This window comes from Bacteroides timonensis, from assembly GCF_000513195.1.
Lineage (GTDB): Bacteria > Bacteroidota > Bacteroidia > Bacteroidales > Bacteroidaceae > Bacteroides > Bacteroides timonensis.
The window spans coordinates 1-43341 of sequence record NZ_CBVI010000009.1 but is presented as its reverse complement, the minus strand read 5'-3'; the positions used below and the strand labels follow the sequence as shown (position 1 = coordinate 43341).

22 protein-coding genes are annotated in these 43341 nt (G+C 44.8%); 8 read left to right on the top strand and 14 right to left on the bottom strand.

The genetic code is table 11. The features are described from left to right. Positions 1-147: 147 nt before the first annotated feature. From BN161_RS03275 to BN161_RS03230, 10 genes are all read right to left on the bottom strand, one after another. Complete coding sequence (locus BN161_RS03275) at positions 148-1491, bottom strand: BT_3987 domain-containing protein (protein ID WP_044263072.1); 1344 nt, start codon at positions 1489-1491, stop codon at positions 148-150. 23 nt (positions 1492-1514) lie between these two features. After that, on the bottom strand, positions 1515-3530 hold the full coding sequence (locus tag BN161_RS03270) for a RagB/SusD family nutrient uptake outer membrane protein (protein ID WP_044263070.1): 2016 nt from the start codon (positions 3528-3530) through the stop codon (positions 1515-1517). Positions 3531-3556: 26 nt separating this feature from the next. Next, on the bottom strand, positions 3557-6724 hold the full coding sequence (locus BN161_RS03265; RefSeq protein ID WP_044263079.1) for a SusC/RagA family TonB-linked outer membrane protein: 3168 nt from the start codon (positions 6722-6724) through the stop codon (positions 3557-3559). A gap of 211 nt (positions 6725-6935) precedes the next feature. Continuing rightward, entirely contained in the window at positions 6936-9368 is a 2433-nt protein-coding gene (locus BN161_RS03260) for a glycoside hydrolase family 2 TIM barrel-domain containing protein (protein WP_044263068.1), read from the bottom strand. Between the two features lie 148 nt (positions 9369-9516). After that, the gene (locus tag BN161_RS03255) at positions 9517-12339 is read right to left on the bottom strand and encodes a LamG-like jellyroll fold domain-containing protein (RefSeq protein ID WP_044263065.1); all 2823 of its coding nucleotides are present in this window, start codon (positions 12337-12339) and stop codon (positions 9517-9519) included. Between the two features lie 166 nt (positions 12340-12505). Further along, positions 12506-16447: a hybrid sensor histidine kinase/response regulator transcription factor gene (locus BN161_RS03250; protein ID WP_044263063.1), complete on the bottom strand. Its 3942-nt coding sequence runs from the start codon at positions 16445-16447 to the stop codon at positions 12506-12508. 58 nt (positions 16448-16505) lie between these two features. Then, the gene (dprA, locus tag BN161_RS03245; protein WP_044263061.1) at positions 16506-17624 is read right to left on the bottom strand and encodes a DNA-processing protein DprA; all 1119 of its coding nucleotides are present in this window, start codon (positions 17622-17624) and stop codon (positions 16506-16508) included. 1 nt (position 17625) lies between these two features. Further along, positions 17626-18027, bottom strand: a complete 402-nt coding sequence (locus BN161_RS03240) for an acyl-CoA thioesterase (protein WP_007211574.1) — start codon at positions 18025-18027, stop codon at positions 17626-17628. Positions 18028-18054: 27 nt separating this feature from the next. Next, positions 18055-19338, bottom strand: coding sequence for a peptidase U32 family protein (locus tag BN161_RS03235; protein ID WP_044263059.1), 1284 nt, complete (start codon positions 19336-19338; stop codon positions 18055-18057). 101 nt (positions 19339-19439) lie between these two features. Beyond that, on the bottom strand, positions 19440-19898 hold the full coding sequence (locus BN161_RS03230; protein ID WP_044263058.1) for a DUF2059 domain-containing protein: 459 nt from the start codon (positions 19896-19898) through the stop codon (positions 19440-19442). 90 nt (positions 19899-19988) lie between these two features. Between BN161_RS03230 and dusB the strand changes: the two genes are divergently transcribed. Continuing rightward, positions 19989-20975 carry a tRNA dihydrouridine synthase DusB gene (gene dusB, locus BN161_RS03225; protein WP_044263057.1) on the top strand — a complete coding sequence of 329 codons (987 nt, stop codon included), beginning with the start codon at positions 19989-19991 and terminating at the stop codon, positions 20973-20975. A gap of 126 nt (positions 20976-21101) precedes the next feature. On the opposite strand, the gene BN161_RS03220 is transcribed toward dusB, so the two are convergent. Continuing rightward, positions 21102-21584 carry an HU family DNA-binding protein gene (locus tag BN161_RS03220; RefSeq protein WP_044263056.1) on the bottom strand — a complete coding sequence of 161 codons (483 nt, stop codon included), beginning with the start codon at positions 21582-21584 and terminating at the stop codon, positions 21102-21104. Between the two features lie 988 nt (positions 21585-22572). On the opposite strand from BN161_RS03220, the gene BN161_RS03205 reads away from it, so the two are divergent. The 5 genes from BN161_RS03205 to BN161_RS03185 all read left to right on the top strand — a co-directional run bounded on the left by BN161_RS03205 (position 22573) and on the right by BN161_RS03185 (position 37144). Then, positions 22573-24405, top strand: coding sequence for an LPP20 family lipoprotein (locus tag BN161_RS03205; protein ID WP_244436402.1), 1833 nt, complete (start codon positions 22573-22575; stop codon positions 24403-24405). Between the two features lie 467 nt (positions 24406-24872). Continuing rightward, positions 24873-26225, top strand: a complete 1353-nt coding sequence (locus tag BN161_RS03200) for a PEGA domain-containing protein (RefSeq protein WP_044263052.1) — start codon at positions 24873-24875, stop codon at positions 26223-26225. A 21-nt stretch (positions 26226-26246) separates the two neighbouring features. Further along, positions 26247-29147, top strand: coding sequence for a fibronectin type III domain-containing protein (locus BN161_RS03195; protein ID WP_052356161.1), 2901 nt, complete (start codon positions 26247-26249; stop codon positions 29145-29147). A gap of 18 nt (positions 29148-29165) precedes the next feature. After that, the gene (locus BN161_RS03190; protein WP_081743621.1) at positions 29166-35612 is read left to right on the top strand and encodes a leucine-rich repeat protein; all 6447 of its coding nucleotides are present in this window, start codon (positions 29166-29168) and stop codon (positions 35610-35612) included. 266 nt (positions 35613-35878) lie between these two features. Continuing rightward, positions 35879-37144 (top strand): ATP-binding protein, encoded by a 1266-nt coding sequence (locus BN161_RS03185; protein WP_044263047.1) that lies wholly within the window; start codon positions 35879-35881, stop codon positions 37142-37144. Here BN161_RS03185 and BN161_RS03180 read toward each other — a convergent pair. Genes BN161_RS03180 through BN161_RS03170 form a run of 3 tightly spaced genes read right to left on the bottom strand, consistent with a single transcriptional unit; the run spans position 37137 to position 40005 of the window. Continuing rightward, on the bottom strand, positions 37137-38102 hold the full coding sequence (locus tag BN161_RS03180; RefSeq protein WP_044263045.1) for a phosphatase PAP2 family protein: 966 nt from the start codon (positions 38100-38102) through the stop codon (positions 37137-37139). The genes BN161_RS03185 and BN161_RS03180 overlap by 8 nt on opposite strands. Further along, positions 38093-39100, bottom strand: a complete 1008-nt coding sequence (locus BN161_RS03175) for an NAD-dependent epimerase/dehydratase family protein (RefSeq protein WP_044263043.1) — start codon at positions 39098-39100, stop codon at positions 38093-38095. The genes BN161_RS03180 and BN161_RS03175 overlap by 10 nt, the downstream gene beginning before the upstream one ends. Continuing rightward, positions 39100-40005 (bottom strand): cation diffusion facilitator family transporter, encoded by a 906-nt coding sequence (locus BN161_RS03170; RefSeq protein ID WP_044263041.1) that lies wholly within the window; start codon positions 40003-40005, stop codon positions 39100-39102. The genes BN161_RS03175 and BN161_RS03170 overlap by 1 nt, the downstream gene beginning before the upstream one ends. Before the next feature lie 293 nt (positions 40006-40298). On the opposite strand from BN161_RS03170, the gene rnr reads away from it, so the two are divergent. Together rnr and BN161_RS03160 are read left to right on the top strand one after the other, a co-directional pair. Continuing rightward, positions 40299-42443: a ribonuclease R gene (gene rnr / locus BN161_RS03165; protein WP_044263039.1), complete on the top strand. Its 2145-nt coding sequence runs from the start codon at positions 40299-40301 to the stop codon at positions 42441-42443. A gap of 18 nt (positions 42444-42461) precedes the next feature. Further along, positions 42462-42947, top strand: coding sequence for a pyridoxamine 5'-phosphate oxidase family protein (locus tag BN161_RS03160; RefSeq protein WP_044263036.1), 486 nt, complete (start codon positions 42462-42464; stop codon positions 42945-42947). Positions 42948-43341 lie beyond the last annotated feature (394 nt).

Below are 43341 nucleotides of genomic sequence, written 5' to 3'. Positions count from 1 at the left end.
ATTTAATTCATTTCTTTCCGGTTATGAATATAATTCAACTCCTGATTCGCATGAATAAAAAAGAGATAGTTCGTCTCTCTCCCTTTCGAGAGAAAAGAGTCCCTATCTCTCTTTCACTATTGTTATAAATCAGTTATTGCAATCTGATTATTCCAAGCCATAGGCATAGACTTCTGACAAAGAAGCATTGGTACCTCTATAACTCTCTTCGATAGATATCTTAAAGTAACGTCCCTTCGTCAGAGTAACGCCGAATACCTGCTTATCAATTATTTTCTCCATGGCGAATCGTCCTACTTCCGTCCAATTCTCCTTGTCAGAGCTTACATAGAACTTACCAGACTTGGTATCCGTATAGCTTTCATTCTGCCTTTGCATCAAAGCAAACTGGGTGAAAGTATGTTCTGTTTTTGTATCTACGATTATTTCAAACGGGAAGCTAACCCAATTTCCTGTCTGCCATGTTGAGTGCCAGTAAGTCGCAAGATTATCATCCAATGCACATCCGGCTTTGCCGCTTGCACCTTCACCCGTCAGTTCTTCGGTATTGGCTTCTGCCGTCCAGCCCGTGCGTTCCAGTTTATGTCCCATCACACGGAAAGCCAGCGGAGATATCACCTTCGCCTCAGAAATCTCAAATTGAGAAACTTCCGCAATCTTAACGGGCAGCATATAATCACCCGGCGTCAATTGGTCACCATTTATCGTGACTTCCAGTTCCATATTCGTAGTGCCATTGGGAAGGGTTGCCATCTCCGGAACAGTATAAGTTCCTTCAGGCAGAACCTTGAAGTTAGTTCCATTATCTGCATTGTACTCTGCAATATATTCCTTATCAACTACAAATTTACATTCCAAATCCCACTTATTATCTGTATCAAGACCGAATTTTACTTTCTCCGTAAATGTAGAGACAGAACCATAATCCAACAGTTTCACTTCTACATCCGAATTGGCAAAGCCAATGGCAGGCGTAATCACTCCTGTCAGTTTCAGGAACAATTCATTCTTCTCGGCATTGATAGAGTCAGTTTCACTGGTAACCTGTAAAGGTAATACCCATACGGCTTCCGGATCAGTTTCCATGAATGCTTTAACACTCTGAGGTTTCAGGAAGATATTTACCAGCTTATACCGGTCGGCAGACGAAAAGTCCAACGTGGTTGCATCCAGTGAATAACAGTTCTCACCTATCAGCTTATAGTTCGTTCCTTCCGGTTCGCTATATTCCTTGTCAAGTTCCGCTTGCGTCAGCACACCCACTTTGACACTGGCAGTCAGACTGGGATCACTTCCGGACTTAACTACGGAAAGAGTATACTTATTATCTTCATCCGTATCATACAACGTAAGATCCTGCTTACCGCTATTATTCACATACAGTATTTTATGGTACTCTTCCGGTACCAGTTGATCCAAATCATATTTTGATTCGCTGCAGGCACCCAGTAGCACCAGGCCGCCCATCAACAATATTGTTCTTACTTTCATAAAGCTTTGTTATTAGAGATTGATTAATATCCGGGTGCCTGTACTAACTGAGGGTTACTGTAAAGCTCATCCATGTCACTTCTTGACCAAACGGGCATCAAATACAGTTTGTCATCCCACTTGAACGGTTGGTTAACCAGGGTCGGTTTGTTGAAGTCCTCAAAACTCGGATTCACACGAAGACCATCCAGACCGTAACGCATACCGGCTTTCAACATCTGAGGAGCAATTGCCCAACGACGCAGGTCATAGTAGCGGTGTCCCTCTTCGAAGAGTTCAACGAACCGTTCATTGCGCACCCAGTCAGTCAGAGTCATGCTGCCTGTTACATCACTTCCGGTCAGTTCGGAAATACCGGCACGGCGACGAATCTCATTCAGATTAGCAAGGGCTTCACCTTCATTATCCAACGCTGCATAGCATTCTGCCAGATTCAGGTAAAGCTCGGCCATACGAATCAACGGGCGACGAGGAGCTGTGTGCTGACGGGTACCATCAGCCCCAAAGTAGATATTGGGATCAATGAACTTCTTCGACAGATAACCGCTTCCAGCACAGTTACGGGTATTACTTGTGTTATATCCGTTTGTATTGGTATTCTTCAGGTTAATCCACAACGGATTGCCATTATTAATCTTCGAGCTATATTGAGTGCCGTCAAATACGATCCACGCATAGAAACGGGCTTCGCGCTTAGCGTGCATCTTGATAATGTCATTCTTCACATCTTCACCGTCCAGATTATTGGTTGCCAGAGCAGGGCTTTGAGCGCCTTCATAGAAACGGGTATACCATTCTTCTTCAGGATAGAAATTGGGGTCCTGTGCCGGCAACTTACCGTTCTCGGTATAGAAGTGCTGCGCAGAATATAATGTGGGTGCCATAGCTGCCCAACCTCCTACATAAACGCCGTTACTTCTCTTCACCACTTTGTTCGGCAAACGACAGTCCGTACCTTCACCACCATTCTGAGCGTCCAGTTCAATACGTTGTGCCCAAATAAGTTCCTTGTTATTATCGCCTTCGTTGGCAGTAACCATATATTGGAACATGCGTACACGTTCTTTGAACTCACGGTTTTCCTCAGTGTCTTCTTCACGTCCCGGGATGAAAGGAAGAGCTATTCCATCACGGTCAGCTTTCTTGTTTGCCGTTTCAATGTCAAAGAGTTGATAACCGGCTTCCTTAGCAGCAGTCAAGGCTTCCTGACAAGCAGTAAGGGCACGTGTCCATTTCTCGCGGTCGTAACTGGAACTTACCAGTTCGTTACCATAACCGTCTGTCTCATAATTCTTATTCTTCCATTCCGGATTGGGGAACGAACCGTTCCACAACGGAGAAGCAGCATACAATAATATACGGGCTTTCAAAGCCTTAGCCATAGTAGAAGTGGCACGGCCCAATTCGTTGTTAGGACGTGTTGCAGGAAGTGCACGGGCTGCATCATCCAGTTTACCCACGATAAAATTCACACAGTAATCGAAGTGTGAACGTCCGGGAAGGTCTGAACTGGTAACATTCGGGTCTACTTTCTCAGGAATAATAGGACAGGGACCGAAAGCTTGAAGCACACGGAAATGATAATAAGCCTCCAGGAAATAACATTCACCTTTGTACTCTTCTTTATCTTCTGCCGTAACTCCCACCGGTTGCAAGTCATCAATCAAGCTCAGGAAATGGTGTACATACCCCAACCAGTTATAACTGGGAATCCAAATATTCATATCATCACCTCCCCAACTATTGGAATATGCCGGAGAAATAGTTCCCCACGCCACTTGTTGCTGCCAGTTGGAGTAAGCATAAGGCTGAATAATCTCATCAGCAGACTGCTCAAAAGCATGATAATGATAAGGAGTAGAACGCGGAGTACCGCCATAGCAAGTATACAAGAAAGACAATGTAGCTTCTTCATCTTTCATGGTGTCTTTAAAATCAGCCTGTGCAGGCGGAATGACATCCAGATAATTGCATGATACCAGGCAGCAGGAAGCTATCAATACCTGCGCCATTCGGGATATTTTATATGTTAGTTTCATACTTCAATAATGTATTAGATTGTTTCTTAGAATGTAAATTGAACGCCCAGATTGAACGTGCGTGACAACGGATAAGCATTCCATGCCAATTCAGGATCCCATAATTTGAATGGGCTGAATACCGCCAGGTTATCGCCACTGAGATAGATACGGCAATAAGGCAGTCGATAACCGATCTCCAGTGTCTTGAAGCGGAGGAAGTTTCCATTGCGCAACCAGAATGTACTGGACTGAATGTTATTGGTTACATCAGCTTTGGTCAAGCCCAAACGGGGATATGCCGCATTCGGATTCGGATTGTCTACTGACCAATGGTCATCTGCAATCCACTGCATCAGATTTCGGGCCAGTGTTTCACCTTCTTCACCATCTCCACCGCCAGAAAGGAAGGGAGCGATTCCACTGTTGATCATTATCTTACGTTTAGCCGAACCATTGAAGAACACACCTAAGTCAAAGTTCTTGTAGACAATATTCAAACCGAAACCATACTGGATACGGGGATGCCAGTCATAAGATGAAATCATCACCTGGTCTTCAGTAGTAATTTGTCCGTCACCGTTTATATCACGGTATTTGATATCACCCGGCATGATGTTGGCACCCAGTTGTGATTGGTCCGGTGAGTTGGCAATTTCTTCTTCTCTTGTGAACAATCCCTCGGCAATATAACCTTTAACAGTGTTCAACGGTTTGCCGGTATTGGTTTGCCAAACATACGGATAACTGGGTTCATCCACATATTTATATTCATTCTGATTGTAGGTAAAGTTACCGCGAAGATCTAACGTCAGGTCTTTTCCAAACTGTTTCGTCCAGTTCAGGCTTAACTCGAAACCTTGGTTTTCTACTTCACCAATATTACTCCAGGGTTTTGATCCCCAATATCCCAACATAGAAGGCCAGGAAGCACGTGACATCAGGATGCGTTCACGTTTGTCATGGAAATAGTCGAATGTAATGTTCAGCTGGTTAAACAACATCATGTCGAAACCGATATCGAACTTCTTCACATGTTCCCAACCTGCGTCCTGCACCGCTAATACATAGAATCCGGGACCTTTCTTGCTGATTTCACTCGTAGGAAGTCCGGTCCAGAAGTTGTGTGCTGAGCCAATACCAATATTATTCTGATAGAGGAAGTGTGGAGCTCCACTGGCAAAGGCATCACTACCTACCAAACCGTAAGAACCTCTGATCTTGAAGTGATTGATATACTTGCTTATCGGCTCCCAGAACTTTTCAGAACTTGCTACCCAACCTGCTGACACAGCCGGGAAGAACTCAAAACGATGACCGGCAGCCAAGCGTTCGGAACCATTATAGCCAAAGTTGAACTCAACCAGATATTTACTGGCATAATCGTAAGTCACACGACCGGAATAACCTTGATTACGGTTCGGCAATACATTGTTACGGTATTCACGCATCATGTACATAGCCATTGCTGTCAGATTGTGGTCACCGAAACTACGCTTCCAGTCCAGACGGGCATCGAAGTAGAAAGTCTGGTCTGAATTACGGCCGATATCAGATTGGCTCAGGAACTGGTCACCGGTCTGCAACAGGTGATAATCAAATTCGCCGGTTTCAGGATTATAGGAACCATCTTTCACCTTATATATATTAGACTTGATACTACGATTATACGAAGTTTCCGACCAGTTCTTAAAGTTCACCAATGCTTTCAGGCTCAATCCTTTGGTAATAACACTCAAATCCTGATTCAAAGCCAATGAAGTATTCAAAGTATTGAAGTTGACTTCCTTGAAAGAACTCATCATATATTCATACGGATTGGTTCCCAAAACGCCAGGCTTAATCTCTCCACCGCCAAAACGGATGAAACCGTCATCACCCTCCTGCTGTGGGAAGTAAGCGGGAAATTCCACCGGATTTGCGCGCATGACCCTCTTGTACAAGTCATTGCCTATATTATAGTTAGGACCTTGCAGATTACCGATCTGTGCCATCATGCGCAAATCAATGGTAGTGGTATTGGTCAGTTTATAGGAGATGTTGTTCTGAAAATTATATTGCCACTGGTTGATATTGGGATTATAGAAGTAATCCGGTGCATCGAGGAGACCTGTATCATGGTTAGCCTGGAGGCTCATATAGTAAGTTACACGCGAACCACCACCCGATACATTCACATTGGCACGTTGGTTATAATTACCCGAACGAAATATCTGGTCAAACCAGTCCACATCAGGATATACATAAGGATTAGTACCCAATTCCGTATTCAAGATCTGGTCTTCACTATACTTGGGAGAAGTGATCGGAGTCAAACTTCTGGCCTGTTCCGCTTCATTGTAAGCCCGCATATAGGTAGCGCCATCAGCAAATTTCGGCACATTTGTCGGACGGAAGTATGAAGCTTCCAATGAAACATTGATAGTAGCTTTCGTATTCTCCTGCCCCTTCTTGGTAGTTACCAGCATTACACCGTTTGCACCGCGGTTACCGTAGATAGCAGTTGCCGAAGCATCTTTCAATAAAGAAAAGCTTTCGATGGATTCTGCCGGGATACGGTTCAGGTCGGCAGAGGAAATTTCAATGCCATCCAGCAGAATCAACGGAGTAGCCACGCCACCGAATGTATTGATACCACGGATATAAAATTCCGAAGTAGAACCCGGCTCACCACTGTTCACCATGGATACTACACCGGCAAGTTTACCGGCAAGTGAACTGGTCAATGAAGAAGAAGGTGCTTTTAATGTAGCTCCCTTCACTGTAGCAATGGCACCTGTCACAGATACTTTCTTCTGTGTACCCTGACCTACAATCACGACCTCATCCAACATTTCATTATCCGACGCAAGCTTCACGGTCATCACACCCAGGTCACCTACCATCAGTGTCTGTGTTTTGTAGCCGATATAAGAGAATATCAGCTCTGTTTTGCTGGTCACAGAAATCTGGAACTTACCATCAATGTCGGTAATGGTACCTCCATCTTCACCTTGCACTTTCACATTTACACCAATCAAAGTCTCTCCGGTAGAGGAGTCAACTACAGTTCCTACCAAAGTACGTTTCTGCGGTGTTGTACTTTGAGTCGTTATTTGCACTGAAGAATTATCCGATTCCGCAAAGGCAGAAGAGGGATAATTGCAAATAAAACCAGTGCAAACGAGCAGGCCGGCAAGGACTCTCCGATTGTTTCTTACTAATACTGATTTCATCATCTTACTAGATTAAAGTTAAAAAATTAAGTTAGCTTCTTTTATTATCTTTTTCGATATTTATCTTGTTTTATAGCGCATGTATATGATAATATCTGCGGCAGAAAAAATCGCATAAACCCTGCAAAGATAACATACAAGAAAATGTATACCTAAGTACTTATGCAGGTTTATGCCAGTTTCTTCGCAAAACTTATCTTACTATCGCTTTTTAGTAGGTTGTTATTACTATGGAAGCATCTTCCAACCCTTTTGCAGAGACTTTCACCTGTATGTCGCCTTTTTCTCCATCAGGCTGAACGATGGCAATGGCCTTTCCCCGGAATGTATTGGGAGTAAGTGAACGGAAACTTTCCATATCGGCATAGGCTGCATTTCCACCTGCTATGACAGTTCCTTTGCCCGTACATTCGATTTTGACAGGCAGAGAAGTTTCGGGAACTACGTTTCCATTCTTGTCCACCAGCTCAATCTTGACGTAGGAAAGATCATTCTTGCAAGCCTTTATTTTACTACGGTCGGCAATCAAACGGATAGCCGCAGGTTCTCCGGCAGTCTTTAATACGAATTCCTCCTTACCTTTTGAATTCACTGCTTTCAAAGTTCCCGGTTCATAGGGCACATCGAAGGTAGCTGTGTAGTTCTCTTTACCCGTTTCTTTTTCTCCGATAAGCTTGTCGTTCAGATAGAGTTTCACTTTCGGAGAACGGCTGTATACGTTTACTTTCATCACTTTTCCTTCGCAACCCGTCCAATTCCAACTCACCAACTCATTGGGCCAGCCCCAACCGTTCACCACCTCTTTCTTGCCTTCGGGAACAGGGGCATGGACTGCCATAGTAATGGGACGCTCGCGCCACAATACATCACGATAGTAAGATTGAGGTTTCTTGTCGCCGCAAAGGTCAATATCACCGCACCAACCATTATACCAAGGCCAACCCATAAACTGCGTATCATGCTCGCCCTCGTTCAGATACAAGGCATGAGCTAATCCGGCTTCACCCAGATAGTCAATAGCTGTCCACACAAAATCACCTATTACATAAGAATGCTTTTCTACTAAGTTCCAGTTTTGAGCAGCTTCTTTCGGATAAGACTCACTACCATAGATTACACGATCGGGATAGGCAGCATGATCGCTCTCATATTTCCACCAGATATAATTGTAGCCTGCCACATCCAGATTCTTGAAGATCCGGTAGGAATCTTTGTCCCAACTAAACTGGCGTCTGTCCCAGAAGTCATTGGAACCGATGGTTGTGAAACGGGATGTATCGTACTTGCGGACGGTATTCACCAGTCTTTTGGAAATCAAGTCTCCCTCAGGTTCATCAGCACGTTGCTCCACCTCGTTACCGATACTCCACATAATGATAGAGGGATGATTCCGGTCACGACGAACAGATGCAGCCAAATCCCAGTCGCTCCACTCATCAAAGAACTGATGATAGTCCTGCTCGCGTTTAGCTTTCTGCCATTGGTCGAAGGTTTCATGAATCACCAGCATGCCCAATCTGTCGCAAGCGTCAAGGAAATACTCGGACACTTGGTTGTGGGCACATCTGACGGCATTGTAGCCGTTAGCCTTCATCAGTTCCACTTTCCGTTCTTCGGCACGGTCGATGGCAGCGGCTCCCAAAAGTCCGTTATCGTGATGTACGCAACCACCTTTCAGCTTCATCGACTTACCATTCAGCAGAAAGCCTTTCTCAGCAGAAAAAGAAAGGGTGCGGATACCAAAAGGAACAGATATCTTATCATACTCCTTTCCGTCTGAGGAAAGGGATACTTCCGCTGTATAAAGTACAGGGGTATCTATTGACCATAACTCAGGCTTTTTAAGAGAAAAAGACGTTGCCACCGGGGTTCCTTCAGAGAGCATCACGACCTGTGAAGTAGAAAACACTTCGTTTCCGGCAGGCGAATATATTTTAATACCTATTTTGCCTGATTGATTTTGCAAGCCCTCGTTATGTACAATAGTAGAGAACTGAATCACAGCTTCCTTCTTCTGAAGTTCGGAAGCGTTGACGAAAGTATCCCATTTATCCAGATAGAGTTTATTTGTCTTGATCAGCCATACATGGCGAAAGATACCCGAACCGGCATACCAGCGACTGTTACGTCCGGCGTTCACCACTTTCATGGCAATCACGTTCGGAGTACCGGGAGCATTCAGATAAGGAGTGATGTCTACACGATAAGAGGTATATCCATAAACATTATAATTAGCTTTCTTACCATTGATCCATAGCTCGGACTGATTGTATACTCCTTCAAAATAGAGAACAATACGTTTATCGGCATCGCTTCCTGCAAGAGTGAGTTCTTTTCTGTACCAACCTTCACCACCAACGGTCTGTCCCGTATCGATGTCACCTTCGCTCATGCGAGAGAAAGGACCGGTAGTAATGCCTTGTTTTTGAAAAGACAATGGTTCAACGCTCCAGTCATGGGGAAGATCAAGAACTCTCCAATGACTATCATTATATTCCGGTTGTTCGGCATTGGCTACGATGCCTAAATGAAATTTCCAGTTACTGTCAAAAAGAGTCTTCCGGTCAGATGCATGAAGCGCAGCGTCCGGCAATAATGTGAATAACATCACACAAGAAAGAAGTAATTTGCTTACTGTTCTCATAATATTAATATGATCTAAGTTTAATTATCCAAGGGCAAAGCAAGTGATATTTAATTAGAAGATAGGCACAAAAACAGGTTATCGAAGGGGCAAAATCCTTTCATGAAACGTTTTTATACCCTGATGAAAGGATTTTATACCCCACTTATTAATGCCTCACTGCAAACTTACGTGTAACTGACCGGTTGTTATCAACAAGCCTCAACAGATATAGACCGGTAGGGAGTCCGGATACATCCAGCATAGTAACACCGGAACCAGCCGCCTCATGAGAAAGTACCGGAACTCCCTGCATATTATAAATACTGAGAGATACTCTACCCGATGGCTGGGCAGGTGTATAAGTAACCTGTAGTTTCTGATCGGCAGGCAAAGGGCCGATAAACAATTCATCATCGGAAATCTGCAGAGTAATGATACCTACCGATTCCCCCTGGGCTACTTTCTTTATATCCTCTGCTGATAACTCATAATTATAAACTCTGAAATCATCGATACTTCCTTTAAACATCGGATCGGATACAAACTGACTACGACCGATATAGTTCAGACAGGGACGGATATCCATCGGACGGATAGTAATATCCCCGGATGAAACAGCCAGTTCTCCATTCACATAAATCCGTACCTCCGCTTCTCCGATAGTTAATGCCAAATGTACCCAATTGTCAATGCGTATGGGGGAAGGCAAGACGGTTTCCAGAGCCTGTTCTTCCGCACCGTTTTTCATTGCAAAACGAAGAGACTGTATATTGGAACTATAAGTAAGGAACATATATTGATCTTCACCACTACCAAAGTCGAAGACACGTTGCCAGTCTGCACCACCATCCCACTTCACCCAAGTAGAAACTGTCAGATTCTGATGATTGGCAATATCCGTGGGTAATTGCAGAAATTCCGTTGAGCCGTTAAGTTGTACAGCTTTGTTTATTTTTCCATCAGTAAACGTTGCTTTTTTCAGGGATGCACCATGATTCAAATTTTCCGTCTCGTCCAGTAAATCTCCATCAAAAGCATAATGTGCTACTAAGGCATGCACATCAGTAATAGTGACAGTTACTTCCTGTGACTTCGGCGAACTGTTCAGACAATTATCATTGGCTTTCACCGTGTAATAATAGTTCTTCCCCGCTAAGGCCTTATGATCTACAAAACTGGTTTCTTTTACATTACGCGCAATGATCTCGTAAGCTCCACCGGATGTTTCGGAACGTAGCACAGTGTATTCTGTAGCATCGGATTGTTTGTTCCACTTCAACAAAACAGATGCAGATTGCCCTTCCGTCGTCAGTCCGGTTGGAGTAGCTAAAGATTTGATTTCAATTTTAGAAGCCGGGGCAGGTACCAGACGCCATTGCAGCCGTTCATCATTACTTCCTTTTTTCGTACCTTGCTGCACATTGAAAGCGTCCTCTCCTTCTTCCAAATACAAAGCACTGTGGCGACTACGGATATAAAACCATCCATCTCCGGCATACTCCAATGCCCACTGCTGATTGCTGCCATTACTGGCACCATAGATGGCGATATTCCCACCGTCCTCCAACGACCAATTCCAGATGTCGAATGACATCCCATTTATGGGAGACGTAATACAGAAATAGCTGAAATCTCCACCGATACGGCTGGAAACCGGACGGACATACCAACGCTGATAAGCCTTGGAAGCGTCAAACTTTCCGGTCTTCACGTTGGTGCCCTCCGCCGTGTTGCCCTGGGTTATTTCAACTGCCCGCTGAGTACTCCGGTTTATCAGTACATACTGTCCGTCTATCACCGGCTGAATATCTTCTCCCCAAGTAATATTGACCACCCGTTCGGCATTCTGCTGTTCTTTGTCCTGATAAGAAATTCCTCCGGGCATTTCCAAATAGAACTCACGCTGCGGACCATATCCGTCATAGAATACATCCTTCTCTTTGGATACAAAACGATAGGTTGTCGTTTTAGCCTGACGTTCCGAAACGCCTCCAAAAGCCTGAACCTTACTGCCATCTTTAGACCGATAGACAGAAGCTGCCGTCCAATTAGGACGATGTTCAGCATATGCCAGCCGTTCTCCACCCCGGCTAATCTTGCAGAATTCACCACGGGCATACTCCGCACTTCCCCACCAGATACCGGTCTGCAACCCATATTCCAGACCCACCATCGCCTCCATCACGTTGTGCATCTCATCATTCATCGCCATTTTTCCATCCTTGCGAACCGTCTCGTAGAAATCAGCGTAACCATTGAATTCACCGGCAAGCTGATGGGTATTTCCCTCATCAAGTTGCTCTTTGAGGTAGTTATACCACGGCAGTGCTTCATCACAATTCAGAGTATTTCCCCCACAAATCCGAATATTCTCGAAACGGGGATTCGCTCTCAACTCCACAGCAATCTTATAGAAATCCGCTTTAGTGCCTTGTCCTGTATAGGTATAATCCGGTTCATTGAATGGAGCCACTGAAATCACCTCGTATCCTGCATCCTGAAAATAACGAGTATGCAAATCCATCATCTGAGCCCAAGCCTGGGCGTTACCTTTATAAGAATCGTCAATCTTAGGGTGATCGCTATTTATAGCTAACTTGGGTTTAGGAGAGACAAAGTCCAGTAAACCAAGTCGTGTTTGTATATGTTCTTTCTGATCAGCTCCCAAATCTCCATCCACAATGGGATCAGTGGGGCGAAAAGAAACGCGCACTATATCTACTGTTTCCATAAATCCCTGGCCACGGCGGATATTTCCCTCATCTTCCCAAGCCGTATCCAATCCCCATTCCACAGGGCGGACTACTCCTTGTTCACTGAGGCGGAAAGGTACAATGCGGTCAGCAGCAGGTTGTGCCGTTATCTGGTCACTTGCGGCATTTGTCTGGGCAGACAAAGAAGAGAATCCGGCGCCTAATGCTAATACAGTAAGTAATAGTACTGATTTGTTTCCGGATGATTTTCCATGACGGATACTGAGGTTCTTCATAACTATGTTTGATTTAAGTTTGGGTATCTGACAACAAATCAACTCATATCTTATGAAAAAGAAGGTACAGAAATCATTTATAGAAGGGGAGAGATTCTGTCATGACCCGAATTTACCCCTTGATAACAGGATTTTACCCCTGTATGTAGCATCTATATACTAAAAATTAAGGGGTGTTTTTCTGAAGATATTCACTCGGCGTCACACCGAATTCATCCTTGAAGCACCGGGTGAAGTATTTGGGGCTGTTGAATCCTACAGCATACGCCACCTCGGATATAGTATGCGAGCGGCTGAACAACATCATGCAGGCACGCTTCATCTTAATATTCCGTATAAAGTCCAAAGGAGTCATTCCCGTCATCGATTTTATCTTACGGTAAAGGGTAGACTTAGACATATTCTTCTCCGCAGCCAACTGTTCCAGATCGAATTCAGACTCTTCCAGGTGTTGTTCGATGCTACTGATGATGGATTGCAGGAACTGCTTATCCGCCGAGGGATAGGCCAGACTTTCCAGATTCAGGTTCTCTTCTTTGCGGAAGGCCGCCTGACGCATCTTCGAAGATCGGATAAGGTTATCCACCCGGGCAAAAAGTATCTTCAACTCAAAAGGCTTGGCTATATATCCGTCGGCGCCCGCTTCATAGCTGGCAACACGGTCCTCAATACCATTCTTAGCCGTAAGTATGATGACAGGTATATGATTGAAACGCAAATCACCCTTCATACGCGCACAAAGTTCCCAACCATTGGCATCGGGCAACATGACATCACAAATGACGACATCCACCTCATTATCCTTCAACTTATCCCAGGCTTGTTGCCCGTCTGCGGCTGTCAGTACAGTATATCGTTCCCTGAACATCTCTTTCATAACGAACAGCAATTCCGTATTGTCGTCAATCAACAAGATAGCCGGTTTATCCACCTCATCAGACGAAGCATAATCTTCCATGGGCACATCATCCGTACCGGTCTGCAACACCATCGTCTCGTCAAGCAATTCATCCGGAGAGTAGCTTTCTTTGTCAACAGGCAGCTTTACAGTGAAGCAGGAACCTTGTCCTAAAACGCTTTCCACGGTGATAAGGCCATGATGCAAGGTTATCAGATCTTTCGTTAGCGAGAGGCCGATTCCGTTCGACTCGATTCCCCGGTTCTTCTTACTGTTATAGAAACGGATGAATATCTGTTCCAGTTCTTTCTCAGAAATACCAATGCCCTCATCCTCCACTTTCAACACCAATATCCGATGTTCCGCTTCATTCACTACCCGTACATCAACAGTAATACGCCTGTTCTCAGGAGTATACTTCATGGCATTGGACAGCAAATTATGCAATATCTTATCCAGCTTATCAAAATCCACATAGCCATGTGCTTCCTCCGCTTCAAAACGAGTATCCAGCGTGATATTCTTCTTCAATGCGAGCGGTTGGAAGTTTACCTGGCAGATGTTCAGGACAAACTCACGGATATCTCCTTCCGAAACGTTCAGTTTCAGTTTCCCCACATCCATCTTGCGGAAATCAAGCACTTGCTGTATCAGTCGCTTCAACTTCTCCGCGTTAGCCTTGAGCATAACGGACTGTTGTCGCACGGCAGGAACCTTCTGATCCAGATAATCCGATATACAGGATATGACGGTAAGCGGTGTCAGCAACTCATGGGAAACATTGGTGAAGTAAGTCAACTTGGTGCGCGTCAGTTCTTCCTGCAATCTCACTTCACTCTTCAGTTTAATGCGACGCATATAAAGCCGGATTACCACATAGAAACACAATCCGATGAGAATGACATAAACAAGATATGCAAACCAGGTTTCATAGAATGCCGGCTCTTTCACAATGGTCAGCAACACTTCGCCTTCAGTCCACTTACCCCGCTCATATTCCAACTTCAAACGGAGTTTATACGTTCCCTTCGGCAGGTGGTTATAGAAGACGGAATTTCTGTTGTTATCCGAATAGATCCAATAATGATCCACCCCCTCCAACTGATACGCTATGCGACATCCCGCATTCAGCGAATACAAAAGCGAAGAAAAGAAAATCTCGATATTCCGGTCATCCGGACCAAGGAAAATCTTATGTATCGTATTCTCTCCCGAGGCTTCCGCATTACCGAAGAAGATACTTTTGTCTTCAACTTTGACATCTGTGATATGCAAGCTCGCAGGAGCCCTGTTCACCGCCGATGCATTACCGGGACGAATATGTATGAATCCGCGATGTCCGCCTACATAGAGTCCGCCCCAACCGTCCAGACTGATAGCCTTATACCTGAAAACATCTACCATAATGTTATCATCAACAGTAGAATAGTGCAGAAAAGTCTGCGAATCAATATTATATTGAAGTACTTTCTTATTGGTGATAATCCACACACTGTTCTTATCGGAAAGTAATCCTAATACAGTACAGTCATCTATCTCATTATCGAGCGATACATTTTCAAACTTATGCATCGTTTCGTCAGACCGCAGTATTCTTCCCAAAGTAGTGTTCAGCCACAGCCGTCCTTTCCGGTCAATGCAGACACTGTTCACTTCTTCCTTTTCCAGAAGAGAAGAAACACTGCCTTTCAGTTCACAGGTAATCCGCCCGTCGGCACAACTCAGCCGATAGATTTTGCTCTCGTGAGACAACCCTAAAACTTCTCCCTTTACATCATTGAACAGGGAAGTCATTACCGGAACGTCACTACCCGAAGCTACCAAGTCATCTTTATCAGGACGTTTCACGTTTATATCCGTCCACCGGGATATCCACAGATTGCCGACCTTATCCTCAAGTAGCCCTGTAACTCCGCCTATATTGATGTCTTCTTCTATCTGCACCTTCATGTTCCGTTGCGTCAGTCTCATCACATGGGGAGTCCGGCTTGAATTAACCCAGACACCGGGTTTATGAAGAGATCTGATAATGGCATTAATCTCACCCACACCTGTACCGACAAACGCATCCCGTGAGAAATCGTACATGCACAATTCGTACCTGTCCTGCCTGAACCACATGATACTGTCACTTCCCTGACAGAGATTCATGACATTAGCATCCCATCCCATCTCTTCCTTCAATTGAGGAAGAAGGTAATTGTCTATGTTCGAATTATCAAAAAAGATGGTATACGCCATATCATACGAAGGTAGCCACAGATTACCCTCCCTGTCTTTGCATATCCGGGTGTACATCATGTGTGTATCAACCAGATGGTCTATATCCACCTTTTCCAGTGTCCCTGCATCCGTGTATTTAAACGCATGGAGCCCGGCATACGAAAGCATCCAAAGATAACCAAACGTATCATCCTGTTCTATACTGAAAAGAATGGATTCAACGTCGGTTTCTTTATTGTTTGAAGCAGCTATATTATGTTTCTTATAGTGTCCTCCTTTCTGTGCAGAGGGAAAGAATTGCCACAAACCTTCCCCCCACGTACCGATCCAGTAATTACCGGAATTATCCTGATGCATAATATATGCGGTATGTCCGTTACCCAATGGCGGATAACGGAAAAAAGAATCGGCTTCGGGCTCATATCTGAATATACCCCTTGATCCCACTGCCCAAAGTTGCTTTTGCTGGTCTGCGTAGATATTACTGATGGCATATCCCTCCTGAAGACCTCCAACCTCATACTCCTTTATAATATGCGCGGTAGAATCGCACCGGTATATCATTCCACCGGCACTGATCCAGACATACCCTTCTTTATCGACTGTTATGGCATCCACCACCTTGTTCAGAAGCCGTGCATCTGAGAAAGGAGTAATCCGACAGGTCTGCTTATTATACAGGTTCAGCCCTTTCCATGTACCGATCCATACATACAGATCATTATCATTGATAGCAGTAATTCCATTGTCAGTCAGCAGATTCTGATTTTTATAGTCTGTACGGAATGTATTTAACTGATAGCCGTCATAGCGTGCCAGACCATTCGTGGTACCTATCCAGAAGTACCCTTCCCTATCCTGATGAATACTGAAAATCTCATTGGAAGAGAGTTGGTTGAAGAATGGAAATTGTCTGGAGAACATGTGCTGTGCGCTTACGGACAGTTCTCCAATAAATAAAAGTATATAAAAGAACAGGTACCTCATAGCATTATGACTGGTTGTGAGAGCAAAGATATGAAAAAATATTATTCCAAGGGGTGGTTTACGTTAATAAATGATATACTCCACCCACCAATGCACGCACCACTCCCTTCATTTCCAGTTCAAAAAGCAGAGCTGTCATACGGTTCACCGGAATATTGGATTCCACTACCAATACGTTGATATGCAGGTCGCCCAAGCGTGTAAGGATGCCGACCACAAGTTCTTCTTCCTCCGTCAATTCAAGAAAGAGACTACGCTGAATGCCTTCATGTTTGGCAGGTTCCTCTTCTGTAGTCCAACCCATCGCCAGCATAAAGTCATCGGCAGACTGGATGAGAACGGCTTTATTATCACGTATCAGTTGGTTACAGCCCATAGACAAGGGATCGGTGGTACGACCGGGAACAGCGAAACAATCACGATGATAGTCTACAGCAAGGTCTGCCGTAATCAGCGAACCACCTTTGGAGGCGGATTCCACAACGATGGTTGCATCAGTCATACCAGCCACAATGCGGTTGCGACTGACAAAGTTATGCCGGTCGGGATTGGTTTCGGTGAGGAATTCGGTAAGGAGTCCACCGTTCGCCAACATATCAATGGCAGTTTTACGATGAACATAAGGATAGATACGGTCCAGTCCGTGAGCAAGGACAGCCACGGTGGAAAGGTTGTTGGCCAGGGCAGCGCGATGGGCATGGATATCGATGCCATAAGCCAGACCGCTGACTACCAGCACATCAGGATAATGAGAAGAAAGATCACGCAGGAAATCTACACAGAATTGCTTGCCATACTCTGTGGCATTACGAGTACCGACCATATTGATGACGCGAAGACGATTGAAATCGGTATGTCCTTTGAAGAAGAGGACGACCGGAGCGTCTTCACACTCGCGCAAACGGGACGGATAAGCTTCATCTTTGAGAGTCAGACAAGTGAGGCGATTCTTCTCCACGAACTCCATTTCATGTTCGGCACGCAGGAAAGCGGCAGGATTATCAAGGGCAGTGACTATAGTAGGGCTCACACCAGGTAGCAATTCAGGTAGTTCTTTACGTTGAGAAAAGACTCCGGCGGCACTTCCAATACCGTCTATTAAACGCCTTGCCCCGATATGTCCTATACCGGGGCAAAGCGTGAGGGCTATACTGCAAATTCGTTCGTCGTTGTTCATGCTAGAGGTATGCCTCAAATATCTCATCAAAAAGCTTACTGTCACTCAGTCGTCCATTCACCAGACACACCGTTTCGACTGTTGCTTTTATGACTACTTTATCATCACTCTTCCGAAAAATATCCTGATAGAAAACATACTTGATGCCTTCTTTTTTCATGTAGAGCTTGGAAATAAACTCATCACCGCTCTTCAGAGGAGTTTTAAACGCCATGTTGATACGGGCCACTACGGGGTCGACTCCCTGTTCGTGCAATCCCGCAAAACTGACACCGGTAGATAGCAGAAACTCATGACGGGTATGCTCCAGATAGTGCTGGTAATTTGCATTATTCACAATGCCTTGCAGATCACACTCGTAATCGCGCACCTTCATCTCTAACTCATAGATATACTTTTCCATATTCAATATAACTGTATCAAAAGTGTATCATCCACGTGTTTTCTCAATATCCAGTCCCTTGAACTTCTTCAGTTCTTCTGTAGAAACCAGCTTATAGAGTTTGTCACTAGGACGTATTTTATCCGCTTTCATCGAGAAGTGCTGTCCTTTCTTCACGGTTTGCACCGGTTTCAGGTCTACACGGGCTTCATCGAGCGTAGTGAATACTGCTCCTGTAGTGGGACCTGTAATCAGCAACTTGTCTCCCACATTCAGTTCGGCAGCTTCTACCAGGAACTCGGCAACACCAATATTAGAGAAGTATCTGATGCCCTTACCTACATATATCTTCCGTTCCGTAGCGGCCGATCCGTAGTTCTTCGTCCATTCTCCGAGACGTTGTCCAAGGTAATACCCATCCCAGAAACCACGATTGAATACAGTCTTCAGACGTTCATCCCATGCAGCTATCTTTTCATCTGTAAATGTGTCGTCCAGGTAAGAACGAATGGCTTCTTTGTAACATTCCACTACCGTTCGGACATACTCCGGACCACGGGCACGTCCTTCTATCTTGAACACGCGCACGCCTGCATCCAGCATCTTATTCATAAAGTGGATGGTCTTCAGGTCTTTGGGAGACATGATATATTGGTTGTCCACATCCAGTTCCACATCCGTCTCCTTATCACGCACCGTGTAAGAGCGACGGCACACCTGCATGCAGGCACCCCGGTTGGCAGAGTGGTTCATCTCGTGCAAAGAAAGATAGCATTTTCCCGACACTGCCATGCAGAGAGCACCGTGACAGAACATTTCGATGCGGATAGGCTTTCCGCCGGGACCACAGATATTCTCCTCACAGATATGACGATAAATCTCCGCTACCTGTTCCAGATTCAATTCGCGTGCCAGCACCACAACATCGGCAAATTGCGCGTAGAAGCGCAGGGCCTCCACATTCGAGATATTCAGTTGTGTACTGAGGTGTACCTCCTGACCGATCTGCCGCGCATAGCTCATCACAGCTACGTCCGCCGCAATCACCGCAGAGATACCCGCCGACTTGGCTGCATCTACGATAGTGCGCATCAATGCCAAGTCCTGATCGTAAATAATAGTGTTAACGGTAAGATAACTCTTCATGCCGTGCTCATCGCACGTCTGCGCTATTTCCCGAAGGTCTTCAATAGTGAAGGTATTAGCCGAACGGGCCCGCATATTCAGGTTTTCAATACCGAAATAGATGGAATCGGCACCTGCCTGGATGGCTGCCGCAAGTGATTCGCGCGAGCCGACAGGGGCCATGATTTCAAAGTCCTTTAAATCCATAAAATCATATATTTATGAGCTACGAGTTACAAGCCACGAGTGCCTTTCGGAACATAGCGCAGCCACTTGTAGCCTGTAACTCGTAGCTCGTAGCTTTTAACTTACTTTCCCTGTGCCTGCAATTCCTGTTGAAGTTCGGTGGCAATCTCCATTCCCAGCTTTTGTCCTATTTGCATGCCCTCAGCCATCATGGCAGGAGTAGAAGCACCCAGTTTCTTTCCGACAGGCGATTCATAGAAAGCAACAATTTTCTTCAAATCATCCAGAGTCAGATATTTCTGATAAACGGGAGCGTAAAGTTCTGCCAGCTTACTGCCAAACTTTCCTTCCCATTTCTTCTGAAAACCGTCCCAGAAAGAAGCCGATGCCGATGACTGTTGTTTCAACATAGAAATCATCTGTGGCACCATAGCCTTTGCCGATGCCATAGAACCGGATAGTTCCAGCATTTTTTCCAATGTAGCCTTGTACTCATCACTCGGTGCTTGTGCCGAAGCCGAAGGTGCAGCAACAAACAACATTGCTACACACATCACAACTAAAACCAAACCTTTTTTCATAATTCCATATTAGTTAAATAAATGAATGATACAAAGGTAGGCTTTTTTCCGTATTTTTGCAGCGAAATAATCATTTAGTTCAATCGATTCATGAAGATAGGCCACATAGACCTGGGCGAACGCCCCATATTTTTAGCTCCGATGGAGGATGTCACCGACCCTGCATTCCGGTTGATGTGCAAGAAGTTCGGTGCCGACATGGTGTACACGGAATTCGTATCTGCCGATGCCCTGATACGCTCCGTCAGCAAGACCGAACAGAAGCTGAACATCAGTGATGAGGAACGACCGGTAGCCATACAGATATACGGCAAAGATACCGAAACAATGGTGGAAGCCGCCCGCATCGTAGAAGAGGCGCGTCCGGATATTCTCGATATTAACTTCGGCTGCCCCGTGAAGCGTGTAGCGGGAAAGGGAGCCGGTGCAGGTATGTTGCAGAATATTCCCAAGATGCTGGAAATTACCCGTGCCGTGGTAGATGCCGTAAAGATACCGGTTACCGTAAAAACCCGCCTGGGCTGGGATGCGAACAACAAGATTATCGTGGAACTGGCAGAGCAATTACAGGATTGCGGCATTGCCGCACTCACCATACATGGTCGTACCCGTGCACAAATGTACACCGGTGAGGCTGACTGGACACTTATCGGTGAAGTAAAGAAAAATCCGCATATGCATATCCCCATCATTGGCAACGGCGACGTCACCACTCCCCAAAGGGCAAAGGAGTGTTTCGATCTTTATGGAGTGGATGCCATCATGATAGGCCGTGCCAGCTTTGGCCGCCCGTGGATATTCAAGGAGGTGAGGCATTATCTGGAAACGGGTGAGGAGTTGCCACCACTAAGTGCCGGGTGGAAACTGGGTGTGCTGCGCCAGGAAGTGGAAGACAGCGTCAATCTGCTGGATGAAAGAAGAGGAATCCTGCATGTACGTCGCCATTTGGCAGCAAGCCCGCTATTTAAAGGAATACCTAACTTCCGGGAAACGCGTATTGCTATGCTGCGGGCGGAGACGAAAGAGGAATTGTTCCGCATATTCGATAGTATAGAGGGGACTCTATTCCCTGTGTAATGATACATTTCAGGCACGGACTGTATGGATAAATACACTGACTTCTTTTTATTGTCAGCGAAGCCCCATGTTGTCCATGCCTGAAAGAAAAATAATAAAGGCTTCAAATGCAAGCCTCAGAAACGCTTAGCCCAGCGGATTCTCATCTAGATTGCCACCACCGGAACCGCCTTGATTTCCCGAACCGTCGGCTGAGCCGTTAGTAGAGTTGCCACCCCACTCTTCCCAAAAGATATTGGTATCTACCATGGAACGGGTAGTCACCTTCTTGCTGCTATTGCGGCGTACTTCAGGAATAAAACGAACACGAACACCGGTAATCTGAGAGGCGCTCACCTTGTCGGCCGACTCAACCCCATTTTTATTAGTAGCAGCCGTATAATAGAATGTACCTACGCCATCTATTTTTACGGTACGTCCTTGAGCCATATAGTCGCCCAATACACCTCCCAGATTTTTCATCACTGCATAGGAATCACCCGGAGTTACAGTGGAAAGTTGTGATAAACGAGCAGCAACCTGATCGGTATCAACCGGTTTACCTACGGTAATAGCATGTGGATACCATAAATTGTTGATTTTCTGTTGATTCTTCTTAAAAAATGCCATAATAATAATAATTTTAAATTGTAAATTGTAAATAGATTCATGTTATTTCATCTCAGTCAGAAAAACTAAAGGTTATTACTGTGAGGCCTCAACAGTTATGCCTTTTGTTTGTCTTAAATTCGATGTTGCAAAGTTAGGGTGGAAAAGCAATGAATACAAGAAAAGGCCCTCTACCGCGTATTTACCTAATCAACTAGAAAACAATATATTACAAAAACGCTTTCTCTACAAAGAACAGAAAAGGAAATTTCAACAAGATTATAGCAAGTGGCTCCATCTCTACAATAGAAAAAGGTAAATCACTAGAAACAAGGATATTAGTTTTTCAAGGTCTCTACAATGGCGGAGAAATATCATTTCAGCGCTATCCAACTATCAAATATAAAATATAAAAACATCCAACATTCACCCACAGCGTTCAAATATAACTTTTTTTTACGCAAAATCTTTTCTCCGGGAAATGAATCAAAGGACAAGAAAAACGGCCTCATAACATCTTCTGAGAGGGGGTATAAAAAGGTAACGACTGAATAGGGATGAAGTAACGACTGAATGGCAATGAGGTAACGACCGAACCATAATGAAGTAACGACTGAATCAGACTCACTCTACAAGACTATTTGCAGAATCCTGAGCGCCTTCACTTTTGTCTTCATTTTTTAAAACTTTCAGATAAGCACACCCATCACACCGGCGACATGGGCACTATACACCGCACCGGCATATACCAATGAACCGGCATGGCAAAGAGATTGTTCATAATTCAGCAACATCTTATCGGCGGGGCTTGAGCAAGCTGTCAGACACAGAAGCAGGGTTAGGATAAAGAAAACGTAAAATTGTCATCATCATTCAATGTTTGTTTGTCATGGAGTGCAAAGATAATACTTTCTACGGAAGAAATATCCCGCAATCAATACAAAAAATAACTGACTAACTGAGTTATATTATAGAAAAAGTTTCTACTTTTGCAAAGAATTGAAACAACATGAAAAGCAACAACATGAAAAGGAGCGCATTTATCATCGTTACATTCTTATTTATTGCCCTTGCCGCTAAAGGACAATCAATTGAAGAAATACAAACCAGCAAAGACTACATCTGGGGTACGGGAAACGCCGCTAGCCTGAAGAAAGCCGATAATGAAGCACTTGCAGCACTCATCAGCCAGATCTCCACCAACGTATCTTCCAAGTTCGAGCAACTGACCGAAGGCGGAACGGATGGTGACAAGGCAACTGTGGACGAAACGTTCAAATCTGTCATCAACACCTACTCGCGTGCCACACTGAACAATACCCGCCGCATCGTGATACAAAACGAACCGGAAGCCGTCGTCATGCGCTATATCAAAGTAGCCGAAATACAACGTATCTTCGACGGACGGAAGACAAAGATACTCGATTTTGCCCAGGAAGCCGTCCGCGCCGAGAAGAAAGCCCAGGTGGCCGACGCCCTGCGCTACTATTATTGGGCACTCGTCCTGCTGCAGAGCTATCCCGACGGCAATTTCCTCACCATGAAGGATGAGGAAGGCAAAGACCTCTTACTCACCACCTGGATTCCCAAACAGATGAACGACATCTTCTCCAATCTGAAAGTAAGCATGGAAAGCACCCATCTGGACGGTGATCTGAAAACCATCAATCTCAAAGTGCTCTACAAAGGACAGCCCGCCCGCAACTACGATTACACTTATTTCGACGGTCGCGACTGGTCCAATATCTTCTCAGCCAAAGACGGCACAGGCATCGTGGAACTTCCCGTACTTGCCAACGCCCGCAATCTGCAACTGCGCACCGAGTATATGTTTGAAGGTGAAGCCAATATCGACAACGAACTGTCAGAAGTGATGGGAACCGTCAACCCCATAGCCATGCGCAACTGCGCCTTGAAACTGGAAGGGGAAGAGCCGAAACCCGGCGAAGAGAAGACCGAGGAAGCCTTAATGGCAGAGTCAGACAGTGCCACCACCACAAACAGCGGTATGTATTATCTGTCCACCATGGAATCCGCAGCCTACGACGACACCATGAAGAAAGTGGAAAAAGCTATTCGCACACGAAATTTCACCGATATGCAATCCTTATGTACCGAAAGCGGATACGATATGTTCAACCGTCTCATCAAATACGGACAAGGCAAAATCATCAACGAACCGGAATTCAGATTCTTAGAGTGCAATGGGGAAGTAACTTGCCGCAGTCTGCCCATGAGTTTCAAGTTCAGCAACCAACGTACATTTGTAGAAGATGTAGTGTTCACTCTGAACAAGGAAGGCAAGATAGACTGCCTATCCTTTGGCCTCAACAAACCTGCCGTAGATGATATCATGAACCAGACATCTTGGAACGATACCGTGCGCAACGTACTTATCAACTTCCTCGAAAGTTATAAGACGGCTTATGCCTTGAAGCGCTACGATTATATCAACAGCATATTCTCTGATGACGCCTTGATTATCACCGGTTCAGTACTGAAGCATACCGTCGCCAACGAGGGACAGCCCATAAGTAAGCAAGCCGTAAAGTATACCCGCCAGACAAAATCAGAATACATGAAGAAATTACAGCATATCTTCCGTAGTTCGGAATTCATCAACCTCCGCTTTGCCGACAACCAAGTTCGTAAGTCAGGCGTAGGAGGTGAAATCTACGGCATTCAGATCAAGCAGGATTACTTCTCGTCCAGCTACGGAGATACGGGCTATCTGTTCCTGATGGTAGATTTGAATAACCCCAAAGAACCTGTAATTCACGTCCGCACGTGGCAACCGGAAAAAGACCCGAACTTCGGGCTGATAGATTTGAGCCACTTCTAACCATAATACCCTTTAGACGGAGACGTAGCATCTATATATCCAACGTTAAAGATATATAGATGCTGCACGTCCGATATATATATCCGGCATGTCCAATCTATATATCCGGCAGAATATACAGGCACATGATCAACTTATTAAACCACTAATTTCCTCTCCAGTTTTTTATCTCACAACAAGGAAACAGTAAAATAGTAGGATAAGACAGTGTTGTCACGGAAAACCGTTACAAATAAAACATTTTACTAACATCTTTTAATTATTTGGATGAAAAAAAGAATAACCGGACAAAATTATATATATATTTGTGTCGAAGAATATTAAACAACATTTTACACACTTAATTTATGGGTCAACATTACACATTATGTATGTACACATGCACTGTCATGAGTATATGTTGTTAGTACTATCTATTATTTACTTCTTAGCGAAACAACAAATAACTCATAATAATATTCACAGTCATGGTACACAAACAATTCAAGTATCTAATGCTGCTGCTACTCATTCTGCCCAATATCATGGATACAGAATTACATGCGCAACAAAGCAAAATCAGTGTGGCCTCTTTCCAACGTATGGAAAGCGACCTAACCGCTCGCGTCACCGCTCCCAAGCGTGACCAAAATGGAGAGATATGCGCTCTTATACGCATTGTAACTAACGTAAAGGACTTCATGTTCGAGCCCGATGCCCTGGGTATTACCGCACGTGAAAACAAAACCGGAGAGATATGGCTCTATGTCCCTCGCGGCGCACGGCGTATTTCTATCCTGCACGATCAGTTGGGCATTATGAGGAACTACTTCTATCCGGAAATTATTGAGAAAGCCACTGTTTATGAAATGGTGCTCAATACCGGAGACAGGGAGGACAAACCTGTGGTAGAAAACAACATGCAATTCCTTGTATTCCGTCCGGAACCCGCAACTGCCAACATCTATATCGACGATGAACTGGTGCCCGTAGAAAACGGACTTTTCAATGCAACCATGCCCAAGGGCGAACATACCTACCGGGTAGAGGCCCCCATGTATCAACCCGATGCAGGTGTCATCCAGTTAGGTAACGAGCCAGTGACCAAGAGTGTAGCGTTGAAACCTAAATTCGGCTATATGGAAATCTTCTCTTTGCCTGAACAGGACGCCAATGTATATCTGGACAGTGTATTGGTAGGCAAAACACCTTATCGCAGCGACCGTATGGCTATAAAAGAATATAAGGTACGCATCGAAAAACAAAACTATTTCCCTATAGACTCCACACTGAGAGTGACGGCCGGAGAGACCGTACGCCCCACTTTCCACATGGAATCTACCATTAAGCCCAAGGAACCGCGCAAGATGATCCTGATGGCACAAGCCGGTTTTGGAGGAGGAGGACAAACCTCTTTCGGAGGTATGTTAGGTTTTACCCGCAAGAACGGTTTTTATGCCGCTTTCCGCAGTGACTTCAATTCCGTAAAGACAGTGGGAGAATGCGATGACAGCCAACGCACCTCCACCGGAGAATCCATTATCTATAAGCCGGGAATAGTAGAAAAGTCAGTGCTCACCATTACAGCAGGATATCTGCGCCGATTGAGCAAACCACTCTACGGATATGTAGGTGCCGGTTACGGAAGCCGTACGTTAGCATGGCTTGCCGATACGGATGACAATGAGAGCTGGTATAAGAATACCGACCATAGCCCGACAGGAGTAGCTGCAGAACTGGGTGCTATCCTGCGCCTGAAAGGAATAGCCCTTTCCGTCGGCTTCAACACCATCAACTTTAAATACCACCAGGTAACTGCCGGTGTGGGTCTCATTTTCTAACGAATCAAACATTCAACCATCATGAAACAAATTATAAAACTCACAGCTTTTCTCGGCTGTCTAATACTCATCATTGGCAGTTGCGAGAAAGACACAGAACCCACATGGGTAGCACCGGAGATGACTCTGGAAGTGGTAGCACAAAGCGATATCACCCGTAAAGAAGCTACCTTGCAGGGAAGCATCGGAAAAAACGAGCTGGACATAACAGAATGTGGATTTGCCTATTCTAAGACAAAAGCATTGCTCGAAAAGAAAGTATTCACTGATAATAATGTAACGAAAGTACCCGTTGAAAACACATCAGGTACTTGCCGGGTAAAGTTGGAAGGTCTTGAACCGGGTACCAACTACTTCTACTGCATCTACATCACTTGTGGTAATACCACCGTGATCAGTGCAGATATACTACAATTCTCTACCACAGCAAACAACGCCCCTGAACTGGCTAAAGTAACCATGATTTCCGAAGCTGACAATCAAAGTTTGTCAGTCCAAAGTTCCATAGTATCCATCGGGGCGGAATCTATCACTCTTTGTGGCTTTTGCTATGCCAAAGGAGCCGATAAAGACCCCACACTGGCAGACCTGATGGCAACTATTCCCGAGAATGAAATGCCGGATCTAAGCCTGGCTAATAAAGAATTCAGCATTACAATCGATGGTCTGGAAGCTTCTACAGATTATACTGTCCGCGCTTATGCCATGAATGATGCCGGTAGTGTAGGCTATGGCGAAAAGACCGTACTAAGAACAGCCAATGCCGAAAAACCTACCGTACGCACTTATGAAGACGCTGACGTCAGAGGTGACTACGCCGTAGTAAGCGCTGAAATTACCGATGAAGGAACAGCCAAAGTCACTACCCGCGGTTTCTGCTGGAGCAGTACCAATGCATCGCCTATGCTAGGAGCATGTGAGGGTAATGTTGAGGTAGCTCTTAATGACAGCAAAATATTCGCCTCGGAAATCACCGGATTGAAAGAGGGGACTACTTACTACGTACGCAGTTATGCCATCAATGAAAAAGGTACCGGATACGGAAATAAAATAACCATTACCACCACCAGCGTAACCAAAGCTGAAGTAACCCTTTCTAAGGTTTACAACATCACGACAACAACCGCGCAATTGGCCGCATCGGTAGCGAACACCGGTAACGGTACAATAACCGAACGTGGATTCTGCTGGAGCAGTACCAGCCAGAATCCGGAGATTGGAGCCGCAGGTTGCGAATCCCACGCCATCGAAGGCACAGACTTCACGTTCGTACTTACCGATCTGAAAGCCAACCAAACCCCTTATTGGGTAGTAGCTTATGTAAAGAATGATAAAGGCGTTTCCTATTCCGCACCAGAAAACTTCAAGACGTTAGTGCTCGACGCCCCCGAACTGGCTATGCCCACCATACCGCAAGCCAACATTACGACGTCAAGCGCGGTATTCAACAGCTCTATCGTCAGCAATAACAACTCTGATATTATAGCTAAAGGATTCTGCTGGAGCAGTACCAAGAATCAGCCGACTATTGAAGACAGTTCGCAACCTGTAGAAGGAAACACTTTCTCACTCCAAGTAAAAGATCTGAAGTTCGGAACTACTTATCATGTACGAGCCTATGCAACCAACGGAGTAGCCACCGGATACAGTGAAAGCGTCAGCTTCACTACCACCAGTATATCAGCTCCGACACTGAACCATATAGCCGTGAGCGATGTCACTGACAGCGGAGCCACGCTCACATCTACAATTACCAGTAGCAACAACGGCACAATTTCGGAAAAAGGATTCTGTTGGAGCACCAGCAATAGCAACCCTACCATTGACGATTCCAAACAATTGGTGGAAGACAACACCACCACATTCAGTTATAAATTGTCCAAATTAGCCAATGGTACACGCTATTATGTACGTGCGTTTGCAAAGAACGAAGCTGGAATCAGTTATACATCATCTTCTGATTTCACTACAATTGCATTGAATGTACCGAGCCTGTCCATGCCTATGGTAAACTCAGTTACCATCAACTCCGCATACGTTTTCAGTTCCATCAATGATAATGGTAATTCCGTCATCACAGAAAAAGGTTTCTGCTGGAACACTACGGGAAAAGCTCCCGACTTGAAAACGGATTCTTCAAAACCCGTAACCGGCGAACAGTTCAACCTTACCATTACCGGACTGGCGTTCGGAAAGACTTATTATGTGTGGGCCTATGCGAAGAATAGCGTAGGGACAGGTTTTAGTGAAATGCAGACATTCACTACAACCAACATAACCCCTCCGAATATGTATTCTACGGACATCACAGCAGTCACTACGACAAGTGCTACATTGTCCACAACTATTTATAGCACGAACAATGGTACCATCAGCCAGAAAGGTTTTTGCTGGAGTGAGACAAATTCTGAACCGACTATCAGTGACACTCATAAAGACATCACAACAGATGGCAACACTTTCTCACACTCTTTGACAGGATTGCAACCGGGCGTAACCTATTATGTAAGAGCATATTCTAAGAACGAAGCCGGATTGGCCTACAACAGTATGACTTCTTTTACCACTACAGCGACCTACGAACCAAGTATAGGTGATTTGTCTGTAAACGAAATCACACTGAACAGCGCTAAAGCTACCGCGCGCATCAATAGCAACGGTAATCTCACCATAACCAAAGCCGGCTTCTATTGGAGTAAAACAAACAATACCCCGGGTGCAGCAGACAATGTTAAGGAATGGAAGGACCCAACCAATAATCTGTTGACATTCGAAATGACCGAATTGCAAGAGAATACGACTTATTATATCCGAGCATTTGCCACGAATAGTAAGGGTACAGTAGTTACCAGTACCTATACGTTCACCACTCCTATCAACCCGATACCGGGCGATGATGATATGGAAAACCCCGGTAATTAATTAAAATAGATAACGATCATGAAAAAAATAGCAAGTTATATATTAATAATGTGTCTCGTAGGCGTAAGTGCCTACGCAGGCATGTCCGCAATACAGGAGACGGATACATTTGCAGAAAATGCACTGAAAGAAGGCTCTTTTCCATTAACATTTCAACATTCGACAACGAATGCATGGAGCGCAGGTGGGGGAAAAGTACAAAGTACAAATAAGGATGATAACTCGGAAGGATGGTTTAGTACCACGTTTGAATTGACATTTGATGCCACAATATCTTTTGAATGGTATGTAAACAGTGAATATTCCGACAGGCTTTACTTCTATGTAGATGGTCGAGAAATTCAATCTATCGGTGGAACCGATATGGCCAATTTTTCAGAAGTAACTCATCAATTAGCCCCTGGTGTACACACCATTAAATGGTCATACCAAAAAAATGGAGGTACCACTGCCGGATTTGATGAAGCTCAAGTCAGGAACATTTTCATCACTCCGGATGCCTTTGTCGTGGCAGGAGTGGGACGCCCTATATGCGACTCCCAGATATACTTCGGCAATGTGACTGTTAACACCCCTATAACAAAAGAAGTACATCTGACAAACATTGGAACAGAAGTTGTCACCATCAACAGCATCACAACGGAAGCTCCTTTCAGCATAGGCGATTACACTCAAACAATCAGCTCTTTGCAAAAAATCACCATACCTGTGACTTTGACCTCCACAACTGAAGGCAATATTGAAGGAAAGGCTATTGTTTCTACAAATTATGGAACCAAAGAAATAACATTGAGAGCCTATAGCGGAGCATTCAGCCACCAATACAACGTAACAACTCCCGGCACGATTAATACGCTTATTCCGGAAGCTGAACTCCCCAATGTCATTTCCGTAAAACTTTCCGGTTCAATCAATAAAACGGATATAGACTTTCTGAAAATCAAGGCAACGGAACTAAAGACACTGGACTTAAGCGAAGCTATTTTAGAAAACAATACAGTAGGAAACTCTTTCTTCCACAGTAGCACTACTCTGGAGACAATTATTCTGCCGACTGGTATCACCCGAATAGAAAGTTCTGCATTTGCGGAAAGTCCTTCTCTGAAACAAGTCGTCATACCGGAAAGCGTGAATTTCATCGGAAGCCAAGCTTTCCTAAACTGTCCCGCATTAGAAAGCATTGCATTGCCTTCTGCACTCCGTACTCTTGAAGGTAGTTCATTCCAAGGATGTACAAGCCTGAAAGAAGTTGTTATTCCGGAACTTCTGCAGACTATAGATGGATATGTCTTCACAGGATGTTCAGGACTGGAAACTGTGAAAATAGGAAATGGAGTAACATCGCTTGGTGGATATTATCAAACTCCGGTCTTCGAGGGATGTGATAATCTTACAACTTTAGTCATTGGTGACGGGATAACAAAACTAAATAACCAATTCGCAGGAAAAACGAAACTTACTTCCGTCACTTTGGGCAAGAATCTTCAGGAACTGCACGAAACCTTCAGCAGATGTACGGCATTGGAAACGATTACATTACCGGACGAATTAAGAACGATCGGCGATAACACCTTCAATGGATGTACCAGCCTTACTACAATAAACTTCCCCGACAGTACCCGTACCATCGGTACGACGGCATTCTATAATTGTAGCAAACTCAACGGCATCACTCTGAATGACAGTTTGAAAAGCATCGGAGAAAATGCTTTTACGAACTGTAGCAGTCTTACCGAAATTGCAATCCCCGATAAAGTGGAAAGCATTCAGCGACATACCTTCGATGGATGTACGGCACTGGAAACGGTAAAGATAGGAAATGGAGTGACCAATATCGGCGGCTACTATCAGGAAGCGGCATTCGAAGGATGTGACAACATTACAACGCTGATTATCGGTGATGGCTTGACCACTCTTAGTGCTCAATTCAGCGGAAAGGCCAAACTGGCAAATATCACTTTAGGAAAAGGTTTCAAAGAGCTGCACGGAACCTTCAACGGATGTACAGCATTGGAAACGATTACATTACCGGACGAATTAAGAACGATCGGCGATAACACCTTCAATGGATGTACCAGCCTTACTACAATAAACTTCCCCGACAGTACCCGTACCATCGGTGCGGCAGCATTCTATAATTGTAGTAAACTGAACGGCATAATTCTGAATGACAGCTTGAAAAACATCGGAGAACAAGCTTTTACGAACTGCAGCAGCCTGACAGAAATCGCAATCCCCGATAAAGTGGAAAGCATTCAGCGATATACCTTCAATGGATGTACGGCACTGGAAACGGTAAAGATAGGAAATGGAGTGACCAATATCGGCGGTTACTATCAGGAAGCGGCATTCGAAGGATGTAACAACATTACAACGCTGATTATCGGTGATGGATTAACCACTCTTAATGCTCAATTCAGCGGAAAGGCCAAATTGGCAAATATCACTTTAGGAAAAGGATTTAGAGAATTGAATGGCACTTTCAACGGATGTGCAGCATTAGAGCATATCACTTTGCCGGATTCTTTAAAAACAATTGGCAATAGTACATTTGCCGGATGTGCGAATTTAAAGGAGATTATCTTTCCTAAAAATTTAAAGGCAATTAACCCAGAAGCTTTCATAGGTTGTAATAGTCTGGATAGCATCGCTTTCCCCGATTCATTGGCATACCTAGACAACAGAATTTTTGCCAATTGCGAGAAACTCCGAATTGTCAACATGGGAAAAGGCGTGAATAGCATACATTCATATAACAATGTTTTTGAGAACTGTCCTAATATAGAAAAGGTATATTTCAGTCCGAAACTTACCACAATTCCTGCCCTGTTCAATGGAAAAACTAATCTTACTACAGTGATATTGGGTGATAGTGTGAAAACCATTGGAGGTAGTGCATTTGCCGGATGCGCTCAATTAAGCAGCATTAATATTCCTAATACCGCAACTACCATAGAAGATTATGCTTTCAACGGATGTGCGGGGCTGAAAGATATTAAATTACCTGACAGCCTACGGGCATTGGGTGCATACTCATTCATTGGAGCTGGATTGGAAAGCATTACGATACCAAACAAACTAAAGACCTTAAGGGAACGTACCTTCGCTTCCTGTCCTAACCTAAAAACAGTTGTGCTTGGCGATAGCCTCAAGACTATTGTGTCCGATTACTCCGGAGCTTTCCGCGACACACCTAACATTACCTCAGTAACTTTCGGTGATGGAATCGAAGAAATCAACAGTGCATTCAGCGGGCAGGCAAAACTCACGAAAGTAATCTTAGGAAAGAAGGTAAAAACAATCGGTAACAACGCTTTTAGCGGATGTACCTCTTTGGCATCATTCAGCTTCCCAGAAACTATAACCAACCTAGGAACTTCTGCTTTTAACGGTGCCGGTCTGCGTACACTTACGCTTCCCAGCAAGTTAACCCAAATTCCTGAAATGGCATTCTATAATTGCGATAGCTTGCGTTCCATTATTCTCGGTAAGCAAATTACCCAAATAGCAAATAATGCATTTGGAGAATGCGACAGTATACGTGAAGTGACGGTAGACAATACCATTCCCGAAATTATCAATATCGCTTCCAGTTTTGCAAACATGCGAAAGATTAGCTTCGGTGTATCTGTTACAGAAATTCCCGACAACTTATTGAGTAATAAGAGTAAACTGCAAGAAATCGTATTAGGCGAAAACGTTACTAAGATTGGAAGATCAGCTTTCAGCTCAACCGCTTTACGCTCATTTACATTCCCCGCAAAGGTCACTACTATCGGAGAAGAGGTCTTCAATACTTGCACCCAACTGAAGAAAGTCAAATTCAACACTGTCTTGACAGAGATTCCGGCCAATACTTTCAATAACTGTACAGCTCTTGACTCCATCGGTCTGCCTAACAGCATTCGCAAGATAGGCAGTTATGCTTTCAGCGGCTGCGACTCTCTGCGTAAGATTCAACTGAATGCCGAGCTCACGGAAATAAGCGCTTATGCCTTCTACAACACCGGTGACAAGAAACTAAAAAGCATCAGCATCCCGAATAATGTGAAAAGCATCGGTGAATATGCTTTCGCCGAATGCGACACCTTGAGCAACATCGTGCTGGGAGTCGGCATCGACAGCATTGCCGGATACGCCTTCCAAAACTGCCGGAACTTGAAAGCGATAACACTGCCGGTCAATACACGCGTACTGGGAAATAACCTGTTCGAAGGAACTGCCATCTCCGATTTGGTTATTCCCGATAAAGTTGTTTCTTTGAAGGAAACATTCAGAGGGCTGGAAAATAAACTGGCATCCGTCACAATAGGAAATGGGATTACCCAACTTCCGGAAGGGACATTCTCAGGGTTCGCTCTGCTGAAAAGTGCCAAACTGGGTTCAGGCCTTACGAAGGTACCGCAAAATACATTCAGCTCCTGTGATAATCTGACGAATGTAACTATTGGAGAGAATGTGACCACTTTAGATGCATACAGCTTTGCATACTGTACCTCGCTGAAAGACCTGACCATTCCTGAAAAGGTTACGGAAATACATCCGGAAGCTTTCTACCAAACCTCTATCGGACAGTTCACCCTGAACATGAAAAGCATTCCCGACTATGCCTTCAATAACCGTTCGGATGTAACCAAGTTTGTACTGGGTCCTAATGTAAAGAGCATCGGTATTCAAGCATTCAATTATACGAATATCAGTGAAATAAATCTCCCTGAAGGATTGACCACCATTAAAGACCGGGCCTTCTACGGCACCAAATTAAAAGCCGTATCCATCCCGGCCACTGTGGTCAATATCGGAGAAAGCGCATTCGGCTATTGCAACGAACTTGCCACTGTAGCCATAGGGGCCGGTTCTACCCGAATTGGCGAAAGCGCTTTCGCGCAGAACGCCGTCCTGACCACCGTGACCATGAAAGAAGGCGGCACTAAAACAATCGCTCCCTATGCCTTCAACACTTGCAACAATCTGCAGGATGTGACATTGGCAACGACCGACTCTATCGGACAATACGCCTTTGCCTCATGCGGAAAATTGGCTAAAATACATATTCCGGCCCGTAAAATCAGTGAATATGCTTTCCAGGATTGCGCAGCATTAGCAGAAGTATCTTTCGCTGAAGAACTGGACTCAATTTGCAGCTATGCCTTCACCCGCTCAGCCGGTATTAAGTCGTTGGCATTCCCTAACAGCCTGACGTATATCGGCAACACCGCTTTCAGTTATGGCGAAAGCTATGGAGGCAGTTCTAACAGCCTCGAAAGTGTCAGCTTTGGCACCGGACTAAAGGAAATCGGTGAATGCGCCTTCTACAGCAGCCCCAAACTGACCCGCATCGAACTGAAAGATAATGTAGAGTTCATTGGCAGAAAAGCTTTCAACAATTGTCCGAATGTGCGTTCCATCAAAGTGGGCAAAGGGATTAAGACAGTGCAGCCCGGCGCTTTCAGCGGCACCACCGAATTATTGGCGATCCACTGGAATAACGATACCCAGATCGCGGATGATATCTTCTCACCAGCCAAGAACTGCCTGATGTATGTAACCGCTAACACGGAAGTACCTGCCAAGTGGTATAATATCATTCGCGACGGCATAGCAGACAGCATTGATATCACTGACCGCTATACGTATAATTGCGAAATGGCATTCAAAGCCAAAAAGATTGTGTTCCGCAAAACTTTCAGTCTTGAAACAGGGCGCGGCGAATCGAAAGGATGGGAAAGCATCGCACTGCCATTCGACGTCACTTCCGTTATGTTCGGCTCGCGAAAACTGGCTCCGTTCGGTGCAGACATGACCAATGCAACTCCGTTCTGGCTCCGCGAATTGAATTCCGACAAAGGTTTCAGCAGTGCCACGGCCATCGTAGCCCATAAGCCTTACATCATTGCCGTTCCCAACAACTACACGTATGATGAAGACTATAATGTGTCTGGAGAAGTGCAATTCATCGCCGCCTCTGCCGACGGAGTAGATATTCCCGCAACCCCTGCCACCCTTGAGAAATCGGAAGGACCAGCATTTGATTTGGTGCCTACGTTTACTACCGTGCCCCAGGATATAGAGGTATATGCACTGAACTCAGACTGGCAATACACCAATGAAACATTAGGAAGCATGTTTGAGCGCGATAGCCGTAGTATACGTCCTTTTGAAGCCTATGTAGTAAATAAGCTGGAATTCAGTGGCGCATCTGCTCCACGCATGTACAGCATCGGCGGAAACGGTGACATAACTGGTTTAGGCGACATGATACAGAAAGATGCAGAATCGCTGAAGGTATATAGTAAACATGGAATTATCTATATCCACACAGATAAAGACCGGACAATCAACATCTACAACACAACTGGAATGCTCGTTCGTACTGTAGATGCAATTGAAGGAGAAAATCAAGTAAATGGTCTTGTTGAAGGAGTCTATTTCCTCGAAGGAAAGAAAGTGCTCGTAACAAAGTAAAAGACTAATTCTTTCTATTACTGTCCGCTAAAACTACGTAGCCTGTGACAGAGATAGGGCTGACCTCCGATTTGACAGGTCAGCCCTTTTTGATTATCTTTGAGTAAGTTGCATAATATAGAGATAGAGACCGCTCCAAAGCGTAGTACCTTGTCTGATGCCAACGCAAGACGACCGGAAAAAGTTCTTTGAGAAACAAGTCGGTTATTGTCTTGCTAATTGAACAAAAAACGCCTATTTTTGTTCAATGAATAAAACAATATAGTATGTTAAAGAAAGAAACACTAAAAGAAATACTACTTGAAAACAGGAAAGAGGTTAGCAAGCAGCAAGTGATTTCACGTCATTTCCAGTTTGAGGAATTTGGTAATTATGTCTTAGTCGGAATACGTAGGGCCGGTAAGTCATTTATGCTTTACCAACGAATTCAAGAATTACTGGCGAATGGCCATTCCTGGGATGAAATGCTCTACATCAACTTTGAGGACGAACGTTTGATCGGCGTAACCGCCTCTGACTTGAATCTACTGTTGGAAGTACACTTTGAACTGTCGCAGAAAAGACCAATGCTCTTCTTGGACGAAATACAGAATATTGATGGATGGGATAAATTTGCCAGACGCCTGGCAGATAGCAAATACAAAGTTTACATTACCGGAAGCAACGCTAAAATGTTGAGTCAGGATATAGCAACAACATTGGGCGGCAGATACATCACCATCTACGTATATCCTTATGATTTTAAAGAATTTCTCAATGCCAATACCGTTTATCTCACCGAGCATTCACTCTCTACAACAGACAGCCGTGCAGAAATCAAACGTTACTTTAATGATTACTTCAAATCCGGCGGCTTTCCCGAAGGAGCAAGTCTGCCTGCCAAACGCGACTATCTGACGAGTGTATATCAGAAAATCTATTTAGGAGACATCGCTGCACGACACTCCATTGAAAACACATTTGCCCTAAGAGTTCTTTTCCGAAAATTAGCTGAAAGTGTAAAGCAACCTGTATCCTTCTCCCGCATGGCTAACATTCTGGCATCCACAGGAGTTAAGATAGCAAAGAATACGGTTATAAATTATATGGAATATGCCAAAGACGCTTGTCTTTTACTCCCGATACGCAATATAGCCGACAAACTGGTAGAACGGGAAACCAATCCAAAATATTATTTTGCCGACAATGGCATTTTAAGCTTACTACTTTTAGATGCAAATACCTCTTTACTTGAAAATCTCGTAGCTGTCAGCCTATTACGTAAATACGGTATAGATGATGCCGTGTTCTTTTATAACAAAAACATTGAAGTTGACTTTTATCTACCTGATACCTATACAGCCATTCAGGTGAGCTACACGATAAACCACTCCGATGAGACATTTGAGCGGGAAGTACAGGCACTTATCAAATTACAGAATGTATTGGAGTGCCATCGCCTGCTGATTATCACTTATGATGAAGAAAACACAATCAAAGCAGGCGAAGTGGAAATTGAAGTCCTTCCTGTCTGGAAATGGTTACTCACTTGAACATCGGCTGTGCAAACCACCGCTTAAACATCCACGTCACCACCACATACAGACCGAAAGCTGAAACAAAGCCTACAATCGAATCAATCAAATAGTGCGCCTGAATGTACACCGTGGCACAGCAAAGCAGTACATAGAAGGGAAACAGACAAGCAAACAACCTGCGGCTACCACGCCACGCCATAATCATTAGGATAGTGGAAATTCCCACATGCGAACTGGGGAAAGCAGCTGTAGGGCGTTCACCGATCTGCTGTGAACCCTCTACCAGATTGTAAAAGAATCCATGATCGTATCCCGGCCCGGGCAGTAGTTCCTGGTTATGATTGAAGTAATCTCCGATAGAAGGAAACACACCCTGCGCCACATTATCATCACCAATAGCCGGGAAATAGAACTGTGGACCTGCCACCGGAACAAAGATATAAATCAGATAATAGATAAAGAAAGAAGTGACCAGCACGAACGATAACTTCTCGAAAAGTTCAAAACGATAAATAAAGTACCACACTACCACAATCAAAATCATCGGATAGTAGAAGAAGTATCCCATATTGAACGGCTCACTCACCCACATATGCGGGAAACGGAGGCAGAACCATACCGCCGGCTGACCACCGAACATCCACTGCTCCACCGAAGCAAACACATGGTCCAGATTCGGAAATATCCGGTTGAACTCAAACGTATCGGGATACCAGTAGGAAAGCAAGGACATCTGGATAGCAATACGCACAAAGGCGGAAAACTTACAGGGTGCCAGCCGGTAAAGATACATCAATAAAAACGTCATGCCCGCAATCATTGCACGGTCAATCAACATCTGCACCGGATGATCCATTTCCTGAAAAAGAAACAAGATCAAAATCGAAGTCAACAAATTATATATAAGTGTTATCTTCTCAACTGCAAATAACCCCTTCCGGGTTTCTACCTTTTTAAATAAATCTAAAGCCATCCCTCGTTCTTATACCAGGCAATAGTCTCCCTTACACCTTGTTCCAGATTGTACTGAGGTGCAAATCCCAACTCTCTTACAGCCGGGCTGATGTCACATTGCCAATTGCGTTGTTTCATTATGTTATACTTATCAGAATTGAGAGTGCTGGGCTTCTTGCTACGCACCGCCCAAAATTCAGCGAGCAAAGATACAACTTTCAATATAATTAATGGGCATACTATCCGAATTACAAACGGATTACCCAATTCTTTTCGGATCAGGTCGGAAAAAGCGCGACTACGGTACACCTGTCCGTCTGCCAGGAAATAGGCACGTCGGCATGCCTGTTTTTCAATACCGAGGAATACAGCCTGCACAATATCTTTCACATAAACAAACGTCAGATCCTGCCGGCGAAAGCCAACAGCAAAGTCCGTGTGCTGCTTGATGGACTTAGCCATCAGGTAGTAATCTTTTTCACGCGGACCGTACACTCCCGTGGGGCGATAGATGACATAAGGAAAAGCGGGAATACTTTGCAAGTAAAGCTCCGCTTTAAGTTTACTCAACCCGTAAGCAGTATTGGGCATAGGGGAGTCTTCTTCCGTAATCGGCTGATAAGTTCTCTCATGAACAGGGCCAAACACACTCAGCGTACTGATATAGATAAATTGCTTTGGTATCATATTCAGTTCACGAAGAGTATCGACAAAGTATTTCGTCTGCAAATAATTCACCCGGTCAAACTCCCGTTTGTCGGCACATTTGGTGACACCGGCACAATGGATGATATAATCGAACTTATTATATGTTCCCTTATGGCCGGAAAGCTGCGCACGCAATTCATTGGGGTGTGCAAAATCCAGTTCCAGAATGTGTATCTTACGGTTTCGCAGATATTCCCGGCTGCTGCTCGAACGGATACCCGCCCACACGCCGAACTTCCGCTTCAACGCTTCTTCCACGATGAAACTTCCGATAAATCCACTGGCTCCTGTTATTAATATACTTTCCATTACTTCTTGGGTTCTACATGAATATTAATCAGCGTACCTTCGCCAAGCATTGTTTTTAATTTATGTTCAATAGCCGTAGCCGTAGTATGAGCTTCTTCCAATGTAATCCCTCCATCCATACGCACATGTACTTCAATAGCGCAATAACTACCGATACGCCTCGTGCGGAGATGATGCGGCTCACTGACTCCGGGAAAAGAGAGCAATGCTTGCTCAATATCTTTCTCCACTTCATCCGGCAAAGACTTTTCAAGCAACTCGTCAACACAAGGAATCAACAGCTGAATAGCTACCTTCATTATAAAGAAACTGACAATCACAGCGGCTATCGGATCGAGTACCCGCCAATGTTCGCCCAACAAGATTGCGCCTCCGATACCCACAGCCGTTCCTATAGACGAAAAAGCGTCACTCCGATGGTGCCAGGCATTGGCTACTACTGCCTGTGAATTCAGACTCTTTCCCTTAATAACTGTATATTGATATAATATCTCCTTCAGCAAGATAGAAACAAGAGCAGCTATCAGGGCCACCATTCCAGGTGCTTCCAGCTGTTCTCCTTTCATAAAAGCCCAAATAGAAAAAGCACCGTTCCACAAAATACCGAACCCCACCAATAATAATAGAATTCCAATAATGGCAGTGGCTAACGTTTCATACTTCCCATGTCCATAATCATGATCTTTATCCTGAGGTTTATTGGAAATACGGACAAACACGAGAACAATGACATCCGTCACAAAATCAGATAAAGAATGAACCGCATCCGCCAACATAGCAGCGCTATGGCCTAGAATACCTGCCACAAACTTAAAGGCAAGTAGCGCAAAATTAGCAATACTACCGATAATCGTCACTTTGTATATTTCCTTCTCCCGGGACAGAGAAGCAACTTCTACGCTCATTCTATACTGATTATTAAAACAATAATGGTGCAAAGATATAAAATAAAAGCCATTTTGTATTTCTCAATTATTATTTGTTTATTTGCATGGTTATTAATTAACTACCTAACCTACATTATTCATTGTAGCTCCTCTAACTCCTTTACCTCTTCTAACTCCTATGAATTATTCAGGCTAATTACATCTTTTTTGCCTACATCCCCATTCTTTTCAAGACAGAAACAAAGCAAATTCGCAAAAAAATTGTTTTCTTTGTATCTATCATATGCAATCCATTCAATAATCAATATATTATGGCCAAAAACAAAGAAAAAAAAGCCGGCAAGCGAATGAAGAAGAAAGAACTCATTTCTGCCCTTATGGATTTTTTCCATTCGAAACCCGACGAGGTACTGTCCCTGAAATACATATTCGAACAACTCCACCTTACCACGCATCCTCTGAAGATGCTGTGTAGGGATATTCTAAGCGATATGCTACTGGATGATTACATCACCGAAGTAGAGAAAAGCAAATATAAACTGAACAATCATGGTGTGGAAATGACAGGCACTTTCCAGCGCAAGAGTAATGGAAAGAATTCCTTCATTCCCGAAGGTGGAGGTGACCCGATATTCGTGGCCGAGCGTAATTCGGCACACGCCATGAACAATGATAAAGTACGCATCTCCTTCTACGCCAAACGCCGCGGGTGCGAAGCCGAAGGAGAAGTGATAGAAGTGCTGGAGCGTGCCAACGACACCTTCGTAGGTACACTGGAAGTAGGCAGTTCATACGCCTTCCTGGTGACGGAAAACCGTACGCTCGCCAATGACATCTTCATCCCCAAAGAAAAGCTGAAAGGTGGAAAGACGGGAGATAAAGCCATCGTGAAAGTAGTGGAATGGCCCGACAAGGCGAAAAACCCCATCGGGCAAGTCATCGACATCCTGGGCAAAGCGGGCGACAACACCACCGAGATGCACGCCATCCTTGCCGAATTCGGACTGCCTTATGTCTACCCCTCTTCTGTAGAAAAAGCTGCGGATAAAATCCCCGCCGAAATATCCGATGAAGAAATTGCCAAACGCGAGGACTTCCGAAATGTGACTACCTTCACCATCGACCCGAAGGATGCCAAAGACTTTGATGATGCTCTCTCCATCCGCAAACTGAAAGATGGCTTGTGGGAAGTAGGCGTGCACATTGCAGACGTTACCCACTACGTAACCGAAGGCAGCATCATCGACAAGGAAGCCGAAAAACGCGCTACATCCGTGTATCTTGTAGACCGTACCATCCCGATGCTTCCCGAACGTCTTTGCAACTTCATCTGCTCCCTACGTCCCGACGAAGAAAAGCTGGCATACTCCGTTATCTTCAACATCAACGAAAAGGGAGATGTGAAAGACTCGCGCGTAGTACATACAGTAATCAAGTCCGACCGCCGCTTTACTTACGAGGAAGCACAGCAAGTAATTGAAACGAAAGAAGGAGACTTCAAAGAAGAAATCCTCATGCTGGATACCATTGCCAAGGCGCTACGTCAAAAGCGTTTCGTAGCCGGAGCCATCAACTTCGACCGTTACGAAGTGAAGTTTGAGATAGACGAAAAAGGGAAACCTATCAGCGTCTACTTCAAAGTTTCCAAAGATGCCAACAAGCTGGTGGAAGAATTCATGTTGCTTGCCAACCGCACCGTAGCAGAAAAAATCGGTCGCGTACCGAAAAACAAGAAGGCCAAGGTATTCCCTTACCGTATCCACGACCTTCCGGACCCGGAGAAACTGGATAACCTGGCACAATTCATCGCCCGCTTCGGCTACAAGATACGTACCGGTGGGACCAAGACAGATGTTTCCAAATCCATCAACCACTTGTTGGACGACATTCAGGGCAAGAAGGAGGAAAACCTTATTGAAACCGTATCCATCCGTGCCATGCAAAAAGCGCGTTATTCCACGCACAACATTGGACATTATGGATTGGCATTCGAATACTATACGCATTTCACCTCACCCATCCGCCGTTTCCCGGACATGATGGTACACCGCTTGCTGACGAAATATCTGAATGGCGGACGCAGTGTTTCCGAGACTAAATACGAAGACCTCTGCGACCACTCCAGCAATATGGAACAAATTGCTGCCAACGCTGAACGTGCTTCCATCAAATACAAGCAAGTAGAATTTATGACGGAGCGTCTGGGACAAGTGTTCGATGGTGTTATTTCCGGTGTTACGGAATGGGGGCTGTACGTTGAACTGAACGAAAACAAATGCGAAGGCATGATACCTATCCGCGATCTTGGCGATGACTATTACGAGTTCGATGAGAAGAACTACTGCCTACGCGGACGCCGTAAGCACCGTACCTACAGTTTGGGCGATGCAATTACGATTAAGGTGGCACGGGCCAATCTGGAAAAGAAACAGTTGGACTTTGCGTTGATGGAATAAAAACAACCATTCAGCTTTATGAAGACAATCGCAATCACCGAAGCGGCGGAGATTGAAGCAATCATCCGCAAATGCCCCTACTGCATGGTGGGCATCACCGACCTGGAGGGCAACCCCTACGTGGTCCCCATGAATTTCGCCTACCGGAACGGAGTCATCTATCTGCACTCCGGTCCCGAAGGCGGCAAAGTGGCGATGGCGGAACGCCATCCGCACGTCTGCATCACCTTCTGCGAAGGGCACGAACTGGTGTATATGCACCGGCAGGTGGCATGCAGCTACAGCATGAAGTCGCGTAGCGTGATGTGCCGGGGCAATGTCCGCTTCATCGAAGACATGGATGAAAAACGGAGCATACTCGACATCGTCATGCAGCAATACGTCGATTACGAATTCAAATACAGCGAACCCGCCGTGCGCAACGTGAAAGTGTGGGAAGTCAGGGTAGAGAAGATGACGTGCAGGTCCTTCGGGCTGCGGCCGAGTGAAATCACCTCAGAGTAGTTACTATCCCGATACACAACTTCGTTCCAGTGACAGAAACAAAAACATAACGCTCCGCTTGTTTTTTTATTCGGGATGACGTTTAAGGAAAGAAGATAAGCACAAAGAAAAGTCTTTTCTGCATTGTTACGACTTTTCTTTATATCACTTCTTGTCCGGCAGTTATCCCCCCTTCTCCGGCAATTTACTGCTTTGCCATGCATTTTTGTATTATTCTTAATGACTCCAGAAAGGTGCATTTAATAGCTTTATAACTAATTAATTAGAGTTTCCCTCCTGTAGGAAACTGGCGTTTCCACTAAAAGAAACTGCCGTTCCCACTAAGGGAAACGAGCGTTTTCATTAGGGGAAACTGCCGTTCCCCGCAGCGGAAACGGATCTAAATATAGGAAGG

Coding starts and splice junctions, on each gene's coding strand:
- BN161_RS03275 (WP_044263072.1), bottom strand. CDS start 1,491: ATGAAAGTAAGAACAATATTGTTGATGGGCGGCCTGGTGCTACTGGGT.
- BN161_RS03270 (WP_044263070.1), bottom strand. CDS start 3,530: ATGAAACTAACATATAAAATATCCCGAATGGCGCAGGTATTGATAGCT.
- BN161_RS03265 (WP_044263079.1), bottom strand. CDS start 6,724: ATGAAATCAGTATTAGTAAGAAACAATCGGAGAGTCCTTGCCGGCCTG.
- BN161_RS03260 (WP_044263068.1), bottom strand. CDS start 9,368: ATGAGAACAGTAAGCAAATTACTTCTTTCTTGTGTGATGTTATTCACA.
- BN161_RS03255 (WP_044263065.1), bottom strand. CDS start 12,339: ATGAAGAACCTCAGTATCCGTCATGGAAAATCATCCGGAAACAAATCA.
- BN161_RS03250 (WP_044263063.1), bottom strand. CDS start 16,447: ATGAGGTACCTGTTCTTTTATATACTTTTATTTATTGGAGAACTGTCC.
- dprA (WP_044263061.1), bottom strand. CDS start 17,624: ATGAACAACGACGAACGAATTTGCAGTATAGCCCTCACGCTTTGCCCC.
- BN161_RS03240 (WP_007211574.1), bottom strand. CDS start 18,027: ATGGAAAAGTATATCTATGAGTTAGAGATGAAGGTGCGCGATTACGAG.
- BN161_RS03235 (WP_044263059.1), bottom strand. CDS start 19,338: ATGGATTTAAAGGACTTTGAAATCATGGCCCCTGTCGGCTCGCGCGAA.
- BN161_RS03230 (WP_044263058.1), bottom strand. CDS start 19,898: ATGAAAAAAGGTTTGGTTTTAGTTGTGATGTGTGTAGCAATGTTGTTT.
- dusB (WP_044263057.1), top strand. CDS start 19,989: ATGAAGATAGGCCACATAGACCTGGGCGAACGCCCCATATTTTTAGCT.
- BN161_RS03220 (WP_044263056.1), bottom strand. CDS start 21,584: ATGGCATTTTTTAAGAAGAATCAACAGAAAATCAACAATTTATGGTAT.
- BN161_RS03205 (WP_244436402.1), top strand. CDS start 22,573: ATGAAAAGCAACAACATGAAAAGGAGCGCATTTATCATCGTTACATTC.
- BN161_RS03200 (WP_044263052.1), top strand. CDS start 24,873: ATGGTACACAAACAATTCAAGTATCTAATGCTGCTGCTACTCATTCTG.
- BN161_RS03195 (WP_052356161.1), top strand. CDS start 26,247: ATGAAACAAATTATAAAACTCACAGCTTTTCTCGGCTGTCTAATACTC.
- BN161_RS03190 (WP_081743621.1), top strand. CDS start 29,166: ATGAAAAAAATAGCAAGTTATATATTAATAATGTGTCTCGTAGGCGTA.
- BN161_RS03185 (WP_044263047.1), top strand. CDS start 35,879: ATGTTAAAGAAAGAAACACTAAAAGAAATACTACTTGAAAACAGGAAA.
- BN161_RS03180 (WP_044263045.1), bottom strand. CDS start 38,102: ATGGCTTTAGATTTATTTAAAAAGGTAGAAACCCGGAAGGGGTTATTT.
- BN161_RS03175 (WP_044263043.1), bottom strand. CDS start 39,100: ATGGAAAGTATATTAATAACAGGAGCCAGTGGATTTATCGGAAGTTTC.
- BN161_RS03170 (WP_044263041.1), bottom strand. CDS start 40,005: ATGAGCGTAGAAGTTGCTTCTCTGTCCCGGGAGAAGGAAATATACAAA.
- rnr (WP_044263039.1), top strand. CDS start 40,299: ATGGCCAAAAACAAAGAAAAAAAAGCCGGCAAGCGAATGAAGAAGAAA.
- BN161_RS03160 (WP_044263036.1), top strand. CDS start 42,462: ATGAAGACAATCGCAATCACCGAAGCGGCGGAGATTGAAGCAATCATC.